Annotated in this window: 52 protein-coding genes (1 of these 52 only partly in view); 25 read left to right on the plus strand and 27 right to left on the minus strand. The window is 63.5% G+C overall.

What is annotated here, in order from left to right:
* Positions 1 to 6: 6 nt before the first annotated feature.
* The 4 genes from pyk to AC07VI_RS05210 form a co-directional block, all read right to left on the minus strand.
* Positions 7 to 1,455, minus strand: a complete 1,449-nt coding sequence (gene pyk / locus AC07VI_RS05195; RefSeq protein ID WP_086145882.1) for a pyruvate kinase — start codon at positions 1,453 to 1,455, stop codon at positions 7 to 9.
* Positions 1,456 to 1,571: 116 nt separating this feature from the next.
* Positions 1,572 to 2,783: a phosphoglycerate kinase gene (locus AC07VI_RS05200; RefSeq protein WP_086145883.1), complete on the minus strand. Its 1,212-nt coding sequence runs from the start codon at positions 2,781 to 2,783 to the stop codon at positions 1,572 to 1,574.
* A 77-nt stretch (positions 2,784 to 2,860) separates the two neighbouring features.
* Complete coding sequence (locus AC07VI_RS05205; protein WP_086145884.1) at positions 2,861 to 3,211, minus strand: AzlD domain-containing protein; 351 nt, start codon at positions 3,209 to 3,211, stop codon at positions 2,861 to 2,863.
* Positions 3,204 to 3,938 carry an AzlC family ABC transporter permease gene (locus AC07VI_RS05210; protein ID WP_086145885.1) on the minus strand — a complete coding sequence of 245 codons (735 nt, stop codon included), beginning with the start codon at positions 3,936 to 3,938 and terminating at the stop codon, positions 3,204 to 3,206. The genes AC07VI_RS05205 and AC07VI_RS05210 overlap by 8 nt, the downstream gene beginning before the upstream one ends.
* A 257-nt stretch (positions 3,939 to 4,195) precedes the next feature.
* Between AC07VI_RS05210 and AC07VI_RS05215 the strand changes: the two genes are divergently transcribed.
* From AC07VI_RS05215 to AC07VI_RS05230, 4 genes are all read left to right on the plus strand, one after another.
* Positions 4,196 to 4,390, plus strand: a complete 195-nt coding sequence (locus AC07VI_RS05215) for a zinc-finger domain-containing protein (protein ID WP_070220739.1) — start codon at positions 4,196 to 4,198, stop codon at positions 4,388 to 4,390.
* A 78-nt stretch (positions 4,391 to 4,468) separates the two neighbouring features.
* Positions 4,469 to 4,894, plus strand: coding sequence for a YybH family protein (locus AC07VI_RS05220; RefSeq protein ID WP_086145886.1), 426 nt, complete (start codon positions 4,469 to 4,471; stop codon positions 4,892 to 4,894).
* A gap of 11 nt (positions 4,895 to 4,905) precedes the next feature.
* Positions 4,906 to 5,919 carry a YheT family hydrolase gene (locus tag AC07VI_RS05225; protein ID WP_086145887.1) on the plus strand — a complete coding sequence of 338 codons (1,014 nt, stop codon included), beginning with the start codon at positions 4,906 to 4,908 and terminating at the stop codon, positions 5,917 to 5,919.
* The gene (locus tag AC07VI_RS05230; RefSeq protein ID WP_099374095.1) at positions 5,912 to 6,502 is read left to right on the plus strand and encodes a DUF2946 family protein; all 591 of its coding nucleotides are present in this window, start codon (positions 5,912 to 5,914) and stop codon (positions 6,500 to 6,502) included. Before AC07VI_RS05225 ends, AC07VI_RS05230 begins: the two co-directional genes overlap by 8 nt.
* A gap of 3 nt (positions 6,503 to 6,505) precedes the next feature.
* On the opposite strand, the gene AC07VI_RS05235 is transcribed toward AC07VI_RS05230, so the two are convergent.
* Positions 6,506 to 8,086 (minus strand): beta-barrel assembly-enhancing protease, encoded by a 1,581-nt coding sequence (locus tag AC07VI_RS05235; protein WP_086145921.1) that lies wholly within the window; start codon positions 8,084 to 8,086, stop codon positions 6,506 to 6,508.
* A gap of 196 nt (positions 8,087 to 8,282) precedes the next feature.
* Here AC07VI_RS05235 and moaC point away from each other — a divergent pair, with 196 nt between their 5' ends.
* Entirely contained in the window at positions 8,283 to 8,789 is a 507-nt protein-coding gene (gene moaC / locus AC07VI_RS05240) for a cyclic pyranopterin monophosphate synthase MoaC (RefSeq protein WP_086145922.1), read from the plus strand.
* Between the two features lie 18 nt (positions 8,790 to 8,807).
* Here moaC and AC07VI_RS05245 read toward each other — a convergent pair whose 3' ends face one another.
* Positions 8,808 to 9,269: a DUF6713 family protein gene (locus AC07VI_RS05245; RefSeq protein ID WP_492996005.1), complete on the minus strand. Its 462-nt coding sequence runs from the start codon at positions 9,267 to 9,269 to the stop codon at positions 8,808 to 8,810.
* 79 nt (positions 9,270 to 9,348) lie between these two features.
* Between AC07VI_RS05245 and AC07VI_RS05250 the strand changes: the two genes are divergently transcribed.
* Positions 9,349 to 10,071: a flagellar brake protein gene (locus tag AC07VI_RS05250; RefSeq protein WP_086145890.1), complete on the plus strand. Its 723-nt coding sequence runs from the start codon at positions 9,349 to 9,351 to the stop codon at positions 10,069 to 10,071.
* 15 nt (positions 10,072 to 10,086) lie between these two features.
* Here the strand turns inward: AC07VI_RS05250 and AC07VI_RS05255 are convergent, their stop codons facing one another.
* The 7 genes from AC07VI_RS05255 to recA all read right to left on the minus strand — a co-directional run bounded on the left by AC07VI_RS05255 (position 10,087) and on the right by recA (position 17,188).
* Complete coding sequence (locus AC07VI_RS05255; RefSeq protein WP_086145891.1) at positions 10,087 to 10,551, minus strand: pilin; 465 nt, start codon at positions 10,549 to 10,551, stop codon at positions 10,087 to 10,089.
* Positions 10,552 to 10,762: 211 nt separating this feature from the next.
* Positions 10,763 to 11,644, minus strand: coding sequence for a succinate--CoA ligase subunit alpha (gene sucD / locus AC07VI_RS05260; protein ID WP_034746085.1), 882 nt, complete (start codon positions 11,642 to 11,644; stop codon positions 10,763 to 10,765).
* Positions 11,645 to 11,657: 13 nt separating this feature from the next.
* A complete protein-coding gene (gene sucC / locus AC07VI_RS05265; RefSeq protein WP_086145892.1) occupies positions 11,658 to 12,827 on the minus strand; it encodes an ADP-forming succinate--CoA ligase subunit beta in 1,170 nt (389 codons plus the stop codon).
* A 75-nt stretch (positions 12,828 to 12,902) separates the two neighbouring features.
* The gene (locus AC07VI_RS05270) at positions 12,903 to 13,463 is read right to left on the minus strand and encodes a DUF2889 domain-containing protein (RefSeq protein ID WP_086145893.1); all 561 of its coding nucleotides are present in this window, start codon (positions 13,461 to 13,463) and stop codon (positions 12,903 to 12,905) included.
* A 267-nt stretch (positions 13,464 to 13,730) separates the two neighbouring features.
* On the minus strand, positions 13,731 to 15,269 hold the full coding sequence (locus tag AC07VI_RS05275; RefSeq protein WP_492996008.1) for a methyltransferase regulatory domain-containing protein: 1,539 nt from the start codon (positions 15,267 to 15,269) through the stop codon (positions 13,731 to 13,733).
* Positions 15,270 to 15,492: 223 nt separating this feature from the next.
* The gene (gene recX, locus AC07VI_RS05280; protein WP_492996010.1) at positions 15,493 to 15,948 is read right to left on the minus strand and encodes a recombination regulator RecX; all 456 of its coding nucleotides are present in this window, start codon (positions 15,946 to 15,948) and stop codon (positions 15,493 to 15,495) included.
* A 136-nt stretch (positions 15,949 to 16,084) separates the two neighbouring features.
* Positions 16,085 to 17,188 carry a recombinase RecA gene (recA, locus tag AC07VI_RS05285; RefSeq protein ID WP_086145896.1) on the minus strand — a complete coding sequence of 368 codons (1,104 nt, stop codon included), beginning with the start codon at positions 17,186 to 17,188 and terminating at the stop codon, positions 16,085 to 16,087.
* Positions 17,189 to 17,429: 241 nt separating this feature from the next.
* Here recA and AC07VI_RS05290 point away from each other — a divergent pair, with 241 nt between their 5' ends.
* The 6 genes from AC07VI_RS05290 to AC07VI_RS05315 all read left to right on the plus strand — a co-directional run bounded on the left by AC07VI_RS05290 (position 17,430) and on the right by AC07VI_RS05315 (position 25,518).
* Positions 17,430 to 18,170, plus strand: coding sequence for a response regulator (locus tag AC07VI_RS05290; RefSeq protein ID WP_099374092.1), 741 nt, complete (start codon positions 17,430 to 17,432; stop codon positions 18,168 to 18,170).
* Entirely contained in the window at positions 18,167 to 19,705 is a 1,539-nt protein-coding gene (locus tag AC07VI_RS05295) for a sensor histidine kinase (protein ID WP_253251932.1), read from the plus strand. Before AC07VI_RS05290 ends, AC07VI_RS05295 begins: the two co-directional genes overlap by 4 nt.
* Positions 19,698 to 20,012 (plus strand): DUF4212 domain-containing protein, encoded by a 315-nt coding sequence (locus tag AC07VI_RS05300; protein WP_086145898.1) that lies wholly within the window; start codon positions 19,698 to 19,700, stop codon positions 20,010 to 20,012. Before AC07VI_RS05295 ends, AC07VI_RS05300 begins: the two co-directional genes overlap by 8 nt.
* A complete protein-coding gene (locus tag AC07VI_RS05305) occupies positions 20,009 to 22,057 on the plus strand; it encodes a sodium:solute symporter family protein (RefSeq protein ID WP_086145899.1) in 2,049 nt (682 codons plus the stop codon). Before AC07VI_RS05300 ends, AC07VI_RS05305 begins: the two co-directional genes overlap by 4 nt.
* Before the next feature lie 161 nt (positions 22,058 to 22,218).
* Positions 22,219 to 24,195, plus strand: coding sequence for an alpha/beta hydrolase family protein (locus AC07VI_RS05310; protein WP_226935444.1), 1,977 nt, complete (start codon positions 22,219 to 22,221; stop codon positions 24,193 to 24,195).
* Positions 24,196 to 24,291: 96 nt separating this feature from the next.
* A complete protein-coding gene (locus AC07VI_RS05315; protein ID WP_086145901.1) occupies positions 24,292 to 25,518 on the plus strand; it encodes a 6-phosphofructokinase in 1,227 nt (408 codons plus the stop codon).
* 123 nt (positions 25,519 to 25,641) lie between these two features.
* Here the strand turns inward: AC07VI_RS05315 and AC07VI_RS05320 are convergent, their stop codons facing one another.
* A complete protein-coding gene (locus AC07VI_RS05320) occupies positions 25,642 to 26,499 on the minus strand; it encodes an IclR family transcriptional regulator (RefSeq protein WP_086145924.1) in 858 nt (285 codons plus the stop codon).
* Positions 26,500 to 26,663: 164 nt separating this feature from the next.
* Here AC07VI_RS05320 and AC07VI_RS05325 point away from each other — a divergent pair, with 164 nt between their 5' ends.
* The 4 genes from AC07VI_RS05325 (at position 26,664) to AC07VI_RS05340 (ending at position 31,450) form a co-directional block, all read left to right on the plus strand.
* A complete protein-coding gene (locus tag AC07VI_RS05325) occupies positions 26,664 to 28,280 on the plus strand; it encodes a GMC family oxidoreductase (protein ID WP_492996015.1) in 1,617 nt (538 codons plus the stop codon).
* 116 nt (positions 28,281 to 28,396) lie between these two features.
* Positions 28,397 to 29,728: an MFS transporter gene (locus AC07VI_RS05330; protein WP_086145902.1), complete on the plus strand. Its 1,332-nt coding sequence runs from the start codon at positions 28,397 to 28,399 to the stop codon at positions 29,726 to 29,728.
* A 340-nt stretch (positions 29,729 to 30,068) separates the two neighbouring features.
* Positions 30,069 to 30,887, plus strand: a complete 819-nt coding sequence (locus AC07VI_RS05335) for a peptidoglycan-binding protein (protein ID WP_086145903.1) — start codon at positions 30,069 to 30,071, stop codon at positions 30,885 to 30,887.
* 41 nt (positions 30,888 to 30,928) lie between these two features.
* On the plus strand, positions 30,929 to 31,450 hold the full coding sequence (locus AC07VI_RS05340) for a CHAP domain-containing protein (RefSeq protein WP_086145904.1): 522 nt from the start codon (positions 30,929 to 30,931) through the stop codon (positions 31,448 to 31,450).
* A 115-nt stretch (positions 31,451 to 31,565) separates the two neighbouring features.
* On the opposite strand, the gene purM is transcribed toward AC07VI_RS05340, so the two are convergent.
* Positions 31,566 to 32,609 carry a phosphoribosylformylglycinamidine cyclo-ligase gene (gene purM, locus AC07VI_RS05345; RefSeq protein ID WP_086145905.1) on the minus strand — a complete coding sequence of 348 codons (1,044 nt, stop codon included), beginning with the start codon at positions 32,607 to 32,609 and terminating at the stop codon, positions 31,566 to 31,568.
* Between the two features lie 188 nt (positions 32,610 to 32,797).
* On the opposite strand from purM, the gene AC07VI_RS05350 reads away from it, so the two are divergent.
* The 6 genes from AC07VI_RS05350 (at position 32,798) to panB (ending at position 38,265) form a co-directional block, all read left to right on the plus strand.
* Positions 32,798 to 33,880 carry an AI-2E family transporter gene (locus AC07VI_RS05350; protein WP_099374091.1) on the plus strand — a complete coding sequence of 361 codons (1,083 nt, stop codon included), beginning with the start codon at positions 32,798 to 32,800 and terminating at the stop codon, positions 33,878 to 33,880.
* Positions 33,881 to 34,093: 213 nt separating this feature from the next.
* On the plus strand, positions 34,094 to 34,762 hold the full coding sequence (gene hda / locus AC07VI_RS05355) for a DnaA regulatory inactivator Hda (RefSeq protein WP_086145907.1): 669 nt from the start codon (positions 34,094 to 34,096) through the stop codon (positions 34,760 to 34,762).
* Complete coding sequence (locus AC07VI_RS05360) at positions 34,762 to 35,433, plus strand: histidinol-phosphatase (protein ID WP_086145926.1); 672 nt, start codon at positions 34,762 to 34,764, stop codon at positions 35,431 to 35,433. The genes hda and AC07VI_RS05360 overlap by 1 nt, the downstream gene beginning before the upstream one ends.
* Positions 35,426 to 36,805, plus strand: a complete 1,380-nt coding sequence (gene pcnB, locus AC07VI_RS05365) for a polynucleotide adenylyltransferase PcnB (RefSeq protein ID WP_086145908.1) — start codon at positions 35,426 to 35,428, stop codon at positions 36,803 to 36,805. Before AC07VI_RS05360 ends, pcnB begins: the two co-directional genes overlap by 8 nt.
* Complete coding sequence (gene folK, locus AC07VI_RS05370; RefSeq protein WP_086145909.1) at positions 36,805 to 37,281, plus strand: 2-amino-4-hydroxy-6-hydroxymethyldihydropteridine diphosphokinase; 477 nt, start codon at positions 36,805 to 36,807, stop codon at positions 37,279 to 37,281. Before pcnB ends, folK begins: the two co-directional genes overlap by 1 nt.
* A gap of 108 nt (positions 37,282 to 37,389) precedes the next feature.
* Complete coding sequence (panB, locus tag AC07VI_RS05375; RefSeq protein ID WP_172404750.1) at positions 37,390 to 38,265, plus strand: 3-methyl-2-oxobutanoate hydroxymethyltransferase; 876 nt, start codon at positions 37,390 to 37,392, stop codon at positions 38,263 to 38,265.
* A gap of 97 nt (positions 38,266 to 38,362) precedes the next feature.
* Here the strand turns inward: panB and AC07VI_RS05380 are convergent, their stop codons facing one another.
* The 7 genes from AC07VI_RS05380 to AC07VI_RS05410 form a co-directional block, all read right to left on the minus strand.
* The gene (locus AC07VI_RS05380; RefSeq protein WP_492996020.1) at positions 38,363 to 39,850 is read right to left on the minus strand and encodes an aldehyde dehydrogenase; all 1,488 of its coding nucleotides are present in this window, start codon (positions 39,848 to 39,850) and stop codon (positions 38,363 to 38,365) included.
* Positions 39,851 to 39,880: 30 nt separating this feature from the next.
* Positions 39,881 to 40,732, minus strand: a complete 852-nt coding sequence (locus tag AC07VI_RS05385; RefSeq protein ID WP_086145911.1) for an ABC transporter permease — start codon at positions 40,730 to 40,732, stop codon at positions 39,881 to 39,883.
* A complete protein-coding gene (locus AC07VI_RS05390; RefSeq protein WP_086145912.1) occupies positions 40,729 to 41,658 on the minus strand; it encodes an ABC transporter permease subunit in 930 nt (309 codons plus the stop codon). The genes AC07VI_RS05385 and AC07VI_RS05390 overlap by 4 nt, the downstream gene beginning before the upstream one ends.
* A gap of 7 nt (positions 41,659 to 41,665) precedes the next feature.
* Positions 41,666 to 42,814 (minus strand): ABC transporter ATP-binding protein, encoded by a 1,149-nt coding sequence (locus AC07VI_RS05395; RefSeq protein ID WP_086145913.1) that lies wholly within the window; start codon positions 42,812 to 42,814, stop codon positions 41,666 to 41,668.
* A 137-nt stretch (positions 42,815 to 42,951) separates the two neighbouring features.
* Positions 42,952 to 44,412, minus strand: a complete 1,461-nt coding sequence (locus tag AC07VI_RS05400) for an aspartate aminotransferase family protein (RefSeq protein WP_492996023.1) — start codon at positions 44,410 to 44,412, stop codon at positions 42,952 to 42,954.
* Positions 44,413 to 44,422: 10 nt separating this feature from the next.
* Positions 44,423 to 45,793, minus strand: coding sequence for a glutamine synthetase family protein (locus tag AC07VI_RS05405; RefSeq protein WP_086145915.1), 1,371 nt, complete (start codon positions 45,791 to 45,793; stop codon positions 44,423 to 44,425).
* A 54-nt stretch (positions 45,794 to 45,847) separates the two neighbouring features.
* Positions 45,848 to 46,612 carry a gamma-glutamyl-gamma-aminobutyrate hydrolase family protein gene (locus tag AC07VI_RS05410; protein ID WP_099374087.1) on the minus strand — a complete coding sequence of 255 codons (765 nt, stop codon included), beginning with the start codon at positions 46,610 to 46,612 and terminating at the stop codon, positions 45,848 to 45,850.
* 283 nt (positions 46,613 to 46,895) lie between these two features.
* Here AC07VI_RS05410 and AC07VI_RS05415 point away from each other — a divergent pair, with 283 nt between their 5' ends.
* A complete protein-coding gene (locus AC07VI_RS05415; RefSeq protein ID WP_086145917.1) occupies positions 46,896 to 48,041 on the plus strand; it encodes an MFS transporter in 1,146 nt (381 codons plus the stop codon).
* Between the two features lie 4 nt (positions 48,042 to 48,045).
* On the opposite strand, the gene AC07VI_RS05420 is transcribed toward AC07VI_RS05415, so the two are convergent.
* Genes AC07VI_RS05420 through AC07VI_RS05430 form a run of 3 tightly spaced genes read right to left on the minus strand, consistent with a single transcriptional unit; the run spans position 48,046 to position 51,369 of the window.
* Positions 48,046 to 48,864: a hypothetical protein gene (locus AC07VI_RS05420; RefSeq protein ID WP_193068832.1), complete on the minus strand. Its 819-nt coding sequence runs from the start codon at positions 48,862 to 48,864 to the stop codon at positions 48,046 to 48,048.
* Positions 48,861 to 49,427 carry a sigma-70 family RNA polymerase sigma factor gene (locus AC07VI_RS05425; RefSeq protein WP_492996026.1) on the minus strand — a complete coding sequence of 189 codons (567 nt, stop codon included), beginning with the start codon at positions 49,425 to 49,427 and terminating at the stop codon, positions 48,861 to 48,863. The genes AC07VI_RS05420 and AC07VI_RS05425 overlap by 4 nt, the downstream gene beginning before the upstream one ends.
* 49 nt (positions 49,428 to 49,476) lie before the next feature.
* Positions 49,477 to 51,369 carry a beta-propeller domain-containing protein gene (locus tag AC07VI_RS05430; protein ID WP_086147265.1) on the minus strand — a complete coding sequence of 631 codons (1,893 nt, stop codon included), beginning with the start codon at positions 51,367 to 51,369 and terminating at the stop codon, positions 49,477 to 49,479.
* A 173-nt stretch (positions 51,370 to 51,542) separates the two neighbouring features.
* Between AC07VI_RS05430 and gabD the strand changes: the two genes are divergently transcribed.
* Positions 51,543 to 52,997, plus strand: coding sequence for an NADP-dependent succinate-semialdehyde dehydrogenase (gene gabD / locus AC07VI_RS05435; RefSeq protein ID WP_086147264.1), 1,455 nt, complete (start codon positions 51,543 to 51,545; stop codon positions 52,995 to 52,997).
* 48 nt (positions 52,998 to 53,045) lie between these two features.
* On the opposite strand, the gene AC07VI_RS05440 is transcribed toward gabD, so the two are convergent.
* Positions 53,046 to 53,669, minus strand: a complete 624-nt coding sequence (locus AC07VI_RS05440) for a trimeric intracellular cation channel family protein (protein ID WP_086147263.1) — start codon at positions 53,667 to 53,669, stop codon at positions 53,046 to 53,048.
* A gap of 4 nt (positions 53,670 to 53,673) precedes the next feature.
* The gene (locus tag AC07VI_RS05445) at positions 53,674 to 56,103 is read right to left on the minus strand and encodes a penicillin-binding protein 1A (RefSeq protein ID WP_086147262.1); all 2,430 of its coding nucleotides are present in this window, start codon (positions 56,101 to 56,103) and stop codon (positions 53,674 to 53,676) included.
* Between the two features lie 138 nt (positions 56,104 to 56,241).
* On the opposite strand from AC07VI_RS05445, the gene AC07VI_RS05450 reads away from it, so the two are divergent.
* Positions 56,242 to 56,607: the 5' end (the start) of an HTH-type transcriptional regulator ArgP gene (locus tag AC07VI_RS05450; protein WP_492996029.1), read on the plus strand. It continues 528 nt past the right edge of the window; the window shows 366 of its 894 coding nt (coding positions 1-366); its start codon is at positions 56,242 to 56,244; the stop codon falls past the right edge of the window.

A 56,607-nucleotide genomic window follows, 5' to 3' on the forward strand; every position in this document is an offset into this window, starting at 1 on the left:
GCGTTCTTAGTCGAATTCGCCTACTTTGACAATTTTCAGCGCATTCGTGCCGCCCACCTGGCCCATCGGCTCGCCCCAGGTGACGACGATCATGTCGCCCTTGCGGACGATGCCCTGCGACACCAGCAGCTCTTCCGCCTGCTTCAGCACTTGCGCGCTGGGGGCGTTCTGCATCAGATGATACGCCCGAACATTGCGGTACAGCGCGGCTTTGCGCAAAGTCGTCACACTTGGCGTGAGCGCGTAGATCGGCGTATCGATACTGTGGCGGCTCATCCACAAGGCGGTGGAGCCCGATTCCGTCAGCGCCACGATGGCTTTCACGCGCAGGTGATGGGCCGTGAACAGGGCGCCATAGGCGATCGACTGGTCGATGCGGGTGAACGTGACGTTGAGGAAATCGGCGTCGAGCTTGTTGTATTCGGACTGCTCCGCCTCGACGCAGATGGCGGCCATCATTTCCACCGTCTCGATCGGGTATTTGCCCGAAGCCGTCTCGGCCGACGTCATGACGGCATCCGTACCGTCGAGCACGGCATTGGCCACGTCCGACACTTCCGCGCGCGTCGGCACGGCGTTGACGATCATCGATTCCATCATCTGCGTTGCCGTAATGGCAAGCTTGTTCGACGCGCGCGCCATCTTGATCATGCGCTTCTGCAAGGCCGGCACGGCCGCATTGCCCACTTCCACGGCCAGGTCGCCGCGCGCCACCATGATGCCGTCCGAGGCATCCAAAATCTCTTGCAGGGCAGGAATGGCTTCCGCGCGCTCGATCTTGGCGATCATCATCGGCTTGTGGTGGTACGGTTCGCCGGCGATATTGGCCAGCTGGCGCGCCATTTCCATGTCGGTCGCGCATTTCGGGAAGGAAATCGCCAGATAGTCGGCCTGGAAACTCATGGCCGTCTTGATATCTTCCATATCCTTGGCCGTCAGCGCGGGCGCGGACAGGCCGCCGCCCTGGCGGTTGATGCCCTTGTTGTTCGACAACTCGCCGCCGATCTTGACGGTGGTGTGGATTTCGCTGCCGTGGATGCGCTCGACGATCAGCACGATGAGGCCGTCGTTCAGCAGCAGCACGTCGCCCTTGTGCAGGTCGCGCGGCAAGGCCTTGTAGTCGAGGCCGACCCGCTCCTGGTTGCCCAGCTCGCCGTTTTCGCCCCACTTGGCGTCGAGAATGAAGCGCTCGCCCGCTTCCAGCTGGATGCGGGTGTTTTCAAACTTGCCGACGCGAATCTTCGGCCCCTGCATGTCGGCCATGATGGCCACTTCGCGGCCGCATTCAAGCGCCGCCAGCCGTACCAGGGCCGCGCGGTCGATATGGTCCTGCGCCTTGCCGTGGGAAAAATTCAAGCGCACCACGTCGACGCCCGCGCGTATCATTTTGACCAAGATATCGAAGTCGGTGGAGGCGGGGCCGATTGTTGCTACGATTTTAGTACCGCGTGGCATAGGATTCCTTGTGCGCCAACAAGACGCTAGCTGAGCAAGACCTGGCGGCTGTGCCGCCCGGCAAGGTAAAAGCGCAGCGGTCAGGCTGCGCTTGGTGGCACGACAGTCAGGCTATATCAGCCAGCACGCTGCATGAGAATTTCCACGGCAGGCAAAGTCTTGCCTTCCAGGAACTCCAGGAACGCGCCGCCGCCCGTCGAGATATAGCTGATTTGATCGGTAATGTCGTATTTGGCAATCGCCGCCAGGGTGTCGCCACCGCCGGCGATCGAGAATGCTTTCGACTCGGCAATGGCCAAGGCCAGCGTCTTGGTGCCGTTGCCGAACTGGTCGAACTCGAACACGCCAACGGGACCGTTCCACACGATGGTGCCGGCGGCGGCGATCTGGCCAGCCAGCAGGGCGGCCGTTTTCGGGCCGATATCGAGGATCATGTCGTCGTCCGCCACGTCGGCCACGTCCTTGACAGTGGCGGCGGCCGTCGGCGAAAACTCCTTGGCACACACGACATCGACGGGAATCGGCACTTGCGCGCCGCGCTTGGCCATGATCTCGATGATGGCTTTCGCTTCGTCGACGAGTTCCGCTTCCACCAGCGACTTGCCCACGTTCAAGCCGACCGCCTTCATGAAGGTGTTGGCGATGCCGCCGCCGACGATCAGGTTATCGACCTTGTCGGACAGGGCTTTCAAAATGGTCAGCTTGCTCGATACTTTCGAGCCGGCAACGATGGCCAGCAGGGGGCGGGCCGGCGCGTGCAAGGCCTTGCCCAGCGCATCGAGTTCGGCGGCCAGCAGCGGGCCGGCGCAGGCGACAGGGGCGAATTTGGCGATGCCGTGCGTGGACGCCTCGGCGCGGTGGGCCGTGCCGAACGCGTCGTTGACATAGATATCGCACAATGTGGCCATTTTTTGCGCCAGCTCATCGCTGTTTTTCTTTTCGCCCTTGTTCACGCGCACGTTTTCCAGCAGGACCACCTGGCCGGCGGCCAGGTTTTCCAGGCCGGCGCCATCGACCCAGTTTTGTTTCAATGCAACTTCCTGGCCCAGCAGCTCGGACAGGCGCGCCGCCACGGGCGCCAGGCTGTCGGCCGGCTTGAACTCGCCTTCCGTCGGACGGCCCAGGTGCGACGTCACCATGACGGCGGCGCCGGCGTCGAGGGCGGCGCGGATGGCCGGCACCGAAGCGCGGATGCGCGTGTCTTCGGTGATCTTGCCACTGTCATCTTGCGGGACGTTCAGGTCGGCGCGGATAAACACGCGCTTGCCTTGCAGTGCATTTTGGGCGATCAAATCTTGCAGACGGATGAAGTTGAGAACAGCTGACATGGCGATCCAGATGACGAGTGGAAGGAAGTGCGCTATTTTACCGCAATGACCAGAGCAAATCGCCGATTTGTCCTGCTTTACTGAAAAACATGCAACAGTCGCAAGCCCGTGAAAACCAGCATGCCAAAGATGATGGTTTGCAACATATTGCGGCGAATCACGAAAAAGATCGTGGCGGCAATACCTGACAAGAGTTTCAAATTAGATAATTCAAAGTGCAGCTGCTGCCCCTCCATCAGCATGTCGGGCGCGATGATGGCCGCCAGCGCGCAGGCCGGCGCAAAGCGCAGCATTTCGTTGATGCGGCGCGGAATGCTGATGTGATGGCCGACCAGCCAGAAGGTGCTGCGCGTGGCGGCCGTGGCCACCACCAGCACGGCGATGGCGATCCACACGTCGGCCCTGCCCCAGTCCCATCCGTCAAACATGGCGCTTGTTCCATTTCTCGGTCAATTCTTCCACGGCCATGGCCGCCAGCATGCCGGCCAGAACGGCCACCAGCAAGCCCAGTTTATAGGGCAGGCCGAAGGCCAGCACGGCCACCGTGCCCGCCACCAGCACGCCGCACAGGGCGGCGCGGCCGAGGATCAGCGGTATCGTCACGCACAGGATGGCCAGGGTGCCGGCAAAGCCCAGCCCCCACTCGGCCGGCACGACGGCGCCCAGCACGATGCCGATGAAGGAACCGCTCTGCCAGGCCAGCCAGTTCGGGTAAATCAGGCCCTTGAGGAAGGGCAGCTTGGCCGGGTCCGGCGTTTCATGCGGGTAGCGCTGCAGGAACAGGCCCACCGTGATATCGCCGGAGACATAGCCGAGCGCAAAGCGCTGGCGCCACGGCAGATGCGCAAAATGGGGGGCCAGCAGCACGGAAAAGATAACAAAACGCAAATTGACGACGAGGGCCGTGGCGAAGATCACCCACACGGGCGCCTGCGCGGCCAGCAGGGGCAAGGATGCGAGCTGGGCCGAGCCGGCAAAGACAAACAGGGTCATGGCGCCCGCCTGCGCCACCGTCAGGCCGCTTTTCACCATGGCCACGCCCACCACCATGCCCCAGGCGGCGATGCCCAGCAGGCTGGGCGCGCCCAGTTTCAGGCCGGCGCGCCAGGCGTCTTGCAGCAGGGCGTCATCCCTGGCGGCCAGCACGGCGCTCACGCGGCGCTCCGCCAGGCTGAGTGTGGCAACTGCACAACAATGGTGCGCAAGGCGCAGGGGCGCAACGGTAATACCGACAAGGCAAATCCAGTCTCAAGGCGCCGCAGGTGCCGTCTTTTCGCAAAAATCCGCGCCGCGGCTGAAGGTGATCAAGCCGCCATTTTAGCCATGATTTTTGCTGTCTGCCTGAATCCGTTAAAATCGTGGTTTTGGCAGCAGCCGACTTCCTTCCATACAGCCTCACGGAGCATGACAAGATGACAAAAACCACCCAGCCAGCGGTCGAACTCGACGGTAAAGACCTGCCTGCCCACTGCCCTAACCCGGCCATGCCGCTGTGGTCGTCGCATCCGCGCGTGTTTCTGGAATTCAACAAGGACGGCATCGCCAAGTGCCCGTACTGCGGCACGGCGTACACGCTGAAGGAAGGCGCCAGCGCCGGCCATCATTAAACTGCCCAGCGGCGCGCCACCAGCGCGCCGTTTTTATTTGCATCAACCTGAGTGGTACCGATACAGCCCGGAGTCGTCATGAAACGTCTGAAGGAACTCAATGGCAGCGCCGCCGAAGTCGAAGCGGCGTTCTACGACGCCTTGCACCGCGCCGACCTCGAAGCGCTGATGGCGCTGTGGGCCGACGACGAGGAAATCGTCTGCATCCACCCGGGCGGCGCGCGCCTGATCGGCCATGCCGCCATCCGCGCCTCGTGGGAAACCATCCTGTCCGGCGGCGGCCTGCACATCGTGCCCACGCATCTGCATGAAACGCACAATCTGATGAGTTCCGTGCATACGGTCATCGAAGGCATCACCAGCGACGAGAGCGGACCGGCGCACCTGCTGGCGACGAATGTGTACGTGAAGACCCCGCGCGGCTGGCGCATCGTGCTGCACCACGCGTCCATCGCGCCCGGCGGCGCGCCGGCCGACAGCACGGGGACGCAGATCCTGCACTAAGCCCTTCCCGCATGACTTACAACGCCCCATTCTGGCTGCCCGGCGGCCACTTGCAAACGATTTATCCGGCCCTGTGCCTCGCCAGGCCGGACGTGCCCTTGCGCCGCGAACGCTGGCAGGCGCCCGATGGCGACTTCGTCGACGTCGACCTGGTCGACGGCCAGCCGGGCCAGCCCTTCGTGGTGCTGTTCCACGGCCTGGAAGGTTCGTCGAACAGCCATTACGCGCGCGCCCTGATGGCCGAGGTGGCGGCGCGCGGCTGGTCCGGCGCCGTGCCGCATTTTCGCGGCTGCTCGGGCGAGCCGAACCTGGCGCCCCGTTTTTACCATTCGGGCGACGCGCAGGAAGTGGACTGGGTGCTGCGCCGCTTGCGCCCGCGCGCCACGGGAAAATTTTACGCGGCCGGCGTGTCGCTGGGCGGCAACGCCCTGCTGTGCTGGCTGGGCCAGTCGCAGCACCAGGCGGAGATCGTCGACGCGGCCGCGGCCGTGTCCGCCCCGCTTGACCTGGCGCAAGGCGGCAAGGCCCTGTCGTCGGGCGCCAACCGCCTGTACACGCGCATGTTCCTGAACACCCTGAAACCGAAATGCCTGGCCAAGCTGGAGCAGTTCCCCGGCCTGTTTGCGCGCGAGGCCATGCTGGCCGCGCGCGACCTGCACGCCTTCGACAACGTCGTCACGGCGCCGCTGCACGGCTACCGCGACGCCGACGATTACTGGCACCGCGCCAGCGCCAAGCACGTCTTGCGCGACATCACCGTGCCGACCCTGGTCCTGAATGCGCAAAACGACCCCTTCCTGCCCGGACGCTACCTGCCGCGCAGCGCCGCGCCGCAGGTCACACTCGAGTATCCGCGCCACGGCGGCCACGTCGGCTTTGCCGCCGGAAAGTTGCCTGGCAGCATAGACTGGCTGCCGCAACGGCTGCTGTCCTTTTTTGAAGGCGGCAGCGCGGCGCCGTCTGCGCCGCAAAGCTGTCACGCTGACGGTTTGCGCACTTCACCGGAAAACGCCTTACATGGATGATCTCGTCAAGCAGGCCCTGGCCAAATGGCCGAACGTGCCCCACTGCTACGGGTGGCTGGGCCTGGACGCGCGCGGCCACTGGCGCATGCGCGATCAGCAGGCGCAGCAGCAGCAACTGCCTGGCGAGAAGATCGCCCACGCGGCCCTGTTGGGCTTTATCAACCGCAATTACGGCCATGACGAACGCGGTTGCTGGTTTTTCCAGAACGGCCCGCAACGCGTCTACCTGAACCTGGAAGCGGCGCCGTATATCGCGCGCAGCGATCCGCGGCACGGTTTTGTCTTGCAGACGGGCGCGCCGCTGGCGGCCATCGAGGCAGCGTATCTGTGCGACAACGGCGCCTTGATCTTGCGCAACGATCATATCGTGGCGCAGGTCGATGACCGCGACATGGCGCAGGTGCTGGCATCGCTGCGCCTCGATGGCCAGCTTGCCGGCGACGACGCCCTGCTGGCCTGGCTGGAAGCGGGACAAGGAAGCCTGACCTTATTGCACGCCGGCAAGGAAATTGCCGTGCAGCCGTTGCGCTACGACGCCGTGCCGCGCACCTTCGGCTTCCAGCGCGCGCCACAAGCCGAATAGGGGCTAGCCCTTCTGGTCCTTGAGCTGTTCGCGGCGCTTTTCCTGCAGTTCCCGTTCGCGCGCATCGATGACGGCCTGGTCGTAAAAGGTCGCGTCCGTGGATTTGCGGGCGATCGTCAGCTGGTCCAGCGCGGCCATGGTGGCGCCCTGCAGCACATACGATTCAGCCAGCGCGATATGCTGCAAGGTCATCTTGCCCAGGTCCGCATAGGCTTTCGCCAGTAAATCATACAGTTCCGGCTCTTCCTTGTAGAGCTGCACCTGGTCGCGCAGGTACAGCGTGGCCTGGTCGAGCTTCTTGTCCGCGATCAATGCTTCTGCATACTGGCGGGCAATACCGCGCGACAGGGGAAACTGCTGGCGTGCCGCATCGGCCGCCTTCAAGGCTTGCTGCGCCACCGCCGGCTTCTGCTCCGGCATCAGCAGCACTTCCAGCGCCATCGCCGCCAGCAGCGAATTGGGGGCCTGCGTGCCGCCCGAGGTAAACACATTCGGCCCGGCCGGCTGGTGCAGGGCCGCGTTGGCCGCATCGAGCTCCTTTTGCGCATCAAACGGCTTGCCCTGCTTGACGGCGACAAAGGACAAGCCGTAATGGGCGGCCGTCACCTGGAAGCGGCTTTGCTGTTCCAGCTGCGTCTTGAACACGGCTTTCGCATTCAACAGGCCCTGCACGCTTTCATCCTGCAGCACGCGGGCCCGCGCCCTTGCCAGGTGGAAATTCAAGCTGTCCGGGCGCTGCTTGTACGGCTGCTCGCGGATGCGCGCCTGGATGTCGGCGATGCGCTCCGTCGTCAGCGGGTGGGTCTGCAGGTAGGCGGGCATCAGGTCGCTGTACGAACGGCTGGCCGCCTGCATGCGGCCGAAGAAGGCCACCATGCCGGTGGTGTCGAAGCCGGCTTCGCCCATGATCTGGAAGCCGATGCGGTCGGCTTCGCGCTCGGCGTCGCGGCCGAAATTGAGCTGGCGCTGGATGGCCAGGCCCTGACCGGCGGCAAACACGCCCATGGCCACGTCGCCGCCGGCGCGCGAGGCCAGCGCCGCGAGCAGCATGGCCGCCAGCGGCATGAGGGCGTCCTGGCGCTGCTGGCCCAGCATGCGGGCGATATGGCGCTGCGCCACATGGCCGATCTCGTGCGACAGCACGGACGCCAGTTCCGCCTCCGTTTGCGCCGCCAGCACCAGCGCCGAGTGCACGCCGATGAAGCCGCCGGGCAAGGCAAATGCGTTCAACTGGGGATCGCGCACGGCAAAGAAGAAATAATCGTAATTCGTTTCGCCGCGCACGCTGGGGCGCGCCGCCACGAGGGCGTTGCCGAAGGTATTCAGGTATTCGAGCAGGGGCGCGTCGTCAAGATAGTCGCGGTCGCCGCGGATGCCGCGCATGATTTCCTCGCCGATCTTGCGCTCCATCGCCGGCGACAGGTCTTCGCGCGAGGTATCGCCCAGGTTCGGCAGGTTCGGCGCCGGCGGCACGGCCGGCGGCGTCCAGCTGCCGGCCGGTTTGGCGGCAGCGCCGGCAGCCGGCGCGGATGTATAGGTTTGCGCCAGCGCACATGGCGCAGCGAAGCACAGCGCGGCCAGCACGGACGCGCGCCATGACTGGCGCGGCAATGCCGCAGCGGCGTTTTCAAGTACGGTCTGGAGGGTAGTTTTTGAATTCACGGGTGCTATCATACCTTGTTCGCGGCGCCGTTTCCGCGCGACAGGCATGCGATATGCTTGTGGCACGGCTGGACATTCCGGCATGCCGCGCCCCATTTCCCGACCCTATTTTGACGCCATGACAACAGCAGACACGCAAGCCCCCGCCGGGGAACTGACCCATTTCGACGCCACGGGCCAGGCCCATATGGTCGACGTGGGCAGCAAGGAAGACACGCGCCGCAGCGCCGTGGCCGCCGGCACCATCCGCATGCAGCCGGCCACCCTGGCCTTGATCATTTCCGGCAATGCGAAAAAGGGCGACGTGCTGGGCATCGCCCGCATCGCCGCCATCATGGGCGCCAAGCGCACCAGCGACCTGATCCCCCTGTGCCACCCGCTGGCCCTCACGCGCGTCACCGTCGATTTCGAAGTCGATGCAGCGGCCAACAGCGTGCACTGCCGCGCCCAGGTCGACACGACGGGCAAGACGGGCGTGGAAATGGAAGCGCTCACTTCCGTGCAAATCGGCTTGCTGACGATCTACGACATGTGCAAGGCCGTCGACCGGGGCATGGTCATGACCAACGTGCGCGTGCTGGAAAAGCATGGCGGCAAGTCCGGCGATTGGCACGCCGAAGTGTAAGGCGACTGCGCCGCCGCCTCAGGCGGGCACCGGCCGCGTCGCCTTGACGCGGCGCAAGTCGCCCAACAGCCACGCGGCGCACGCCAGGCACAGCACGAGAATGGCGATCGACAGGGGCAGGTGGAACTGCTCCAGTCCCGCCAGCGCGAAGCCGGCGTGGATGAGGAAAGTGCCTGCGCCCAGCGCGGCGCACACCGCCGCATAGCGGAACGCCTGCCGGGTGCCCAGCAGCACATGCCGGTAGCCCACCAGTACCACGGCAATCGCCGCCAGATTGAATACCAGGAAACCCTGTATGCCGCCCGGCACATGGAACATTTCCCATTCCCGCCAGTAGGCTGCGTCGACCTGGTGCAGGATCAATGCCAACATCGTCCAGAAGTAGCTGCGCGAAATAAGATTTACATTCGTTAATATTGACGCAATTGTAAAGCGTGAAAGGCCCGACACCAGCATCGCAGGATTTTTTTTCCTGCCCATCCGAATTTTATTGATGTAAATGCTTTTTCATCAAGAATTCATGCATACTGCTATCCGACAACATTGAGATGAGCATCGCATGACAAGCAACAAGCCCGCCGCCGAAAGCAAGCTCCAGGACTTCGAGTTCGAGGCGATGAATCTGCAGGTGGGCGGACGCATCCAGTTCATCACGCACCGCACCATCAAACCCATCCAGCACTTCTCGACCCTGATCGGCTATGTGAAGGATGAGTACCTGATCGTCAAGATTCCCATGGAAAATGGCGCTTCCATCGTGCTCAACGAGGGCGACAAGCTGACCATCCGCGTGTTTTCCGGCGTCACCGTCTGCGCGTTCGCCTGCAGCGTGCTGCGCATCTTTGGCCGCCCGCTCAATTATGTCCACCTGAGCTTTCCCGACGCCATCCAGGGCACCAGCCTGCGCACGGCCATGCGCGTCAAGGTGGACATTCCGGCGCAGCTGAGCTACCGCGACGTGGCGGCCGTGCCCGTGTTTATCGTCAACCTCAGCGTTTCCGGAGCGCTGATCGAGGCGCCCGCCATGCTCACGCCCGACGACGACGGCGTGGCGCTCAGCTTTACCCTGCTGGTGCAGCCGAACAAGCACCAGATGCGCGTCAACACGCGCGCGCGCATCCAGAACGTCAGCGTGGGCAAGCCGTCCAATGGCAATGCCGCCGAGGCAAGCGAAATCTATACATATGGCGTGCAATTCATCGACCTGGAACCAACGCACTACACCTTGCTGCAAAACCTCACCTATGAAGCGCTGATCGCGGACCGGCAAAAGATCGTCTGACGCGGCGGCGGCCTCTCACAGGGGCGTGCTCGCCTGGGGAATATTGTTCCTGGTGATGGCCTCCTTGGCCACCGGGTTCGTCACGGTGGTGCTGTTGAACCAGGTCAGGCTGCTCGTGCCCGGCTTCATGGTCATGGTCACGCTTTGTCCACCGATGCCCTTGCCCAGGTCGGCTGCCAGGGTCAGCACGATATCGCCCTTGTCCACCTTGGCGCTGGCCACTTCGCGCGTGGGGCTGAACGCGGGTATGGCGCTCGGCACGCTTTCGGTGGGCGTGCTGCAGGCGGCCGCCTCGCCGCCGTTTTCCTGCACGCACAGGGCCACGGCCGTCTTCAGGGGCGCGGCGGCGGCCAGCACGTTGCTGACCTTGGCCCGCATCGTGTAGTCGCCATACTGGGGAATCGCCACGGCCGCCAGGATGCCGGCGATGGCCACCACGATCATCAGTTCTATCAGGGTAAATCCGCTCTGCGCGCGCATCGTCTCCTCCCATGGTGCAATTGCTCACGCCAGGAACGGTGCAAGCGCCATGCCAGCAGCGCGCCCGGGCAGCGGCGGTGCAAGTGGAAAGAAAAGCGACACTTTATGGCCGGTTCAGACCAGGCCCGTCGGGCCAGGCATGGAATCCGTCGCGCGCACAAAAAAAGGAGCCGAAGCTCCTTTTTTGTGCTGCATCAAGACCTGGCTGAAATTACAGCATGGCTTTCAGCAGACGCGCCATTTCCGACGGATTCTTGGTCACGGTGATGCCGCAAGCTTCCATGATTTCCAGCTTGGCTTGTGCCGTGTCGGCGCCGCCCGAGATCAGCGCGCCGGCGTGGCCCATGCGCTTGCCTGGAGGAGCCGTCACGCCGGCGATGAAGCCGACGACCGGTTTTTTCATGTTGTCTTTGATCCAATAAGCCGCGTTGGCTTCGTCAGGACCGCCGATTTCGCCGATCATGATGACCGCGTCGGTATCCGGATCGTCATTGAACATCTTCATGATGTCGATGTGCTTCAGACCGTTGATCGGGTCGCCGCCGATGCCGACTGCCGACGATTGGCCCAGGCCCAGTGCGGTCAGCTGACCCACTGCTTCATAGGTCAGGGTGCCCGAACGGGAAACAACGCCGATACGGCCCTTCTTGTGGATGTGACCTGGCATGATGCCGATCTTGATTTCGTCTGGCGTGATCAGGCCTGGGCAGTTAGGGCCCAGCAGCAGGGTTTTGCTGTTGGCTTTGGCCATGCGGTCTTTCAGGGCCATCATGTCGCGGACAGGAATGCCTTCGGTGATGCAAATGGCCAGATCCATTTCAGCTTCGACCGCTTCCCAGATCGCTGCGGCCGCGCCTGCTGGCGGCACGTAGATCACGGACACGTTGGCGCCGGTTTCTTTTTTCGCTTCGGTAACGTTAGCGAAAATAGGAATGCCTTCGAAGTCTTCGCCGGCTTTCTTCGGGTTCACGCCTGCCACGAAGGCAGCTTTGCCGTTCGCGTAGTCGCGGCAACCGCGGGTGTGGAACTGGCCGGTCTTGCCGGTGATCCCTTGGGTAACAACTTTGGTATCTTTATTGATCAGAATGGACATGTTGATTCCTTAATTAAGCTTGACCGGCAGCAGCGGCAACGACGCTCTTGGCTGCATCTTCCATGGTGTCGGCTGCGATGATAGGCAGACCGGAATCGGCCAGCATCTTTTTGCCCAGGTCTTCGTTGGTGCCCTTCATGCGCACGACCAGCGGTACGTTCAGCGAGACGGCCTTGACCGCGGCGATGACGCCTTCGGCGATCACGTCGCAACGCATGATGCCGCCGAAAATGTTCACCAGGATGGCTTTCAGGCCTGGGTTTTTCAGCATGATCTTGAACGCTTCGGTCACTTTTTCTGCCGTGGCGCCGCCGCCGACGTCCAGGAAGTTGGCTGGCTCGCCGCCGAACAGTTTAATCGTGTCCATGGTGGCCATGGCCAGGCCGGCGCCGTTCACCAGGCAGCCGATGTTGCCGTCGAGCGAGATGTAGGCCAGGTCGAATTTCGACGCTTCGATTTCAGCTGGATCTTCTTCGTCCAGATCGCGCAGGGCGACGATTTCCGGATGACGGAACAGGGCGTTCGGATCGAAGTTGAACTTGGCGTCCAGGGCGATGACTTTGCCGCTGCCGGTGACGATCAGCGGGTTGATCTCGGCCAGCGAGCAGTCGGTTTCCCAGTAGGCTTTGTACAGGCCTTGCAGGTTGGCGCGGGCGTCGGCGATGGAACCGGCAGGCACGCCGATTTTGGCGGCGATGTCGTCTGCCTGGGCATCGGTCAGGCCAACGCCCGGATCGATGGTGACGTGGTGGATCTTCTCTGGGTGGCTCTCGGCCACTTCTTCGATGTCCATGCCGCCTTCGGACGACGCCATCAGGACGATTTTCTGGGTAACGCGGTCGGTGACCAGCGAAACGTACAGTTCCTGTTTGATGTCGGCGCCTTCTTCCACCAGCAGGCGGTTGACTTTCTGGCCTTCGGCGCTGGTCTGGTGCGTGATCAGCTGCATGCCCATGATCTGGTCAGCGTATTCCTTGACCTGTTCCATCGATTTTGCCACTTTCACGCCGCCGCCCTTGCCGCGGCCACCTGCGTGGATCTGCGCCTTGACGACCCATACCGGGCCGCCCAGGGTTTCCGCAGCCTTGACGGCTTCGTCGACGGACATGCACGGAATACCGCGTGGTACCGTCACTCCGTGCTGCCGGAGGATTTCTTTGGCTTGATACTCATGGATTTTCATGCTGGCTTCCCTTCTGATACTGATTTGTAAAAATACGGTTAGTGGTGCAAAAAAACAGGAAAAACAGCGCCGGGGTCACGCTTTGGCTACCCAGCGCGGGTAATACTGTGCAACCGCCCCGCCATCGGTGCGCAGGGCGTGACACTTGTCGAGTTGAAACGGCTTTTCATGCGACAAATCAGCATTCTCGCCGTCACGGGTCGACCAGACATCGCCGGCAAATGCCTGAACCGTCGCAGTCGGCAAGACTTGCGCCAGTTCGGTCAAATGGGTACAGCCGGCGATTCCCGCCAGGCGCTGTTTCAAGTCGCGGCGGAAATTCTTCAATAAATTCAAACCGATCAGCGCCCTGTAAGCGGGGCCGATGGTATCGCAAAAACCGGGATAGGGCACGGCATCGGAGGCAGCTTCGGCCTCGACAATGGTCAGCTCGCGATCGACGGTAATGCGCAGGTGGAGGTCATGCAGAGGGGCGCCGGCGGGACGCGGGCCGGAGGCCAGGGTCGCGTCATAGCTTTTGATATCGGTGATACGGGCGTCAATATCCCACAGGCCGTCGTCGCGCATATACGCTTGGACGTCGATAACGCGGGAGTGCCGTAGGGCGCGCCGGGATACGGGAGTTGACAGGGGCATAAGACCGATGCCGCTTGCGCGGCCATAATTTAGTAAGCAGCCATGTGCATAAAGCACGCCGTTCGCAGCTTCTACGAACGGCAACCGCACCTGCGGCGCCGCAAAAACCCTAAAAGTGTAGCACACAGGGCGCTAGTTGCGCCGCAACATAATTTTTATTGATCTGCTCGCCCGCATCGGATTATTGATGCAAGTTAAAAAATCAATGACCATCATTCACGATGCAAATAACACCGGGTGCCCGCGCAGGCCAGGTGGCGCGCTGCGTCAGTCCGTCACGCCCAGCGCCCGCAAAACAGGCATGGTGCGCGCGGCAAAATGGCGGGCATGCTGCAACAGTTCCGCCAGATTCTCTTCTTCCGTCAACAAGGGCTGCCCGTCCCGCGTCAGCAGCTGGTTCAGGCGGATCAGCACGGGCCACGTCTCGCGCACCCATTCTTGCGGCTCTTGCCATCCTTGCATTTTCGCCCACAAGAACAGCTGTTGTAAATGCGATACAAACACGCCGCTCCCCGTCATGGGACTGGCAAGGCTGCTCAAGTCGGTTCTTGCCAGCGCCTGCTCCAGCAAATGCGCGTTCAGACGTGCCGTCTGCGGCCGCGCCACGGCAATGTCGGCCGCGTCCTGCACGGCAAGCACGCTGCCCTTGCTGATCAAAATCAACATGATCTGCAGCAAGGCAGCCAGATTGGCGTCGGTGCCAGCCAGTTGCTGCTCCAGCTCGCCGATCGTGCACACGCGATGGTCAGCCATGGCATCGAGCACGGGCGCATACACGCGCGCGTCCATATCGGCGTCGCCCAGCACGCCATGCACGCTCAGCACCACCTCGTCGCGCGGCACGGCCAGCATCACGCGCACGGCCCGCAAGGCCGTGGCCTGGGCGAACGGCGTCAGCGTGCGCGCGCCCTTGACCCAGTAATCCTTGCGAAATTGCTGGTTGACCAGGAAAGCCCGCGTCGTTTCGCGGAGGATGGGATCGGGAATATCGGCCAGGAATTGCTGGTGCCTGGCCGTCATGTTGAGCATGTCGACAAGATCGGTATAGGTGGCGGAAGCGGCGAACTCCAGCTTGGCTTCGCTCAACATGGCTGCCACCCTGGAAAAGGCCATCGGCTGCCAGTCCGCATTGAAATACTCGTGTGCAAGATAATTGCGGTCCATCGCCTTCAGCTTCTCGAAGCGGTCCGCCAGCAGGGGATTGGCCTTCAGGTAACGCGGTTGCGTGGCGATCATCCTGTCGACGAAATCGAGTGCGCCATCGATGCGCGCCAGCACGCCCTGGCCTGGGGCTCCCATGACGCGGCTATGCTCGGCCAGCAAATCGCGCATCGGCATCATCGCGGCCCAGCCAGGCTGGGTGTTATAGCTGATGAAGGCGACACCGCCCACTTTCAGCTTGCGCTGCAGGAAGTCCACGATCAGTGCACGGTTTTCCGCCGACACCCAGCTCCAGATACCATGCAGGCAGATAAAGTCGAAATCCGGCAAGTCCTCGCGGCGGCAAAACTGCGCGAACGACTCGTCCGTGAAATGCGCGCCGGCGCCGGCGGCGCTGGCCAGCTCCTGGGCAAATGCGGCCTGTGCCGGATTAAAGTCATTGCCATACCAGCGCGTGGCCGATGCCGCGGCATGGATGTTGGCGCTGACGCCCTGGCCAAAGCCCAGCTCGCAGGCCGTGCCACTGCCCGGCAGGGCCAGACCGGCGGCCAGCAGCGGCAGGCGCAGGCGCAAGGGATTCAATTCTTCATAATAGCCATAGGTATAGGCGATTTCAGCCATATAGCCGTTATTCCAGTTGCTCATTTCGCGTCCTGTCACGATCAGTGGCGGTGCACCCATTGCGCATCGTTCAGCCGCAAGAATAACCGATCGCCACCGGGGCGCAAACCGGGAGCAGGCGATGTTTGCCAGCGCGGTTCGCGAAGACAAGGCGGCGACGGCGGCAGCTCGGCGGCCCGCCGGCAATCCAAGGCCGCCCGGCCCGCGCGCCTTGCCGGCCAGGCCGGAACGACATGCCCGGAATATCTTATTCTTCCTCGGGATCCAGCCCCTTCAGGGCCGCCTGCACGGCGCGCTGGGAAAAGCCGCGCTGCATCAGGAAGCGCATCTGCTTGTTGCGCTGCTCCGCATCCTGCGCCACCTGGCCAAACTTGCGGCGCCATACCTCGCAGGCGCGCGCAACTTCCCCTTCAGCCAGGCCCGCCTTGAGTTCCTGCAGCGCTTCGCCGCCTATGCCGTGGCTTTGCAGTTCCGCCATGATGCGGCTGTTGCCGAAGCGGGCTGCGCGGCGGTGGATCAGCGACTCGGAAAAGCGCTCCTGCGACAGCCAGTTGGCCTTTTCCAGGCTGTCGAGCAAGGCTTCCACATCGTCGCCCTCCTGCGCATGCCGCTGCAGCTTGCGCCGCAATTCCATGCGGCTGTGTTCGCGCATCGACAAAAAGCGTAGCGCCCTGCCTTTCAGGCTTAGTTGTACTGCGGCCATACACCCACCTTGTCTTTCATTCCACGATCACATCACCCAAACACAATCGCCGCCCGGCGCAACAGCGCGGGACGGCGATCATGGTCACACCTTGCCCAGCCGCCATCCGCAAGCGCGAATGGTGGCTGACGGCAGCTTACTCGGCGGCCTTGGCTTCCGCCTTGGCAGCCTTGTCGGCGGCTTTATCCGCTTTTTCCGGCTTGTCAGCGGCCAGCGGCGGCAGTTCGCGCACGCCCAGCGAAGCGCGGACCTTGTTTTCGATCTCGCGGGCCAGCGCCGGACGCTCTTGCAGGAAGGCGCGGGCGTTGTCCTTGCCCTGGCCGATGCGTTCGCCGTTGTAGCTGTACCACGAACCGGATTTTTCCACGATCTTGGCGTCCGAGCCCAGGTCCAGGATTTCGCCTTCGCGCGAGGTGCCGGCGCCGTACAGGATGTCGAAGTGCGCTTCCTTGAACGGCGGCGCGATCTTGTTCTTGACGACCTTGACCTTGGTTTCGTTGCCGATCACTTCATCGCCGGACTTGATCGAGCCGGTGCGGCGGATGTCCAGGCGCACGGAAGCGTAGAATTTCAGGGCATTGCCGCCCGTGGTCGTTTCAGGGCTGCCGAACATCACGCCGATCTTCATGCGGATCTGGTTGATGAAGATGACCAGGGTATTCGTGCGGTTGATGGAACCGGTCAGCTTGCGCAGCGCCTGCGACATCAGACGGGCTTGCAGGCCCGGCAGGGAGTCGCCCATGTCGCCTTCGATCTCGGCGCGTGGCGTCAGCGCGGCCACGGAGTCGATGACGACGAGGTCGACGCTGCCCGAACGCACGAGGGCGTCGCAGATTTCCAGTGCCTGCTCGCCCGTGTCCGGTTGCGAGATCAGCAATTCATGCAGGTTCACGCCCAGCTTTTGCGCGTAACCGACGTCGAGCGCGTGCTCGGCATCGATAAAGGCGCAGGTGCCGCCCAGTTTTTGCATTTCAGCAATGGTTTGCAGGGTCAGCGTGGTTTTACCCGACGACTCCGGACCGTAGATCTCCACCACGCGGCCGCGCGGCAAGCCGCCCACGCCCAGCGCGATATCGAGGCCGAGCGAACCGGTCGACACGACTTGCACTTCTTCGATCGGTGCGCTGGCATCCATGCGCATGACCGAACCTTTGCCAAACTGCTTCTCGATCTGCGCCAGTGCGGCGGCGAGCGCCTTGGCTTTTTCCGATGCGGGTACTACAGCTTTTTTATCGTCCATATGTTCTTTCAGCCGTTCTACAGTTGCGGATTGACTGGAATCCTGCAGCCTGCGATGGCGCCAGTGGGTTAAATTCTTTACACAGACAGTACTGTATAAAAAAACAGTGATCAATGCAAGCGGAACGTGGATTTGTTTTGAAACAGATCAATACAAGCCTGGTTTTTCACAAAAACTCGCCACCTTGCGGAAAATGAAACACAATACAAGCTTCTATGCCGCAAGCCGAGGAAGTCTCACCATGCGTATTTTACTTGCCGAAGATGACAGCGTACTGGCCGATGGCCTGACCCGTTCGCTGCGCCAGTCGGGCTATGCCATCGACTGCGTCAAAAACGGGCAGGAAGCCGATACGGCCCTGTCCACCCAGGAATTCGACTTGCTGATCCTCGACCTGGGCTTGCCGAAAATGTCCGGGCTGGAAGTGCTGCGCCGCCTGCGCGCGCGCGCCTCGCTGCTGCCCGTACTGATCCTGACGGCCGCCGATTCCATCGAGCAACGCGTGAATGGCCTCGACCTCGGCGCCGATGATTATATGGCCAAGCCGTTCGCCCTGTCGGAACTGGAGGCAAGAGTGCGCGCCCTGACGCGCCGCGGCGCCGGTGGCGGCGCCACCATCATCAAGCACGGGCCGCTCAGCTATGACCAGGTGGGCCGCAGCGCCTACATCAACGACCAGATGCTCGACCTGTCGGCGCGCGAACTGGGCTTGCTGGAAATCCTGCTCGGTCGCACGGGCCGCCTCGTATCCAAGGAGCAACTGGTCGACCATCTGTGCGAATGGGGCGAGGAAGTGTCGAACAACGCCATCGAAGTGTATGTCCACCGCCTGCGCAAGAAAATCGAAGTGGGCGGCGTGCGCATCGCCACCGTGCGGGGCCTCGGTTACTGCCTGGAAAAATTCTCGGAGGCGCGCCTGCACGCCGAAGCGGCTGAGGCTGGCAACGCGGGCAATCCCGCCAACACGCCCGCCAGCAAGTGAAGGCGCGCGAGGCGCCCGCGGACGAGGCGGCGGAAGACGACTGGTTCGAGCCGCCCACCACGGAGCAGGATGACACCATCGAGCATTCGCTGTTCGGCGAAATCCTCGACTGGATGCTGGCGCCCCTGCTGCTGCTGTGGCCGATGAGCATCGCCATCACCTATCTGGTGGCCAAGAGCATCGCCAACCAGCCCTTCGACCATGCGCTGGAAGACAGCGTCACCGTGCTGACGCAGCAGGTAAAACAGGCCGACGGCCAAGTGCTGCGCCGCCTGCCGGAAAACACTGGCGGCAAGCAGGGCCGCGATTTCCTGCGCGGCGACGACGTCGACACCCTGTATTACCTGGTGGTGGGGGGGCGTGGCGAATACCTCGACGGCGACCGCGACCTGCCGCCGCCGCAGGACCCCGACAAATACCGCAGCGGCACGGTGCTGTTCCGCAACGACACCATCCACGGCACGCCCGTGCGCGTGGCGTTCACCTATCTCGACATGCCGTCCAGCACCGACGACGAGCCGCGCCGCGCGCTGGTGCAGGTGGCCGAGACGCTGGAAAAGCGCGCGCAACTGGCCAATGAAATCATCAAGGGCGTGATTTTGCCGCAGTTCATCATCCTGCCCGTGATCCTGGCCCTGGTCTGGTTTGCCCTGGCGCGCGGCCTGTCGCCGCTGGCGCAATTGCAGGAACGCATACGCGCGCGGCCGCCCGACGACCTCTCCCCCATCGAGTCGGGCCAGGTGCCCGAGGAAATCACGCCGCTGGTCGGTTCGCTCAACGAAATGCTGGCGCGGCTGTCGTTGTCGATCGACATGCAGAAGCGCTTCATCGCCGATGCGGCGCACCAGATGAAAACGCCGCTGGCCGGCATGCGCATGCAGTCCGAGCTGGCCTTGCGCCAGACCGACCACGACGAAATCCACCGTTCGCTGCTGCAGCTGGCCAAGAGTTCCGAAGCGGCCACGCGGCTGGTGAACCAGCTGCTGGCCCTGGCGCGCGCGGAAAACCAGCCGCAGGCGGGCACGGCATTCGAACCGATCGAACTGAGCGAGCTGGCGCGCGGCGTGGTGCAGGACTGGGTGCAAGCGTCGTTTGCGCAACATATCGACCTGGGCTTCGAGCAGCCCGCGTATTCGATCATGATTTCCGGCAACGCCATCATGCTGCGCGAACTGCTGAGCAACCTGATCGACAACGCCCTGCGCTACACGCCGGCCGGTGGCAGCGTGACCGTGCGCGTGCGCAGCACCCTGGAGCTGGCCATCCTGGAAGTCGAGGACACGGGCCCCGGCATTGCGCCGGCCGAGCGGGCCCACGTATTCGAGCGCTTTTACCGCATTCTGGGCAGCAATGTCGACGGCAGCGGACTGGGCCTGGCCATCGTGCGCGAAATTGCCCAGCAGCACGGCGCTGAAGTCGACATTTTTCACAATCCGCGCGCGCACTCGCCGAAGCTGCCGGGCACCTTGCTGCGCCTGAGCGTCGCCCTGCTCCTGCCGGACCCGCCCGAAGAGGATGACATCACGTATGGATAAGCCCAGCCCTCCTGCCGCGCCTTCGCGGCCGTCGCAAGCGCCCAGCCCCGAACTGCAGCAGCGCCGCGATGCACACTGGAAAAAAACGCGGCGCCTGACGGCCATCCTCCTGACCATCTGGCTGCTGACGGGCTTTCTGACCGTGTTTTACGCGCGCGAGCTGCTGCACCTGAACCTGTTCGGCTGGCCCCTGCCCTTCTACATGGCGGCCCAGGGCGCCTCGCTGGTGTACCTGGCCATCATCGCCGTGTATGCGTGGCGCATGCGGCGCCTGGACCGGGCTTTTCATGCCGAGGAGCAAGCATGAGCGGCCAGCGCACGTTCTTTGCGCGCCTGTGCCGCTACTACCTGCTGTTTGCCGGCGGTTTCGCCGCCTTCCTGCTGGCCCTGACGGTGCTGGAACAGGAAGGCATGCCGCGCGCCTGGATCGGCTACCTGTTCATGTTCGCCACCATCAGCCTGTACGCCACCATCGGCGTCATCAGCCGCACCTCGAACGTCACCGAATACTACGTGGCGGGGCGGCGCGTGCCGGCCATGTTCAACGGCATGGCCACGGCCGCCGACTGGATCTCGGCGGCCAGCTTCATCAGCCTGGCGGGCGGCCTGTACCTGAACGGCTTCGACGGCCTGGCCTTCATCATGGGCTGGACGGGCGGCTATTGCCTGGTGGCGCTATTGATCGCGCCCTACCTGCGCCGCTTCGGCCAGTACACGATTCCCGATTTCCTCGCCGCCCGCTACGGCAGCGGCGCGGACGGCCGCGGCGCCAGCGTGCGCGTGGTGGCCGTGGCCGCCACCATCATCGTCTCGTTCACCTACGTGGTGGCGCAAATCTACGCCGTCGGCCTGATCGCCTCGCGCTTCACGGGCGTGGATTTTTCCGTCGGCATCTTCCTGGGCCTGGCCAGCATCCTCGTGTGCTCCTTTCTTGGCGGCATGCGCGCCATCACGTGGACGCAGGTGGCGCAATACATCATCATCCTCGTCGCCTTCCTGATTCCCGCCATGTGGCTGTCCGTCAAGCATGCGGACAATCCCGTGCCGCAAATCGCCTATGGCAAGGTGCTGCCGCAGCTGAGCGCACGCGAACACGTGCTGGAAGCGGACCCGAAAGAAAACGAAGTGCGCACTATCTTCCGCCAGCGCGCGCAAAGCTATCAGGCGCGAATCGACGCCTTGCCCGCGTCCTGGGAGCAAGGCCACCTGGCCGCCCAGCGCCAGCTCGATGGCTTGCGCCAGCGCAATGCCTCGCTGTTCGACATCCGCAATGCGGAACGCACCCTGATCGCCTATCCGAAAAGTCCCGATGAAGCGCACATGCTGTGGCAAGCCGCGCAGGCGCACAACCAGAAGCGCGCCGAACCGATCACGCCGCATGCACTGCCCTTCCCCGCGGCCGACCGCGCGCAATCCGACATCAAGCGCAACAACTTCCTCGCCCTCGTGTTTTGCATGATGCTGGGCACGGCCGCCCTGCCCCACATCCTGATGCGATCGTACACCACGCCCTCGGTGCATGACACGCGCGTCTCCGTGTTCTGGACCCTGTTTTTCATCCTGTTGATCTACCTCACCATTCCCGCACTGGCCGTACTGGTCAAGTACGATATTTATTCTGCGCTGGTGGGCACGCAATACGCGAACCTGCCCACGTGGGTGTCGTACTGGGCCAATGTGGACAAGCTCAGCCCCCTGATCAGCATCGTCGACGTGAACCGCGACGGCATCGTGCAACTGGCGGAAATTTCCATCGACGCCGACGTGCTGGTGCTGGCCACGCCCGAGATCGCCGGCCTGCCCTACGTGATTTCCGGCCTGGTGGCGGCCGGCGGCCTGGCCGCCGCCCTGTCGACGGCGGACGGCTTGCTGCTGGCCATCTCCAACGCCCTGTCGCACGACATTTATTACAAGGTGGTCGATCCCACGGCCTCGACGCAGAAGCGCGTGACGATTTCAAAATTGCTGCTGCTGGCCGTGGCCTTCATCGCCGCATATGCCGCCTCGCAAAAGCCGGCCGACATCCTCTCGCTCGTGGGCGTGGCCTTTTCGCTGGCCGCCTCGACCCTCTTCCCGCCCCTGGTGCTGGGCGTATTCTGGAAACGCGCCAATTACCAGGGCGCGCTGGCCGGCATGTTCACGGGCTTTGGCGTCTGCCTGTACTACATGCTGCACACGAGCACCATGCTGGGAGGCAATGCGAGCGGACAATGGTTTCATATTGCACCGATTTCCGCCGGCATCTTCGGCGTGCCGGCCGGCTTGGCCGCCGCCGTGCTGGCCAGCTGGCTGACGCCGGCGCCGGGACGGCGCAGCACGGGACTGGTCGACCATATCCGCGCGCCGGAGTGAGGGGCGCATAACCTCCGGCAAACGCTCGTTCAGTCTCCCGCGCCACTGCGAGACACGTTGACCGATATTACTTTAATGATAATATGTTGCATTAAGATAATTTCCACAAGGGAAACATGTTTAGCAGACATTGGGCAGTTGTACTACTCGCATCATTGAGCATGTTGACCGCGGCGCCAGCCGCATGGGCGACCGATGCCGCGCCAGCGGCCGCAGCGGGCACACGGATTCCCATCGAAAGTTTTTTCGAGAATAGTTCCTTCAGCGGCGCCATCCTTTCTCCCGACGGCCGCCGCCTGGCCGTGCGCGTGGCGCCTGGCGGGCAACGCGTGCGTCTGGCCGTGCTGGACCTGGCGAGCATGCAGGTCAAGGTGGTGGCGTTTTTCAGCGATGCCGACGTGAATGACTTTCGCTGGGTAAATGATCAGCGCCTGGTCTTCGACCTGGCGGACCGGCAACTGGCGCAGGGCGCGCTGCGCTACGGCCCCGGTTTGTACGCCGTCAACGCCGACGGCAGCAATTACCGGCAACTGGTCACGCGCACCGATGTACGGCAAAACAAGCGTGCCATCTTGTTGCTGCCATGGAATACGTTCCTGCTTGAAAGTATTGGCGACCAGCAATCGGACGACGTGTTTGTCACCCAACCCGAATTTACGCGCCCTGGCGAAGTCAATGACTTGGCGTTGCTGCGCCTCAATACGAGTACCGGCATCGTCAAAACCATCGCGCAGCCGCCCGGCACGCGCAACTGGCTGTTCGACAAGCAGGGCCAGCTGCGCGTCGCACAGGTACGCAACGGCGCCCAGGAAGAAATCCATTACCGCGACAGCGCCGAAGCGCCGTGGCGCACGCTGGCCCGCTTCGACGCCTACAGCGGTGGCAAGGATGCGTTCACGCCCGCCTTCTTCGCGCCGGATGGCGCGCTGTACGTGCATGCCCGCCATGGCGGCGACAAGCTGGCCCTGTACCGCTACGACCTGGAAAAAAACCGTTTCGATGACGCGCCCCTGGCCGCCTCGCCCGACTTCGACGTGCAGGTGGAAATGCTGGGCGGCAGCGGCCGCCTGCTGGGTCTGCGCTATGAAACCGATGCGCAAACCACGCAGTGGTTCGATGAAAAAATGCAGGCCATGCAAAAGCAGGTGAATGCCTTGTTGCCCACGAGCGTCAACAGCCTGTCCACCGGCTGGCGTTCGGCCACGCCCTTCATCCTGGTACGCAGCGTTTCCGACACCATGCCGATCACTTATCGTCTGTTCAACAGCGAGACGGGCAGCTTGAGCGTGCTGGGCAGCGCACGTCCCGCCATCTTGCCGTCGCAAATGGCGAACAAGGACTTGCGTCATTACAAGGCCCGCGATGGCCTCGACATTCCCGCCTGGCTGACCATCCCCAATGGCGGGGCAAAAAAACGTCCCATGGTGGTGCTCGTGCATGGCGGTCCCTGGATGCGCGGCAGCTGGAACTGGAATGCCGAGAGCCAATTCCTGGCCTCGCGCGGCTATGTCGTGCTGGAACCGGAATACCGCGGCAGCACGGGCTATGGCCAGCATCACTTCCAGGCAGGCTGGAAGCAATGGGGGTTGAAAATGCAGGACGACATCGCCGATGGCGCGCGCTGGGCGATTGCCGCAGGCCTCGCCGACCCGCAACGCATCTGCATCGCCGGCGCCAGCTACGGCGGCTATGCCGCGTTGATGGGGCTGATCAACGATCCGGACCTGTTCCGCTGCGGCATCGACTGGGCCGGCGTCACCGACATCGAGCTGCTGCGCAATGGCAGCTGGGGCGGCTACTCGGACGTGTCCGAACACTACCGCCGATACGGCATGCCCGTGCTGATCGGCGACCCCGTCAAGGATGCGGCCCAGTTCCGGGCCACCTCGCCGCTGCAGCAGGCGGCGCGCATCACGCAACCCTTGCTGCTGGCCTATGGCAGCGCCGACCAGCGCGTGCCGCTGCCCCATGGCCGCCAGTTCTACGATGCCGTGCGCAAGACCAACGCGCAGGTGGAATGGGTCGAATACGCCACGGAAGGCCACGGCTGGGCCTTGCCGGCCACCCGCTACGATTTCTGGCAACGCGTGGAGACATTCTTGGACCGCAATATCGGGCCAGGCAGCCACCGTCAATAACTTGGCACGCCGGCGCTGTTGATGCATATGGGAAAAGACAACGCCCCGGCCAAAAAGGAGTAGGCTGGAGGGCCGTGCCACTTCCGAGGAAATCTCATGCCGTCTGGAAAAATTCTTGTCGCCCAGGGAGGCGGCCCCACCGCCGTCATCAACCAGTCGCTGGTGGGCGTGGTGCTCGAATCGCGGCGTTTTCAGCACGTCACGCGCGTGTATGGCGCGCTGCACGGCGTGCGCGGCATCATCAATGAAGAGTTTGTTGATCTGACGCAGGAAACCAGCCATAACCTGGAACTGGTGGCCGCCACGCCGTCCTCGGCCCTCGGTTCCACGCGCGACAAGCCGGATATTGCCTATTGCCAGCAAATCTTCGAAGTATTGCGCGCGCACGAAATCGAGCATTTCTTTTACATCGGCGGCAACGACTCGTCCGACACGGTGCGCATCGTCAGCGAGGAAGCGCACAAGGCCGGCTATCCGCTGCGCTGCATCCACATCCCGAAGACCATCGACAACGACCTGGTGGGCAGCGACCACACGCCCGGCTTTCCCTCGGCCGCGCGTTTCGTCGCGCAGGCCTTCGCCGGCGCCAACCTCGACAACGCGGCCTTGCCCGGCGTCTACGTGGGCGTGGTGATGGGCCGTCACGCGGGCTTTCTGACGGCCGCCTCGGCGCTGGGCAAGAAGTTCCCGGACGACGGCCCGCACCTGATCTACCTGCCCGAGCGCGTCTTTGCGCTCGATCAATTCCTCGCCGACGTGAAGGCCACCTATGCCAAGTACGGACGCTGCGTGATCGCCGTCTCGGAAGGCATCCACGATGCGTCCGGCGAGCCGATCGCCAGCCTGCTGGCCAGGCAGGTGGGCAACGAAGTCGAGCGCGATGCGCACGGCAACGTGCAATTGTCGGGCACGGGCGCGCTGGCCGACCTGCTGTGCGATGAAATCAAAGCCAAGCTCGGCATCAAGCGCGTGCGCGGCGATACCTTCGGCTATCTGCAGCGCTCCTTCATCGGCTGCGTCTCTGATGTCGACCAGCGCGAAGCCCGCGAAGTGGGCGAAAAAGCGGTGCAGTTCGCCATGTGGGGCGAGCGCGACGGTTCCGTCGCCATCAAGCGCACGGGCTTTTATTCCGTCGACTACGAACTGCTGCCCCTGACGGACGTGGCGGGCAGGACGCGCACCATGGAAGACGAGTTCATCAGCGCCAGCGGCACGGACGTCACCGATGCTTTCCGGCTGTATCTGCGCCCGCTGCTGGGCTCGGGCATGCCCGATGCGTTCCGCTTGCGGGCGGCGAAGGTGGCGAAGGTCTTGAAGCCTTAACCACCTGACCAAACCTACTGCGTGTCGCGCGTCGCGGCCTGCGATGCTCACTGCCTCGGCGGCCCCGTGCCCAGCACAGCTGCGCGTCTCGGTCACGACTCACATCCGCTCGCTACGGTTTTGTTAGGTGTTGTGAACCGTTTCTGCCAGCAGCAGCGGCCGTAGTTTCACGGCCGCTTCCTTGAGCTGCGGCACATGTTGCATCAATTGCTCCACGGACTTGCGCGCCACGGGCGCGTGGCAGGCCACGGCCGCCACGATGCGCCCGTCGGCCGCGCAGATGGGCACGGCCACTGCCACCATGCCGTGCACGAATTCCTCGTCATCGATACCGATGCCCAGCCGGGCGATGCGCACGATCTCGCGCTCGAGCAGCACGGGGTCCGTGATGCTTTTCGGCGTGCGCGCCTGCAGGGTCAGCATGGCCAGCAATGCGCGCCGCTCCAGCAAGGTCATGTGCGCCAGGAACAGTTTTCCGCTCGCCGTGCAATGCATGGGCGCGCGCGTGCCCAGCACCAGGTGCAAACGCAGCGCTTCCTGCGTTTCCACCCGGTCCACATACACCACCGCATTGCCCTCGGGAATGGCCAGATTGCACGTCTCGCCCGTGGCCGCCACCAGGCTGCCCAAAATGCTGCGGCTCACGCGGATCAGGGCGTTGTTGCGCAGGGTCGCCAGCGCCAGGTTGGTGGACGCCGCCCCAGGCACATAGCCGCGTCCGACGGGCGTGCGCAGCACGTAGCCATGTTGCTCCAGGGTATCGAGCAGACGCATCATGCTGGCCTTGGGCACCTGCATGCGCGCCGCCAGTTGCGACAGGGTCAAGGGCTGGCTGGCGCTGGCCAGATGCTCGATCAGGCGCAGCACGCGCAAGCCGCGCGCCTCGTCGCCATGGCTGGCCGCCGCATGGGCAGCCACCACGCCGCCCGCCGGGCGGTCTTCGTCGGCCCCAGCCTGCCGTTTTTGAAACGCATCATGCATGTTCTGTTTCACCTCTCGCGTATGCGGTGGTTTCCGCTTGTCCCGGTGCTGCACGTCTTTTATAAATGGAACAAGACGTTCCAAAAATAATCAATAAAGACCAGTGTATCGCAAAAAACGCCCATCGAGGCGGCTGAGATACCGCAACGCAGGAGACAAGCACAATGTTGCAAAAACAATATGACTACATCATCGTCGGCGCCGGTTCCGCCGGCTGCGTGCTGGCCAACCGCCTGTCGCACGACAGCAGCCACCAGGTATTGCTGCTGGAAGCGGGCGGCAAGGACAACAATCCCTGGATACACGTGCCGGTCGGCTATTTCAAGACCATGCACGACCCGAAGCTGGACTGGTGCTACCGCACGGAAGCGGACGCCGGCATCGCCGGGCGCCAGTTGCAATGGCCGCGCGGCAAGGTCCTGGGCGGCTCCAGCTCGCTCAACGGCCTGCTGTACGTGCGCGGCCAGAAGGAAGACTACGACCGCTGGGCCGAGCTGGGCAATGCAGGCTGGAGCTATGCCGAGGTGCTGCCCTATTTTAAAAAATCGGAAGACCAGGAACGCGGTGCCAGCGATTACCACGGCGTGGGCGGTCCGTTAAAGGTGTCGGACCTGCGCCTGCGCCGCCCCATCGCGGAACACTTCATTGCCGGCGCCACGGAAAGCGGCATCCCCTTCAATGCCGATTACAACGGCGCCACGCAGGAAGGCGTCGGCTACTTCCAGCAGACGGCCAGCAAGGGCCTGCGCTGCAGCACGGCGAAAGCCTTTTTGCGCCCTGCCCGCAAGCGCGCCAACCTGCGCGTGGAAGTGCGGGCGCAAATCACGCGCGTGCTGTTCGAGGGCAAGCGCGCCGTCGGCATCGAGTTCCGGCAGAATGGCCAGTTGCGCCAGGCGCGCGCCAGCGGCGAAGTGATTTTATGCGCGGGCGCCATCGGCTCGCCGCAAATCCTGCAATGCTCGGGCGTGGGGCCGCGCGCGCTGCTCGAGGAAGTGGGCGTGCCCCTCGTGCACGACTTGCCCGGCGTGGGACAGAACCTGCAAGACCATCTGCAAATCCGCCTCGTCTTCAAGACCCGGCTGAAAACCCTCAACGATGAAGTCAACAGCCTGTGGGGCAGGCTGTGGGTGGGCATGCAATATGTGTTCTCGCGCTCGGGGCCTCTGACCCTGGCGGCCAGCCAGGTGACGGTGTTTACCAAATCCTCGCCGGAAGTGGCGCGGCCCGACATCCAGTTCCACATGCAGCCGCTGAGCGCCGACAAGCCCGGCGAAGGCGCGCATCCGTTTTCCGCGTTTACGTCGTCCGTGTGCCAGCTGCGCCCTCACAGCCGCGGCCACGTATCGATCAAGTCCGGCGATCCCCTCGCCTACCCGGGCATTTATCCAAATTATCTGTCCGACCCGCGCGACCAGCAGACGGCGATTGCCGCCCTGCGCGTGGCGCGCAGGATCGCCGCCGCGCCGTCGCTGGCGCCGCACATCCTTTCCGAGTTCGTGCCCGGCCCGCAATTCGAGACGGATGCGGAATTGCTGGACGCGGCGCGCCGCTTCAGCCAGTCCATCTATCACCCCAGCGGCACCTGCAAGATGGGCCATGACGCACTGGCCGTCGTCGACGCACGCCTGCGCGTGCACGGCATGCAGAACCTGCGCGTGGTCGATGCCTCGATCATGCCGGAAATCGTCTCGGGCAATACGAACGCGCCCACCATCATGATCGCCGAAAAAGCGGCCGACATGATCCTGGCGGACGCCGTGCGCCTGCCGCAGGCGGCCTGACCCACCCATTCCCGGCAAGGAGGATGTTAGCGGCGGACAGACGGCCCCGCCCCCAATGACCCGGCGACAAGCCAGGCATCAAACACATAATCGATATCGATTGGAGACTAGATATTATGGAAAACAATACGAACAATCCGAAAAAGGCCCAAGAGCTGCGGAAAGTCGTGATGGCCAGCGTGATCGGCGCCACCATCGAATGGTATGACTTCTTCCTGTACGGCGTGGTGGCCGGCATTGTATTCAGCAAGCTGTATTTCCCGGGCGGCGATCCGCTCGTCTCGACCATGCTGGCCTACGGCACCTTCGCCGTGGGCTTTTTGTCGCGCCCCATCGGCGGGGTAATCTTCGGCCACTTCGGCGACAAGATCGGCCGCAAGAGCATGCTGGTGATGACGCTGATGATCATGGGTGTCTCCACCTTCCTGATCGGCGTGCTTCCCACCTATGACCACATCGGCTACTGGGCACCGGGATTGCTGCTGTTCCTGCGCGTGCTGCAGGGTATCGGCCTCGGTGGCGAATGGGGCGGCGCCGTGCTGATGGCGTACGAATATGCGCCGCCGAAGGAGCGCGGTTTCTACGCCAGCCTGCCGCAGATCGGCCTGGCCATCGGCCTGTGCCTCGCTTCCGGCGTGGTGGCCATCCTGTCCTACAGCCTGACGGACGCGCAGTTCCTGTCCTGGGGCTGGCGCGTGGCCTTCATTTTATCGGCCGCCCTCGTCTTCATCGGCATGTGGATACGCCTGAACGTGATGGAAACGCCGGAATTCCAGGCCGTCAAGGAAAAGAACGCGGAGACGCAGATTCCGTTCTTCGACCTGCTGAAACGCTATCCGGGCAATGTATTAAAAGGCATGGGCGCGCGCTATATCGACGGCGTGTTCTTCAATATCTTCGGCGTCTTTTCCATCACCTATCTGACCAACACCATCAAGATCGCCCGCACGGAAGCGCTGATGGGCGTGATGGCGTCGGCCGTCGTGATGTGCTTCTGCATCCCCTTCTTCGGCCGCCTGTCGGACCGCATCGGCCGCAGCAAGGTGTTCTTCTGGGGTTCGCTGATCACGGGCGTGTCGGCCATCCCCGCCTTCTGGATCATGCTGCATCACGCCGACAATCCGTTGCTGCTGTGGTGTTCCGTGATCATCCCGCTGGGCGTGCTGTATTCGGCCGTGTACGGCCCGGAGGCGGCCCTGTTCTGCGACCTGTTCGACGCCAGGGTGCGCTACACGGGCATCTCCTTCGTCTACCAGTTCTCCGGCATCTTCGCCAGCGGCCTGACGCCCATCATCGCCACCTACCTGCTCAAAACGGGCAATGGCGAGCCGTGGCACATCGTCGGCTACATCCTGTTCGCCTCCCTCGTCTCGGCCGTCAGCGTGGCCATGATCGGCAAGGGCGGTTCGCAGCCCGACGGCCGCATGAAGCCGGCGCACGCGAGGTAAGCTGGAGCTGGACGTAAAAAAGCAGGTCCTGCAGAGAGGCCTGCTTTTCTGCATGGACGCCTCCATATAATCATACACGCCAGCACATTTACTGCAAGCCAACTCACCAGAACATATATTCATTCAAAAACTTTCTTATTTTCACGGAAAGGATTTTTTATAAAAACAGGTCCATTTGATATTCATCAAACCACCAGGACCAGCAGGACCTACCATAACCTTCCGAATTTAATAACGCATGCCCTGACAAAAAAAACAGAACTCCAGGCCCCCTGCCAATTAAAAATAATCATACGTAATTTTCTACTCGGGCAGGAAATAATTTTAATAAGGAGGGGTAATGAAAAAAAGTCTATTGAAAATCAATAGCAGTGGCAGCGATGTTGTGGCCCTGCAATCGGCTCTGGCGGAACGCGGGTTCAATCCCGGTGCGCAAGATGGCATGTTCGGGCAGGCAACGGCCGCCGCCGTAGCCGCCTTCCAGGAAAGCGAGGGCTTGCTCATTGATGGCGAAGCTGGCCCCCGTACCTTGTCATTGCTTGACCTGTGCGACAACGATGACTTGCCTGACGTCAGGGCACAAGTTTCAGTCCAAGTGGTGAGCCAGATGTTTCCCGATACGCGCATCGATAACATCAAGCGCTATCTGCCGCCTGTGCTCGATGCATTGGGCAATCATGGCCTGGGAGACAAAATCATGGTATTGGCCGCGTTAGCCACCATCCGTGCAGAAACAGAAGCATTCTTGCCTGTCGATGAAGGCATTTCCAGATACAACACCTCCCCCTCTTCCAGACGGCCCTACGATTTGTATGACTACAAAAAAAGTCTGGGTAATCAGGGGCCGCCCGACGGCGACCGCTTTCATGGCCGTGGCTTCATCCAATTAACAGGTCGCGACAATTATGCACACTATGGAACGCGTTTGACGCCATCGCAAGATTTACTGAATGCGCCCGAGCGTGCGAATATGCCCGAATGTGCGGCCAATATCCTGGCTCTTTTTCTCGCGGATAAACAAATAAAAATAAAACAAGCATTATTGCAACACAACTTTATTTTAGCCAGAAAGCAGGTTAATAATGGCAGCAATGGCCTGGAACGCTTTACTTCCGCATATTTAGTCGGAGAAAAACTTATCAATAATGGATTCCAATAGCGAACCTGCGCTGGTATGCAATTTCACGAAAGGACGCGATCATGAACACAAGCATAGAAAAACTCATTTTTCTTGCACGTAAAGAAAAAGGGGTGCGCGAAGGCCCCATCAATAACACCGGACAGCGGATCGAAGAGTTTCAGTCAGCGACCTGGATGATGCCGGGTGCCTGGCCTTGGTGCGCAGCCTTTACAGCCTGGCTCATGCGCGAGTGGCTGCACGAAGAAAGCGTGCGTGACGCCTTGGGCATCGATTCCGTCAACGCTGCCGAAAAATGGCGCTGCCGTGACGCCAGTGCATTTGGCTGGGAAAAGTGGGCGGCACAGAAAAACATCGAGCTATTACCAGAAACTGAAGCCGCCAGGGCGGGCGATTTCGTTGTCTACGACTTTTCACATATTGGCTTGGTCATCAAGGATCAACCTTCTCTAGCTAGTGCGATCATGACAATCGAAGGCAATACCAACGGCAAGGGTGAGCGCGACAGCAATAGCGGGGATGGCGTATGGGAAAAAGTACGCGCGCCGTCGCTGACCAAATCGTACATCCGCCTGTTTGCGTGACGCCAGCAGCGGCATAAAAAAAGCAGGCACTCGACAGCGTGCCTGCTTTTCTTTCCTGCCAGTGTGAGGCAAGGCAAGAATACCTTGCCTCACATGCGCTCAGCGCCAGTAACGCTCAGATTACGATCGTCTGGTGCTCGTCACCCACGCGGGCGCGAATGGTGCCGATGCGCGAAACAGTTTCACCAGCCGCTTGCAGTTGGGCAATAGCGGCGTCCGCGTTTTCCGGCGAAACGATGACGGTCATGCCGATGCCGCAGTTGAAGACGCGGTGCATTTCGGCGTCAGCCACGCCGCCATGCTGCTGCAGCCATGTGAACAGCGGCGGCATGGTCCATGCCTTCGAGTCCAGCTCAGCCACCAGGCCAGACTGCAGCACGCGCGGGATGTTTTCCACCAGGCCGCCACCGGTGATGTGCACCATGCCCTTGACTTCCATGGCGTCCATCAGCGCCAGCAGCGGCTTGACGTAGATGCGCGTCGGCTGCATCAGCACGTCGGCCAGCTTACGGCCATGGAAGTCGCCTTCCAGGTCCGGCTTCGCCACTTCGATAATCTTGCGCACCAGCGAGTAACCGTTCGAGTGCACGCCGGACGAGGCCAGGCCCAGCACCACGTCGCCCGGGGCGATCTTGGTGCCGTCGATGATTTTCGATTTTTCCACGGCGCCGACGGCAAAACCTGCCAGGTCGTATTCGCCGGCCGGGTACATGCTCGGCATTTCCGCCGTTTCGCCGCCGATCAGCGCGCAACCCGCCTGTTCGCAACCCTGGGCGATGCCCTTGATGACGTCGGTGGCAATCGCCACGTCCAGCTTGCCGCAAGCGAAGTAGTCGAGGAAGAACAGCGGTTCGGCGCCTTGCACCAGGATGTCGTTGACGCTCATGGCGACCAGGTCGATGCCGACCGTGTCGTGGCGGTTCAGTTCGAACGCCAGGCGCAATTTGGTACCCACGCCGTCGGTGCCCGAGACCAGCACCGGTTCCTTGTACTTCTTGCTGATTTCAAACATGGCGCCAAAACCGCCCAGGCCGCCCATCACGCCTTCGCGCAGGGTGCGCTTGGCAAACGGCTTGATTGCTTCGACTAAAGCGTCGCCTGCGTCGATATCGACGCCAGCGTCACGGTAGGAAAGGGAAACATTAGAAGTCTGGTTCATGGTGTGGTGGCAGCGGAGGCGGTAAAATAGAAGGCGGATACCCGCCGGCACGCGCGCGCAACCATGTTCTTCAACATCGTGCGGCAAAGCGCCAGCGGGTGAATTCGGTCGATCAAGTCGCTATTTTATCAAACTGCCCCGCCATTTCGTAATTAACTGCCTTTTTTTAACGCAACAGCATAAACCACATGCCATTCGCCATCACCGCCGAACAGAAGCAGACAGCATTTTGGATCGCGGTCTGGCTGGCATTTTTGCTGCTGCTCGTCAGCCTGGGCCCCATCCTGACGCCCTTCCTGGCCGCCGCCATCCTCGCCTACGTGCTCAATCCCGGCGTGGACCGCCTGCAACGTCTGCACTACAAGCGCTTTCATTTGCCGCGGCCGCTGGCCGTGCTGGTCGTCGTGGTGTTGTTTTTCCTCGCCATCACGGCGCTCGTGCTGATCGTCGTGCCTGTGTTGCAAAAGGAAATCCCCCTGCTGCAGGCGCAAATCCCCCAATTCCTGAGCAAGGCGAACGAGTTGCTGGCGCCGAAACTGCGCGACCTGGGCATCCGCGTGCGCCTCGACGGCACGGGCATCAAGCGCATGCTGAGTCAGCAGATGGCCACCAGCGGCGATGAAATCTGGAGCACGGTGCTCGCCTCGGCCCGCATCGGCGGCACGGCCGTGCTGGGCTGGCTGGCCACCGTGGTGCTGATTCCCGTGGTGCTGTTCTATCTGTTGCTGGACTGGCATCCGATGCTGGCGCGCATCGCCGGCGCCGTGCCGCGCCGCTGGGTCGGTCGCACCGTGGGCATGGCGCAGGAAGTCGATACCCTGCTGGCGCAATACCTGCGCGGCCAGCTGCTCGTCATGCTGGTGCTGGCCACGTATTACTCGGTGGCGCTGGCCATCGCCGGTTTTGAGGTCGCATTGCCTGTGGGCATCATCACGGGCTTGCTGGTCTTCATTCCCTACCTGGGTTTCGGCCTGGGGCTGGTGCTGGCGCTGATCGCCGCCCTGCTGCAGTTTGCCGACTGGAGCGGCGTCATCGCCGTCGCCGTCATCTATGGCTGCGGCCAGGTCATCGAAGGCTTTTTCCTCACGCCGCGCCTGGTGGGCGAGCGCATCGGCCTGAATCCGCTGGCCGTGATCTTCGCTTTGTTGGCCTTCGGACAATTGTTTGGTTTCGTCGGCGTTTTACTCGCTTTACCCGCTTCTGCCGTCCTGATGGTCGCTTTTAAGCATCTAAGACGCCACTACCTGTCCAGCACCTTCTATAATGCGTGACAAGGTGACTGACATAAGCTACTGCGTGTCGCACTTTGCGGCCGGCAATGCTCACCGTACTCAAGTATGGTTGCGCTTCTCGGCTACAAATCGCTGCCGCTCGCTACGCTTTTGTCAGGCGCTCGATACGACTACAATGTTAAATTAATAAAAATCCAATAACAGCGACGACGACGCACAAGCAGTAATGAAAAACAGGACAAGGCGTACGCCATGAAACAACTGGTGCTCGATTTAGGCACAGACCAGGCGCACAGCCTCGATACCTTCGAGGTGGGACAGAATGCCGAAGTGGCGCAGCTGATGCGCCAGTTCGCCGCGCGCACCTCGCGCGAGCATTTTGCCTACCTGTGGGGCGAACTGGCCGCCGGCAAGAGCCACCTGCTCAAGGCCCTGGCCAGCACCGAGCGCGCGCGCTATATTTCGCCATTCTCGATCGAGTCCGAATTCGTGTATTCGCCCGACGTGGATTTGTACCTGCTCGACGACTGCGAAAAACTGTCGCCGCTGGCGCAGATCGACGCCTTTGCCCTGTTCAATGAAATCCGCGCCAACCAAGCCTTCATGGTGTGCAGCGGCGCCGTGCCGCCCGCCGTGCTGCCCGTGCGCGAAGACTTGCGCACGCGCATGGGCTGGGGCCTGATCTACCAGATCCATGGCTTGACGGACGATGAAAAAATCGCCGCCCTGACCCAGGCGGCCGCCACCCGCGGCTTGACCTTGTCGCCGGGCGTGTTACCCTATCTGCTGTCCCATTTCCGGCGCGACATGCGTTCGCTGTCGACGATGCTGGACTCTCTCGACCTCTACTCCCTTGAAACCCAACGCCCGATCACCTTGCCATTGTTGCGCGAGTTGCTGCAGGCGGAAGCGAAAGAATGATGAATCTGGCCCTGTTTGACCTCGACCACACCCTGCTGCCCATCGACTCGGATCACGAGTGGGGCGAATTCCTGGTACGCATCGGTGCCGTGGACGCCGCCGAATTCACCCGCCGCAACGACGAATTTTTCGCGCAATACCAGGCCGGCACGCTCGACCCGGTGGAATACCTGGAATTCTCGCTCGGCACCCTGGCGCAATTTCCGCGCGAACGCCTGGAAGCGCTGCACCGCCAATTCATGGCCGAAGTGGTCTTGCCGGCCATCCGCCCGGAAGTCGTCGCACTGCTGAAACAGCACCAGGACGCGGGCGACCTGCTGGCCATCGTCACGGCCACCAACCATTTCATCACCAAGCCCATCGCCGATGCGCTGGGCGTCGAGCACCTGCTGGCCGCCATGCCCGAATATGACGCGCAAGGCAATGTCACGGGCAAGCTGCTGGGCACGCCGACCCTGGGCGCGGGCAAGCTGACCCACACCCACGCCTGGCTGGAAAAGATGGGCAAGGAACTGGGGCAGTTCGAGCGCAGCTATTTTTACAGCGATTCGCACAACGACATTCCCCTGCTGTCGGTCGTGACCCACCCGGTCGCGACCAACCCCAACACCGCTTTGAGCGCACACGCATCCCTCCACGGCTGGCCATCACTCCACTTATTCAATGATTAAAAAATTCATCCGCAAGATCCTCGGCGTTAAAAAAGAGGCAGCGCGCGACACCACGGCCCCCATCGTGCTCGGTCCCGCGCAACACGGAATCGACCCGAAACTGGTGTCGTCGAATGCCATCCGCGTCACCAGCAGCCTGCAGGAAGCGGGCTTCGAGGCCTTCGTCGTCGGCGGCGCCGTGCGCGACCTGCTGCTGGGTGTCAAACCCAAGGACTTCGACATCGCCACCAACGCCACGCCGGAACAGGTGAAGCGCTTGTTCCGCCGCGCCTTCATCATCGGCAAGCGCTTCCAGATCGTGCACGTGATGTTCGGCCAGGATTTGCTGGAAGTAACGACCTTCCGCGGCGCCGGCGCCGACTCCGCGCCCAAGGATGAACATGGCCGCGTCCTGCGCGACAACACCTTCGGTCTGCAGCACGAGGACGCGCTGCGCCGCGACTTCACCATCAACGCCATGTACTACAACCCGGCCACGCAGGAAGTGCTCGATTACCACGGCGGCGTGGAAGACATCCGCGCCCAGACCCTGCGCATGATCGGCAAGCCGGAAGAGCGCTACCGCGAAGACCCCGTGCGCATGCTGCGCGTGGTGCGCTTCGCCGCCAAGCTGAAATTCACCATCGAGCCGCACACGGCCGCGCCGATTCCCGTCATGGCGCCGCTGATCAACAACGTGCCGGCCCCGCGCGTGTTCGACGAAATGCTGAAACTGCTGATGAGCGGCCACGCGCTGGCGTGCCTGCAGCAGCTGCGCAAGGAAGGCTTGCACCACGGCCTGCTGCCGCTGCTCGACGTGGTGCTGGAGCAGCCGCTGGGCGCGAAATTCGTCACCCTGGCGCTGGACGCCACGGACCAGCGCATCGCCGCCGGCAAGACCGTCTCGCCGGGCTTTTTGTTTGCCTCGCTGCTGTGGCACCAGGTGCTGGAAAAATGGACGGCCTACCGCGCCGCCGGCGAGTCGACCATCCCCGCGCTGCACCTGGCGGCCGACGACGTGCTCGATTCGCAGACGGAAAAACTGGCCCTGCAGCGCAAGATCGGTTCCGACATGCGCGACATCTGGTCGATGCAGCCGCGCTTCGAGCGCCGGGTCGGCAAGGCGCCGTACAAATTGCTCGAGCACCTGCGCTTCCGCGCCGGCTACGACTTCCTGCTGCTGCGCTGCGCCTCGGGCGAGATCGACATGGACATCGGCGAATGGTGGACGGCCTTTTATGAGGGCGACGAGGAAACGCGCGAAGCGCTGCTGGTCAGCGCCAATGCCGCACCGGGCGCCGCCAAGAAAAAGCGCCCGCCACGCCGCAGCACGCGCAGCAAATCGAATACCGGCGGCGGAAGCACCTCCACCGGCAGCACCAGCGGCGAATAATGCAAGTTATCGCTTACATCGGCATCGGCGCCAACCTGGGCGATGCGCGCGCGAACGTGCAGGATGCGATCGCGCGCCTGGCGCGCCTGCCCGGCGCATCCCTCGTGGACGCCTCGGCCAGCTACCGCACGGCGCCCATCGATTCCAGCGGTGACGACTATATCAACGCCGTGGCGCGCATCACGACCACCCTGCCGGCCGAAGCGCTTTTGCAGGCCCTGCATGCCATCGAGGCGGCGCACGGGCGCGAACGGCCCTACCGCAACGCCCCGCGCACCCTGGACCTGGACTTGCTGCTGTACGGCGATGCACAGATCGCCAGCGCCACCCTGACGGTACCGCATCCGCGCCTGACGGAGCGCGCCTTCGTGCTGGTGCCGCTGCTGGCCCTGGCGCCCGCCATCGTCGTGCCGGGACGCGGGCCGGCGCAGCACTACCTGGCGGGCGTCGCTGACCAGGCCATCAGCGAGCTCTGAGCGCCACGCGGCATTGCTCTACAATGCCGCCCCTGCACGCCGCCATATAAAGTACTACACTAGCGGCGTCGCAATAGCATAACCCCCCTTTCACTCTAGAGAATACCTATGTCCGCTTATTTGCAAGGAACAGATCTGGCCGCCAAAGACAAGGCCGCCACACCGGCGCCGGCGCCATCCAAGCCTGTCGCCAACAAGGCCGTGACCATCCATACCCTGGCCACGCTGCGCGCCGCCGGTGAAAAGATCACCATGCTGACCTGCTATGACGCCAGCTTCGCGTCGCTGATGGACCGCTGCGGCGTGGAGATCCTGCTGATCGGCGATTCGCTCGGCATGGTCTGCAACGGCCTGAACTCCACCCTGCCCGTCACCGTGGCCGAACTGGCCTACCACACGGCTTCCGTGGCGCGCGGCAGCAAGTCGGCCATGATCCTGGCCGACCTGCCGTTCGGCGCGTACGGCACGCCTGAAACGGCTTACGCCAACGCCGTCATCCTGATGCAGGCGGGCGCGCACATGATCAAGATCGAAGGCGGCGCCTGGCTGGCCGAGACCGTCCGTTTCCTCACCGAGCGCGGCATCCCCATCTGCGCCCACATCGGTCTGACGCCGCAATTCGTGCACCAGCTGGGCGGCTATAAAGTGCAGGGCAAGAGCACGGAAAGCGCCGCCGAACTGAAAAACGACGCGCTGACGCTGCAAAACGCGGGCGCGGCCATCGTGCTGATGGAAGCCATGCCGTCGCAACTGGGCAAGGAAGTGACCGACATGCTGACGATCCCCACCATCGGCATCGGCGCCGGTCCCGACTGTTCGGGCCAGGTCCTCGTCATGCACGACATGCTGGGCGTGTTCCCAGGCCGCAAGGCGCGCTTCGTGCGCAACTTCATGGAAGGCGCGGCCAGCATCGACGACGCCGTCACCGGCTATGTCAAGGCCGTCAAGGACGGCAGCTTCCCGGCGCTGGAACACTGCTTCTGATTGTGCCTGGCGAGCCACTGATTGGCACTTTAGTCCGCAAATAAAATCTGGGTCAGACCCGTCGGGTCTGCCCCAGGCTTTTAAGACAACAATTCCGCTATCCCACCTGTATCCACGTCGTCTTCAGCTCCGTGTACTTGTCCAGCGCGTGCAACGACTTGTCGCGCCCGTTGCCCGACTGTTTATAGCCGCCGAACGGCACGGTGATATCGTCGCCGTCGTACTGGTTGACGTGCACGGTGCCCGCGCGCAGGGCGCGCGCCGTCTGGATGGCCTTGCTGATGTCCGAGGTCCACACGGCCGCCTGCAAGCCGTATGGCGTCGCATTGGCCTGCTTGATGGCTTCGGCGATATTCGTAAAGCCCAGCACGGACAGCACGGGCCCGAAAATCTCTTCGCGCGCGATCGTCATGCCGGCGTCCACACCGAAGATGGTCGGCTGCACGTAATAGCCGCCCGTATCAAGGCGCACGGCGTCGCCGCCGCCGAGCAGCTGCGCGCCTTCGTTCTTGCCGGCCGCGATATAGCCCATCACCGTATTCATCTGCGTGGCGTCGACGATGGCGCCCATGACCGTGGCTTCGTCGAGCGGGTCGCCGGGCTGGAAGCGGGGCAGCATGGCCAGCGCCTTGGCGATAAATTCATCCTTGATCGATTCTTCCACGAACAGGCGCGAGGGCGCATTGCAGCTTTCGCCCTGGTTGAAAAAGATGGAGCCGACGGCGGCCGCGACGGCCTTGTCCAGGTCCGGGCAATCGGCGCACACGATGTTGGCGGACTTGCCGCCCAGCTCAGTCCACGCCCGTTTCAGGTTCGACTGGCCCGCCATCTGCACGATCAATTTCCCTGTGCGCGTGGAACCCGTAAAGCCGATGCAATCGACGTCCATGTGCTGCGCCAGCGCGGCACCGGCCTCGTTGCCGTAACCGGGCAGCACGTTGAAGACGCCCTTCGGCACGCCCGCTTCCAGCGCGATGTCGGCCAGGCGCAGCGCCGTCAATGGCGATTTTTCCGACGGTTTCAAGATCACGCTGTTGCCGGCCGCGAGGGCCGGCGCGATCTTCCAGGCAGCCATGATCATCGGGTAATTCCACGGCACGATGGCGGCGACGACGCCCACCGGTTCGCGCGTGATCAGGGCCAGGCTGTTGGCGGGCGTCGGGGCGATTTCATCGTAGACCTTGTCGATCGCCTCGCCATACCAGCGCAGGCAGTTGGCCGTGGCGCCCACGTCCACGCTCTGGCTGTACTTGATCGGCTTACCCATGTCCAGGGTTTCCAGCAGGGCCAGCTCGGGACCGTATTTCTGCACCAGGTCGGCGAACTTGATCAATATCCGCTTGCGCTGCGCCGGCGATTTCCCCGCCCAGCGGCGGTCGTCAAAGGCGGCGCGCGCGGCCTGCACGGCCGCCTCCACGTCGGCGCCGTCGCAGCGGGCCACCTGTCCCAGCAAGCGCCCGTCGATGGGCGACAGATTGTCGAAAACCTGGCCGGACCTGGCCGCGACCCGTTCGCCGTTGATGACAGCGCGGCCATCGATCTTGATCTCTGCGGCCCGTGCGTGCCAACTGGTGTTTTCCGTCATGGTCGTCTCCTGTGTCAGTTTACAAGCAGCTTACTCCTGGTCCAGCGAATAGGGCGCAGACATCTGCTTGCGGCGTCTGCGGTCGGCGCGCGCCAGCATCACAGCGTACGCGATCACGGCGAGCGTCACGACGAGGATGGTCAGCGCGGCGATGGCATTGACGCGCGGGTCGAGTCCCAGGCGCGCGCGAGAGAAAATCACCAGCGGCATCGTCGTCGAACCGGGGCCGGACAGGAAAGCGGACAGCACCACGTCGTCGAGCGACAGGGTAAATGTCAGCAGCCAGGCTGAGGCCAATGCCTGCGTGATGTTCGGCAGGGTCACGAGGAAGAACACCTGGTGCGCTCGGCAACCAAGGTCCATGGCCGCTTCCGCCAGCGATTTGCTCATTTCCTGCAGGCGCGACTGCACCACCACGGCCGCATACGCCATGCCCAGCAGGGTGTGACCGAGCCAGATGGTCAGCACGCCCCGCTCGGGAAAACCGAAGACCTTTTGCATGGACACCAGCATCAGCAGCAGCGACAGGCCGATGATCACTTCCGGCATCACCAACGGCGCGCTGACCATGGCTGAAAACACCGTGCGGCCACGGAAGCGCTGGTAGCTGGTCAAGGCAAAGGCGGCGAAGGTGCCGAGGATGACGGACGAAGTGGCCGACATGAAGGCGATCTTCAGGGACAAGCCGAAGCCCGAAATGATCTCCGTGTCACTCATCAACTCGCGGTACCAGCGCAGCGAGAAGCCGCTCCACACCATGTCCTGGCGCGAGCTGTTGAACGAAAAGACGATCAGCACGATGATGGGCAGGTACAGGAACAGGTAGCCGAGCGAGAGCCAGCCGCGCCCGAACCAGCGCTGCAGGAAGGTACGTCCGTTCATGTGCGCTCCTCCGCGTCCTGGTCGGTCTTGTATTTGTTAAAAATGGCCATCGGCACGAGGATCAGCAGGATCACCAGCACCGTCACCGACGAGGCCATGGCCCAGTCGTTATTGGTGAAATATTCATCCCACAGCACGCGGCCGATCATCAGGGTTTCCGGGCCGCCCAGCAGCTCGGGAATCACGTATTCGCCCACGGAGGGAATGAACACCAGCATGGCGCCGGCGATGATGCCCGACTTCGACAGAGGCACGGTGATGCGCCAGAACGCCTGCAGGGGCGTGGCGCCCAGGTCCGCCGCCGCTTCCAGGAAGCGCACGTCCATTTTGACCAGGTTGGCGTACAGGGGCAAAATCATGAACGGCAGATAGGCGTACACCATGCCGACCACCAGCGAAAACGAGGTGTTCATCATGTGCAGCGGCTCCTGCACCACGTCCAGCGCGATCAATAGATCGTTGAGCAGGCCGTGGTTGGCCAGGATGCCCTTCCACGCATACACGCGCAGCAGGAACGAGGTCCAGAACGGCAGCATTACCAGCATCATCAGCACCGGGCGAATCGATGGCCTGGCGCGCGCCATGAAGTAGGCGAACGGGTAGCCGATGAAGAGGCAAATGGCGGTGGTGATGGCCGCGTACTTGATGGAACTGAGGTAGGTGAGCAGATACAGTTCATCGGCGGCGATGAACAGGTAGTTGGCGATTTTCACCTTCAATACGACGATGCCGTCGACGTACGACAGCAGGCCGCCGAACGGACTGCCCGCCGTGTCCATGTCGGACAAGCTGATGCGCAGCACGATCAGGAACGGTATTAAAAAGGCGGCCGTCAGGAACAGCGCCGGCACGGCGATGACGGCGTTGCGCCCAGTGACCCAGCGCAGGGGGACGAGCTTGCGCAGCGATTGCAGAATAGACGTCATGATGGCCTCAGCTGGTCAGCACGACGATGTCGGCGCCATCCCACCACACCCACACGCGCTGCTCGCGCTCAAGGCGCGCGGCGTCGTGGCGGGCCGCGTTGGTGCGCGAGACTTTCACCACCGTGCCGCTGTCGAGGCGCACGTGGTAGCTTGTTTCATTGCCAAAATACGCCATGGCGACAATCACGCCCTGGGCGCAGTTGTAGCCGTGTTCCTTTGGTGACGCCCGCTCTTCCAAAGCGGGCGGTTCGGTCTGGATGCCGATTTTCTCGGGGCGCACGGCCACCGAGACATCCATGCCCAGGTTGCCCGTGATGCCATGCGCGACATAGTGGCGGCCATCGGGCGTGTCGATGACCACGTGATCGGGTTCGTCTTCCGTGATGCGGCCATCGAACAGATTGACGCTGCCGATGAAGTCGGCCACGAAGCGGCAGTTCGGCGTTTCATAGATTTCGCCCGGCGCGCCCACTTGCAGGATGCGCCCTTCGCTCATGACGGCGATGCGCGTGGCCATGCTCATGGCCTCGTCCTGGTCGTGCGTGACCATTACGCAGGTGACGCCCACCTGCTCGATGATGTTGACCAGTTCCATCTGCGTGCGTTCGCGCAGTTTCTTGTCGAGCGCGCCCAGCGGCTCGTCGAGCAGCAGCAATTGCGGACGCTTGGCCAGGCTGCGCGCCAGCGCCACGCGCTGCTGCTGGCCGCCCGACAGCTGGTGCGGCTTGCGCTTCGCATACTGCCCCAGCTGCACCAGCGCCAGCATCTGCTCGACCCGCGCCGCCACTTCCGCTTTCGGCAAGCCGTCGCGGCGCAGGCCGAAGGCGATGTTGTCCCACACGGACAAATGGGGGAACAGCGCATATGACTGGAACATCATGTTGATGGGCCGCTGGTGCGGCGGCACATCGACGATGCTGCTGCCCGCCAGGGCGATGCGCCCCGAGGTCGGCGTCTCGAAACCGGCCAGCATGCGCAGCAGGGTCGACTTGCCGCAACCTGAACTGCCCAGCAGGGCGAAAATCTCGCCCTTGTTGATCGTCACGGAAATACCATCGACGGCGCGCACGCCATCGAATTCCTTGACCAGCTGATCAATCAGCAAGAAAGGCGCTTGGGCGTCGCTGGCCGACGCGGCAGGTGTTGCTATCGTCATGTGTGGGTAGCTTCTGGGTAAAAGGGTGTCAAAATGAAAAACTGGCCACTACAGGAGCGGCCAGGATGGAAGTTTAGCGGAACTGCCGCCATTGCGGTCCAAAAAATACGCAGATGGCGGCAAAATGGGGCAAAAACCTACACCCAGCCCTTCGCCTTCACCTCGTCATACGTCTTGTCCAGGCATAGCCGTATCAATGCGACCATCTCGTCGATCTGCGCGCGCGTCATGACCAGGGGAGGGGCGACGATCATGCGCTCGCCCACGGCGCGCATGATCACGCCGTTGTCGAACATGTGGCCGCGGCAGATCATGCCCACGCCCTGGTCCTCGTCGAACAGCTCGTTGTCGTGCACGGTGGCGCCCTTGCGGCGCACCAGGTTCAGGCCCGCGACCAGGCCGCAGCTGTCCGCGTAGCCCACCAGCGGATGCTCGCCCAGGCTGGCGAAGCACTGTTTCAGGTAGGGTCCCGTGTCGTTAGCCACCTTGGCCACCAGTTGCTCTTCCTCGATGATGCGGATGTTTTCCAGCGCCGCCGCGCAAGCGACTGGATGGCCCGAATACGTGAAACCGTGCGTGAATTCGCCGCCTTGCTCGATCAGCACCTTGGCCACCCTGTCGCCCACCAGCACGCCGCCCAGGGGCACATAGCCGGAAGTGACGCCCTTGGCAAACGTGATCAGGTCGGGCTTGATGCCGAACAGCTCGGAGCCGAACCAGCGCCCAAGGCGGCCGAAGCCGCAGATGACTTCATCGGCGATGAGCAAAATGCCGTACTTGTCGCAGATGCGGCCAATTTCGGGCCAGTAGGTCGATGGCGGGATGATGACGCCGCCCGCGCCCTGTACCGGTTCGCCGATGAAGGCGGCGACCTTGTCGGCGCCGATTTCCAGGATCTTGTCTTCCAGCCAGCCGGCCGCTTTCAAGCCGAAGGCTTCCGGCGTCAAGCCGTGGCCCGACTCCAGGTAACTGGGCTGGCCGATATGCGCGATGCCCGGTATCGGCAAGCCGCCTTGCGCGTGCATGCCGTCCATGCCACCCAGCGACGCCCCCGCCACCGTGCTGCCGTGATACGCGTTGTGGCGGCTGATGACGGTATGGCGCTCCTTGTAGCCGAGGATATCCCAGTAGCGGCGCACCATGCGCAGATTCGTGTCGTTGCCCTCGGAGCCGGAACTGGTGAAGAACACGTGCTGAAACTGCGGCGGAGAGATTTGCGCCAGCTTGGCCGCCAGCTGCGCGGCCGGCACGTTGGTCGTGCCAAAGAAGCTGTTATAGAAGGGCAGCGTCTCCATCTGCCGGTACACGGCTTGCGAGATCGATGTGCGGCCATAGCCCACGTTGACGCACCACAGGCCCGACATGCCGTCGACGATCTTCCTGCCCTGGCTATCCCACAGGTAGACGCCGTCGCCGCGCACCATCACGCGCGCGCCCTTGCTTGCCAGGTCCTGGAAATCGGTGAACGGGTGCAGGTAGTGGGCCGAGTCCATTTTCTGGATGGCGGCCGTGTCATACACCTGCGGCGCCGCATTCTTTTGCGCCACGGAGGCGACCAGGGCGGCGCCTGGCGCCAGCGGATTGTTGGATGTGCTCATAGGTGATCCTTTATACGTGCAGTAAGAGATGCTCGCGCTCCCACGGACTGATGACGGTCATGAATTCCTGGTGCTCGAGGTCCTTGATGGCCGCATACACGTCGATGAAGCGCTCGCCCAGCACCGTGCGCAGCTTGTCTTCCGCGCGCAGCAGTTGCAGGGCCTCGGGCAAGCCTTGCGGCAGCTCGAACTTCATGTCGTAGGCACTGCCCACCATCATCGGCGTCGCTTCCAGCTGCTCCGTCATGCCCAGGTAGCCGCAGGCCAGGGTGACAGCCAGCGCCAGGTAGGGATTCGCGTCGGCGCCGATGATGCGGTTTTCCACGCGCCTGTCCTGCACGCCCGACTCGGGCACGCGGAAGCCCACCGTGCGGTTGTCCAGGCCCCACTGGATGTTGATCGGCGCGGCCGTGTGGCGCACGATGCGACGGTAGGAATTCACGTAGGGCGCGACGATGGCCATGGCCGACGGCATGTAGCGCTGCAGGCCCGCGATGTAATGCTTGAAGATGGGCGCGGCCGAACCGTCCTCGTTGCTGAAGATGTTCAGGCCCGTCTTCGCATCCGTCACGCTCTGGTGCACGTGCATGGCGGAACCCGGTTCGCCCGCCATGGGCTTGGCCATGAAGGTGGCGTACATATCGTGTTTTAACGCCGCTTCGCGCAGGGTGCGCTTGAAGAAGAAGACCTTGTCGGCCAGGCCCAGCGGATCGCCGTGCAGGAAGTTGATTTCCATCTGCCCCGCGCCGATTTCGTGGATCAGGGTATCGACGTCAAGGTTCATCAGTTCGCAGTAATCGTAGATATCCTCGAACAGGGGATCGAACTCGTTGACGGCGTCGATGCTGTACACCTGGCGGCTCGTCTCGGCCCGGCCGCTGCGGCCAATGGGCGGTTTCAATGGCAAGTCGGGGTCCGTGTTCTTCGCCGTCAGGTAGAACTCCAGCTCCGGCGCCACCACGGGTTTCCAGCCCTTGTCCGCATACAGTTTCAGCACGCGGCGCAGCACGGAGCGGGGGGCGAAATCGACCAGCATGCCGTCGGCGAAATAGCAGTCGTGGATGACTTGCGCGGTGGGATCGGTAGCCCACGGCACCATGGTGATGGTGGTGGGATCAGCCTTTAAAATCATGTCGCGGTCGGTGCTGGAAATGGCTCGGTCGTAGCCGCCGTCATCGACGGGATAATTGCCCGTCACCGTCATGCCCAGCACCGCTTCCGGGATGCGCATGCCGCGCTCCTGGGTGAATTTCCCGCGCGGCAGGATCTTCCCCCGCGCCACTCCCGTCAAGTCGGGCACCAGGCATTCGATTTCCGTGACGCGCTTTTCATTGAGCCACAAATCCATATCCGTATAGGTGAAATTTTCGCGTATTGCCATGTTTCCCTCTCGCTGGTCTTGATCAAACACCGCGTGCTGCGGGCGGTGCGCCTGTCATCCTGTCTTCCTGTGCTGTTCCTGGTAATCGCGGCAGGCCTGGCCGAAGCCATCGAACAGGCGCATCGACTGCGGGTTGTCTTCCACCTGCCATTCCGGGTGCCATTGCACGGCCAGGCTAAAACCGGCGGCGCTGGCCACCGTGTAGGCTTCCACCAGGCCGTCGTCGGCCAGGGCATCCACCAGCAAGCCATCTGCCAGCCGGGCGATGCCCTGACCATGCAGGGAATTGACCATCATCTCGCTCTCGCCGCCCAGCAGCCGTGACAGCACGCCGTCGGGCATCAGCTTGATGCGGTGCGCGGGCGCGTACTGGCGCTGCAGTGGATCGAGCACGTTCTCGCGGTGATCCATCATGCCCGGCACCGCATGCACGGCCTGGTGCAGGCTGCCGCCCAGGGCCACGTTGACTTCCTGGAAGCCGCGGCAGATGGCCAGCAGCGGCAGCTGGCGCGCCAGCGCAGCGCGGATCAGGGGCAAGGTAGTGGCGTCGCGCGCGGGGTCTTGCGGCAGGTCGGGATGCAGGATGTCTTCGCCATACAGGCGCGCATCGACGTTCGAGGCGGAACCGGTCAGCATGACGCCGTCTGCGACCTGCAGCGCCGCTTCCAGGTCCGCAGCCGCGCCCAGGGCGGGCAGCAGCAGCGGCATGCAGCCGGCGCCGTGCAGCACGGCGTGCAGGTATTTGTCCTGCGCCATGTGCCAGGCGTGGCTGCCCAGCTGGCGCTGGCAGGCGGGAACGAGAACGATGGGACGGCGCATAGAGTGCTACCTCGCTGGCGTGACGATCCAATGACAGCGCATGACAGCGCTGCCGCTCGCTTCACTGTACAGCAGAGCCGGAGGCAGCGGCCACACCGATGGGCATGGCCAGCAGCGGCGCATATCGCCTACACTACGGCTTTGCAATATTGTCTTTATTAAAATCATCATATGCCCGTCCGGCGCCAAATACCAGCGCCGCAGGCAAAGTCCCCCACTTTCCCATGCATCCACACCGTTTTCCAGCCTTCCCGAACACCTCTTTCACCCTGCAGGGGCAGCCATGAAGCACATGCCGTGGCGCGACTTCTTCGCCCTCGTGGTCAGCATCGGCGTGGTCGGCCTGGGCCTCGGCGCCACCATGCCGCTCACCGCCCTGACCCTGCACCAGCGCGGCGTGGGCACGGACATCATCGGCATGATCACGGCCGTCAGCGCCCTCGGCATCCTGGCCGCCTCGCCGTTCGTCTCGCGCTGGGTGGGGCGTTTCGGCGCGCGCGCCACCATGCTGGGCGCCGTCTGGGTGGCCTCGCTGGCGACGATCGCCATGCAGTTCACCGACCACCTGCTGGCGTGGAGCGTGCTGCGTTTCCTGTTCGGCGGCGCCATGGGTGTGCTGTTTACCATCGGCGAGGCGTGGGTCAACCGCCTGGCGCCCGACAATTCGCGCGGTCGCGTGGTGGCCATGTACACCACCAGTTTTACGTTTTTCCAGCTGATCGGCCCCGCCCTCGTGGCCCTCTTCAACGACCAGATTTCGTGGAGCTTCGCCGCCTGCGGCCTGCTGTTTCTGCTGGCCGTGCCGGGCCTGATGCTGATCTCGAACAGCGGCCCGGAAAAGGAGCCGGAAGAACATGGCGTGAAGTGGACCCTGATCCTGCCGCGCATGCCGATGATCGTGCTCGGCGCCGCCTTCTTCGCCCTGTTCGACACGCTGGCATTGAGTCTCCTGCCGCTGTACGCGATGGAGCACGGCATCGGCACCGACCTGGCCCTGCTGTCGGCCACCGTGGTGCTGGTGGGCGACACGGGCCTGCAATTTGCGCTGGGATGGATGGCCGACCGCTTCGGACGCGCCAGGGTGCACGCAGGCTGCGGCGTGGCCGTCTGCCTGCTGCTGCCGCTGCTGCCGTTCGCCGTCGGCACGCCGTGGCTGTGGTGGACCCTGCTGCTGTTGCTGGGCGCGGCGGCGGGCGGCATCTACATGCTGGCGCTGGTGGCCTGCGGCGAGCGCTTTACGGGACTGTCGCTGACCAGCGCCAGCGCCATCGTCAACGCCACCTGGGGTGTGACCAGCGGCGGCGGACCTCTGCTGACGGGCATCCTGATGCAATCGGCGGGCGTGAACGCCTTGCCGGCCGTGATGTGGGTATGCGCCGCCATTTTCGTCGGCAGCGCCGTGTGGGAGCGCAGGAAGGGGATCGTGTAACGCGCTACTTCGGTATTTTTTCCAGGCGCTGCCGCAGCTCCTCGGCCACCGGATAGTCGGGATAGGCTTGCCGGAACGCCGTCCACTCCTCCTGCGCCAGGGTACCCTCGCCCGCCTTGAGCAGGGCCTCGATCTTCATCAGCCACACGGAGGCGTCGAGCTTTGCCGGCGGCGGCAGCGGCGCGGAGCGGGCCGCCACCGGAGCGGGCATGGCCAGCGCGCGCGGCACCGGCGCCTGACGCTGCAGGCCGGCCTCGGCCTGCATGGCGGCTTGCCGCTCGATTGCCGCAGCAGGCGCCGGCGGGGGCGGCGGCGCAGGAGGAGCCACGGGTACGGTCGCCGCCAGCGGGGGTGCTGACGGCACGGCTGCTACCGGCTCGGCCTGCACCGGCGGCCTCGGTGCCGCCTTGGCCATGGCGCGCGGTGCCGGCGGCGGCGGCGCGGACTCAGTCGCAGGTGCAGCGGCCGGTGCGGATTCCCGCATCACCTCCTGCGTGACCGGTTCCCCGACTACGGGAAACTGCGCCGGCTTCGAGCCGAACCAGTCCACGCCGATCAGGTTTACCGTCAGCAGCACGGCAGCGGCCAGCCCCAGCGGAACGCGCCAGCGCTGCAGATAGTCCGGTGATTTCTTGGCCGGCAGAGTGCGCAGCACGCCATCGGCGCAGTCGTTGGCCGCTGCCAGCTGGTGCAAGGCTTTTTCCGCGTCGGCCAGGATGGCCGCATCGAGCGCGCTGGAAGGCGCCGGCTGCGGCAGGCTGGCCAGCAGCGCGGTCAATTCCTCGTCATTCGGTTCGTCGTGATCTCGATCGTGGGTATTCATGCCTGTCCTCCCGCGCCAGCGGCGCTGTCCAAGCCCGCGCGCAATTTCTGCATGGCGTAGCGCAGCCGGCTCTTGACGGTTTCCGCTTCCGCCCCCGTCACCGCGGCGATCTCGAGGATGCTCATGCCGCTGAACTGCTGCAGCACCAGCGCTTCCTTCTGTTCCGCCGGCAGTGCGGCGATGGCCGCATGCAGCCGCGCGTGCTGCTGTTTCTGCTCCAGCGACTGCGGCGGCGAGGCGCCCTCGTCCGTCAGTTCGCCTGCGTCACCGTGGTCCTGTCCTTCCCGCTGGCGCAGGAGGTCGATCAGGCGGTTGCGCGCGATCTGGTACAGATAGGTGCGAAACGCCGCCTGCGGCTGGTAGCCGGCGCGCGCCGCATGCAGGCTGGCCCACGCATCCTGCACGATCTCGTCCACCCACGCGCGGCGCGGCGAACGCCAGGCGACGAAGCGGTACAGGCCCTGGCTATGGCGCCGGTACAGCTCGCGAAACGACGGCAGGTCGCCGGCGCTGTAGCGCAGCATCAGGTCTTCATCCGTCGCGGTCAGTAAGGTATCGGGCATGCGGACCAGTGTAGCCGAACTACGCGGCAGCGGCAATTTCCCTGCGCCTTCAGCGTACAGTGGACGCAACGGGCGCATAGCTGATGCGGCGCACTTCTCGGATCTGTCCATCCTTGAGCACCCCTTCCACCAGTTCATAGCCGAGCAGGGCGAAGACGCGGCCCTGCAGGAACAGGGGACGCGCATTGCCGTACCAGTCCACGCAGGACGCGCGGCAGCCGTCGTCCGGCGCCTGGCCTGGCCGCGCCGCCAGCGCGCCCAGTTCCGTCAATGTCAAACCGCTGTTGCGCAGATACAGGACGGCTGCTCCTGACTTGTTGAGGCCAGGCCGCTCGTCCGCGCCCAGGATCGGCAGGCCGATCACGCCCTCGCTTGCCGTGTGCGGCTTGTAGAAAAAGCCGTGGCTGCGCGACTCGCCCTGCGCCGCGTCGGCGCGGATGTAGCGCGTGGCGACCGCCGCCTGCGCCCCCAGGCCGATGGTGCTGAAATGCAGATCCTTGCCCTGCGCGCCGATCACCATGGCGTCATTACCCAGCGCCTCGATGCGCTCCACGCCGTGCGGCAGGGACAGGGCTTGCACGCTGCCCGCATCGGCCCAGCGCACCGCATACAGGGGCTGGCGCGGCCAGGCCTGGTCCGCCTTGCGGCGTCCCGCATTGCCGGGATTGCCGTACAGCAAATACGCTCCCACATAGCGGTTCTGCAGACCGTAGCCGCCGCCGGGCAGCGGCGTGTAGCTGCCGGCGGGCGCACTGTCGCGGCCATCGGAAAACGACGCCAATGGCACGCGCAGCAGGGCCATGTCGCCACGCCCCCGCGCGCCATCCCACATGGCGTCGCCCTGGCCCTCGGCGCGCAGCAGGACGTTCAGGTGGCCATCGGGGCTTTCCATGAACGAGAACTGGTCGACGGGCGCACCGGCCACCTTCAGGGCGCTGGGCGCCGAGCCGTCGAGGGGAATGCGGAACACGCCCGAGTCGCTGCCACGGCGCGTGGTCCACACGAAAACGGATTCGCCCGACACATAAAATACGCGCCCCTGCGGCCCCATCACGGCGGTCGCTTCGCAGCGCATGTCGCGCTGCGCCAGGTCGCACACGGTGACAGTATGCAGGGCCAGACCAAAGCCCGGTTCGGGCTCGTCATCGGTGCGGTAGATGCGCGTGGCAGGGGCGATGCGCTTGAAGTCGGACGGCACGGCGTCGGGGCGCCAGCGGCGCAGCGCGGGAAAGCCGCCAAACGGGTCGCCCCGGCGCAAGTTCAGCGACAGGGGCGAGTAGAACACCAGTTTGCTGCCGATCAGACGGCTGGCGTAGTTGCGCGAGGAGTAGTAATCGTTGGAGCGCAAGTGATACGTGGAGCGGTAGGCCAGCTTGCCTTCCGCGTTGACGTCGAACAGGCCGATCTCCGTGCCGCCCCGGCTGTAGCTGTAGCCGATCACCACCACCGTGTCGCCATCGATCAGCATCTCGTCATACCAGCTGCCCGACGGATCGCTGCCCGGCGCGAACGCATCGAGCGCCGCGACGGGCTGCAGGGCCTTGTCCCCCACCTGCACCGTAAACAGCTTGCCGCGCCTGAGCATCACCAGGTGCTTGCCATGCAGCTTGACGATGCCGCCTTCGTCCACGCCCGCCGTCTGCACGTTGGTGACCGATTCGGCCGCCTCTGCCGATGCTGCCGGCGCGGCTTTCGCCGCCATCGGCGCTGGTGCTGGCGGCGGCGCAGGCGCCATCGCCGTGTACTGCGCCGTGGCGCGCTGCAGTTTCTGCTGTTCCCTCTGCAGTGCCGCCTGGCGCGCCTGCAGCTGCTGCAGGTAGCTGCTCAAGGCCTGCTCGCTGGCGAACGGCGCCAGGGTCTTGCGCGGCGCCGTGCCGGCGGCGTGGCTGGCTGCCGACAGCAGCAAAGTCAGTATCAGGGTGGTCTTGAGGACGGTGAACATCGCTTCGGCTCCGGTTGGCTGGGATGATGACCATGAAACGGCAAGCGAGACGAAACAGGGTTAAAGATGGTCAAATATTCTTTGACGGTGCGCCGCCGCACATGAGGCGCAATCGTGCGCCAGGCAAAAAGGACTACCATGGAGTATCACGCAACCCTTGCTGAAAGCCTGCCATGCTCGCACTGAACGACCCGGCGCTGCTGCGCCAGCAATGCTATCTGAACGGACGATGGCTCGATGCCGATGACGGCAAGCGCGCCGCGGTCCGCAATCCCGCCACGGGCGAAGTGATCGGCCACGTGCCCGTGATGGGCACGCAGGAAACAAGAAGCGCCATCGCCGCGGCCAACGCCGCCTGGCCCGCCTGGCGCAAGAAGAGCGCGAAAGAGCGCGCCACGGTGCTGCGCCGCTGGAACGACCTGATACTGGAAAACGCGGACGACCTGGCGCTGATCATGACGACGGAACAGGGCAAGCCCCTGCCTGAAGCCAGGGGCGAAGTGCAGTACGCGGCATCCTTCATCGAATGGTTCGCCGAAGAGGGCAAGCGCGTCGCGGGCGACACCCTGCAGTCGCCGTGGCCGGACCGGCGTATCGTCGTGACCAAGGAGCCGATCGGCGTGTGCGCCGCCATCACGCCATGGAACTTCCCCGCTGCGATGATCACGCGCAAGGCAGGGCCGGCGCTGGCGGCCGGCTGCCCGATGCTCGTCAAGCCGGCCGGCATGACGCCGTTTTCAGCCCTGGCGCTGGCCGTGCTGGCCGAACGCGCGGGTGTGCCTGCGGGCGTGTTCAATGTCATCACGGGTTCCTCGCAGGAGATCGGCGACGAAATGACATCCAATCCCCTCGTGCGCAAGCTCAGTTTCACGGGATCGACGGAAGTGGGCCGCATGCTGATGCGCCAATGCGCGCCGACGATCAAGAAGCTGTCGCTGGAACTGGGAGGCAATGCGCCGTTCATCGTCTTTGACGACGCCGACCTCGATGCGGCAGTGGAAGGCGCCATCGCATCAAAATACCGCAACGCGGGCCAGACCTGCGTGTGCGCCAACCGCTTGTACGTGCAGGATGGCGTGTACGAGGCGTTCGCGCAAAAGCTGGTGGCAGCCGTACAAAGACTCAAGGTGGGCAATGGCGTCGACGAGGGCGTCACGCAAGGCCCGCTGATCGAGGAAAAGGCCGTGAAAAAGGTGGAGCAGCACGTGGCCGACGCGCTGGCCAAGGGTGGGCGCCTGCTGCTGGGCGGCAAACGCCATGCCCTGGGTCACAGCTTCTTCCAGCCCACCGTGATCGCCGATGTGACGAGCGACATGCTGGTCGCCAGCGAAGAGACATTCGGACCGCTGGCGCCCCTGTTCCGCTTCCACACGGACGAGGAAGCCGTGGCGCTGGCAAACGACACGGAATTCGGCCTGGCGGCCTATTTCTATTCGCGCGACATCGGCCGCATCTGGAAAGTCGCCGAAGGCCTGGAATCCGGCATGGTCGGCGTGAACACGGGCCTGATCTCGACGGAGGTGGCGCCGTTCGGCGGCGTCAAGCAGTCGGGCCTGGGCAGGGAGGGATCGTCGTACGGGATCGACGATTACCTGGTCATCAAATACATCTGCATGGGCGGTATTTAACGATTTGCCCGGTGCCGCGCCGGTGCGTCATCCGGCATGGCGCCGCCGCTATTCGAATCCCCGGATCCTGTCGCCGTTGAAATTCGGCAGGCGCCACTCGAAGTGCAGGGCCAGGAAGCGGAACAAAAAGCCCGCGCCGATGGACGACAGCTGCGCCACCGAGCTGTCGACCTTGAAGTACAGCAAGCCGACATACAGGCTGCCCGTAAACAAGGCCACGGTGGCATACACTTCGCGCTGCAGCACGAGAGGAATCTGGTTGCACAGGATGTCGCGCAGCAGGCCGCCGAAGACACCCGTGATCATCCCCGCCAGCACGACGATGGCCGGGTGCATCTTGGCCGACATGGCGATGTCGCAGCCGATCACGCAAAACGCCACCAGGCCCAGGCCATCGACCAGCAGGAAGATGGCGCGCAGATGGTGCAGATAGCGCGCGACAAAGGCCGTCACGATGGCCGCGCCGATGGTAAACAGCAGGTATTCGGGATGCGCGATCCAGCCCAGCGGATAGTGCCCCAGCAGCACGTCGCGCACGGTGCCGCCACCGAGCGCCGTGACGGTGCCGATCATGCAGATGCCGAACAAATCCATGCCGCGCCGCATGCCCATGATGGCGCCGGACATCGCTTCGGCGACAATCGCCACCAGGTAAATCGTATATAACAGCATGGTCTTACTCTTCCGAAAATGATTTGAGAATTTGTTCGCGCTCGCGCGCTTCGCTCAGGGTGCGGGCCTCGCTCATGCCCGCGCTGGAGCCGCCGGCGCCAGTTTCACCGTGCGCCATGCGCGTATCGGCAGCACCGCTGCCGCAGCCGACGCTGCTGTGGATAAAAGCGAAGTTATCCTTCAGGCAGTCGCCGGCCAGGTATTCGGCGTAGACGTAGTCGCCATCGAGCAGGGCCAGGCCAGGCGGTTCGGCCAGCACCTGTTCGCGGCGCCCCTGCACGGCCACCTGCATGTAGTCGCGCCAGACGGGCAGCGCCAGCGTCCCCCCGGTGGCGTTGCCCAGGCTTCTCGGCTGGTCGTAGCCGAGCCAGACGACGGAAACGAGGCCCGAGGAATAGCCGGCGAACCAGGCGTCATACGCATTGTTCGAGGTGCCCGTCTTGCCGGCCGCGTCGCCGCGCCCGAGCGCCAGCGCGCCGCGTCCCGTGCCGCTCTTGACGACGTCGCGCAGCATGCTGTCCATGACGTAGGCGTTGCGCGTGGAAATGACCTGCGTGCCCGGCGCCGGTACGCCTTTGGCGCGCGGCGCCGCGTCGCTGAACAACACCGCGCCGCCGCGGCTGCGCACTTCCTTGATCAGCTTTGGCGGCATCTGCACGCCGCCGTTGGCGAACACGGCATACGACTGCGCCAGCTGCAGCGGCGTGACGGCGCCCGCGCCCAGCGCCAGCGGCAGAGAGACAGGATTGCGCGCGCCCTCGAAGCCGAAGCGCGTGGCGTAGTGCTGCACGTAACCGGGGCCGGCGGCCTGCATCAGGCTGACGGCCACGAGGTTTTTCGAGCGCACCAGGCCGCGCCGCACGCTGATGAAGCCTTCATAGTTGTTGCCGTAATTGCGCGGACGCCACGGTTGCGCACCCGTTTCCTGCGGCAGCAACAGGCGCTGCGTATCGTCCACGGCCGTGCCGGGGAAGTATCCTTTTTCCAGCGCCGCCGAATACACGAAAGGCTTGAAGCTGGAGCCGGGCTGACGGTAGGCTTGCATGGCGTGGTTGTAGTGGTTGCGGTAAAAATCGAAGCCGCCCGCCATGGCGACGATTTCGCCGCTGTGCGCCTCGACGGAAATGAGCGCGCCTTCCATCTCGGGCAGCTGGCTCACCAGCCAGCGCTTTTTGGCCGCATCGTGCACCACTCGGATGACGCTGCCCTCGACGATGGCGCGCTTGCCGTCGAGCGGCAGCTTGCCGCCCAGGCGCGCGTCCGATGCCGCCAGCACGATCTCGTCGCCATTGCGCAGCTGCGCCTTGACCTGGCGCGCACCGGCACTCTCCACCTTGCGTACCAAGGCGGCGCGCAACTCTCCGCTGTCCGGGTAGGCGGCCAGCTGGCGCGCCACGCTGTCTGCGGAGGCGGCCAGGCGGGCTTCCGGGCCGCGATAGCCGCGCCGCGCCTGCGCGTTCAGCAAGCCATCGCGCAGCGACTTGTCGGCCGCGCGCTGCGGCGCCATGCGGATGGTGGTGGTCACGTCCAGGCCCATGCTGTAGGCGCCTTCCGGATAGCTTTGCAAAATCAGCTGGCGCGCTTCCTCGACCGCATACGCGGCCGCATGCACGGAGCTGTTGCGGTCCTTGTTCAGGGCCAGCTTTTCCGCCACGGCGGCCGTGTATTCGGCCGGCGTGATGTAACCGAGTTCGCGCATGCGCTGCAGGATGTAATGCTGGCGCACGGTGGCGCGCTGGGGATTGGCGACGGGGTTGTAGGCCGAAGGCGCCTTTGGCAAGCCGGCCAGCATGGCCGCTTCGGCGATGCTCACTTCCGCCAGCGGCTTGTCAAAATAAATGTTCGAGGCGGCGGAAAAACCGTAGGAGCGTTCGCCCAGATAAATCTGGTTCATATACAGTTCCAGCAGCTTGTCCTTGCCATAGTGCTGTTCCAGCTTGTAGGCGAGCAGCATCTCCGTCAGCTTGCGCTGCACGGTCTTTTCGCGCGACAGAAAAAAGTCGCGCGCCACCTGCATGGTGATGGTGCTGGCGCCCTGCGCGTGGTGGCCCGTGACGACGTTGGCCAGCGTTGCGCGCGTCAAGCCATAAAAGTCCACGGCGCCATGCTCGTAGAAGCGCGCATCCTCGATGGCCAGCAAGGCCTGGCGCATGCGCAGGGGGATGTCCTTCAAGGGCAGAAATTCGCGGCGCTCTTCGCCGTACTCGGCCAGCAGCTCGCCTTCGCTGGAGAAAATACGCAGCGGCAGCGCGGGCTTGTACTGGGCCAGGTGCTCGACGGCCGGCAAGTCCTGCCACGCCTGGCGCAGCCACCAGCCGCCCGCCAGGGCAGCGGACAAGCCCAGGCCCAGGGTCAATCCCAGGCCGAATTTCAGCTTGCGCGCCAGCTTAGACTGCGGCTTGCGGGTGGGAGGGGTTTGCGTTTGGGCTTCCATGTGGTGCTTCCTTTGCTGCCAGGAGGCGGCGCGCAGGCGCGCGGCACTCCATCAAAGAGGTATTGTGCACCGCAACACGCCCATCCTTATCAAAAGTAAGTATTATTTAGTATTGATAAATTTTTCTTATGTAAGGCAGTGGCCATGGATCTCAATCCCAAGCACACGGAAGCGTTCCGCGCCGTCGTCGAAACGGGCAGCTTCGAACAGGCCGCGCTGCGGTTGCACCTGACGTCTCCCGCCATTTCCCAGCGCGTGCGGGCGCTGGAAAGCCAGCTGGGCAATGCCTTGGTCGTACGCAGCCGTCCCGCGCGCGCCACGCGCATGGGCCAGCGCCTGATGCAGTATCTGAAGCGGGCCAAGCTGCTGGAAGCGGACTTGCAGGCGGAACTGGCGGTGCAGCAGGATGCCCCGCTGACCCTGGTGCTGGCGCTGAACGCCGATTCGATGGGCACCTGGTTCTTCCCCGCCCTGTCCGAGGTGCTGATACGCGAGCGCGTGCTG

The organism is Janthinobacterium sp. GW821-FHT03A03 (genome assembly GCF_059421435.1).

Coding starts and splice junctions, on each gene's coding strand:
- AC07VI_RS05385 (WP_086145911.1), bottom strand. CDS start 40,732: ATGAACGGACGTACCTTCCTGCAGCGCTGGTTCGGGCGCGGCTGGCTC.
- sucC (WP_086145892.1), bottom strand. CDS start 12,827: ATGAAAATCCATGAGTATCAAGCCAAAGAAATCCTCCGGCAGCACGGA.
- AC07VI_RS05360 (WP_086145926.1), top strand. CDS start 34,762: ATGAATCTGGCCCTGTTTGACCTCGACCACACCCTGCTGCCCATCGAC.
- AC07VI_RS05205 (WP_086145884.1), bottom strand. CDS start 3,211: ATGTTTGACGGATGGGACTGGGGCAGGGCCGACGTGTGGATCGCCATC.
- AC07VI_RS05200 (WP_086145883.1), bottom strand. CDS start 2,783: ATGTCAGCTGTTCTCAACTTCATCCGTCTGCAAGATTTGATCGCCCAA.
- AC07VI_RS05425 (WP_492996026.1), bottom strand. CDS start 49,427: ATGCCCGATACCTTACTGACCGCGACGGATGAAGACCTGATGCTGCGC.
- AC07VI_RS05310 (WP_226935444.1), top strand. CDS start 22,219: ATGTTGACCGCGGCGCCAGCCGCATGGGCGACCGATGCCGCGCCAGCG.
- AC07VI_RS05420 (WP_193068832.1), bottom strand. CDS start 48,864: ATGAATACCCACGATCGAGATCACGACGAACCGAATGACGAGGAATTG.
- AC07VI_RS05215 (WP_070220739.1), top strand. CDS start 4,196: ATGACAAAAACCACCCAGCCAGCGGTCGAACTCGACGGTAAAGACCTG.
- AC07VI_RS05350 (WP_099374091.1), top strand. CDS start 32,798: ATGCCATTCGCCATCACCGCCGAACAGAAGCAGACAGCATTTTGGATC.
- gabD (WP_086147264.1), top strand. CDS start 51,543: ATGCTCGCACTGAACGACCCGGCGCTGCTGCGCCAGCAATGCTATCTG.
- purM (WP_086145905.1), bottom strand. CDS start 32,609: ATGAACCAGACTTCTAATGTTTCCCTTTCCTACCGTGACGCTGGCGTC.
- pyk (WP_086145882.1), bottom strand. CDS start 1,455: ATGCCACGCGGTACTAAAATCGTAGCAACAATCGGCCCCGCCTCCACC.
- hda (WP_086145907.1), top strand. CDS start 34,094: ATGAAACAACTGGTGCTCGATTTAGGCACAGACCAGGCGCACAGCCTC.
- AC07VI_RS05305 (WP_086145899.1), top strand. CDS start 20,009: ATGAGCGGCCAGCGCACGTTCTTTGCGCGCCTGTGCCGCTACTACCTG.
- AC07VI_RS05320 (WP_086145924.1), bottom strand. CDS start 26,499: ATGCATGATGCGTTTCAAAAACGGCAGGCTGGGGCCGACGAAGACCGC.
- AC07VI_RS05315 (WP_086145901.1), top strand. CDS start 24,292: ATGCCGTCTGGAAAAATTCTTGTCGCCCAGGGAGGCGGCCCCACCGCC.
- AC07VI_RS05405 (WP_086145915.1), bottom strand. CDS start 45,793: ATGGCAATACGCGAAAATTTCACCTATACGGATATGGATTTGTGGCTC.
- AC07VI_RS05225 (WP_086145887.1), top strand. CDS start 4,906: ATGACTTACAACGCCCCATTCTGGCTGCCCGGCGGCCACTTGCAAACG.
- AC07VI_RS05275 (WP_492996008.1), bottom strand. CDS start 15,269: ATGAGCAACTGGAATAACGGCTATATGGCTGAAATCGCCTATACCTAT.
- AC07VI_RS05300 (WP_086145898.1), top strand. CDS start 19,698: ATGGATAAGCCCAGCCCTCCTGCCGCGCCTTCGCGGCCGTCGCAAGCG.
- AC07VI_RS05430 (WP_086147265.1), bottom strand. CDS start 51,369: ATGTTCACCGTCCTCAAGACCACCCTGATACTGACTTTGCTGCTGTCG.
- panB (WP_172404750.1), top strand. CDS start 37,390: ATGTCCGCTTATTTGCAAGGAACAGATCTGGCCGCCAAAGACAAGGCC.
- AC07VI_RS05250 (WP_086145890.1), top strand. CDS start 9,349: ATGACAAGCAACAAGCCCGCCGCCGAAAGCAAGCTCCAGGACTTCGAG.
- recX (WP_492996010.1), bottom strand. CDS start 15,948: ATGGCCGCAGTACAACTAAGCCTGAAAGGCAGGGCGCTACGCTTTTTG.
- AC07VI_RS05270 (WP_086145893.1), bottom strand. CDS start 13,463: ATGCCCCTGTCAACTCCCGTATCCCGGCGCGCCCTACGGCACTCCCGC.
- sucD (WP_034746085.1), bottom strand. CDS start 11,644: ATGTCCATTCTGATCAATAAAGATACCAAAGTTGTTACCCAAGGGATC.
- AC07VI_RS05440 (WP_086147263.1), bottom strand. CDS start 53,669: ATGCTGTTATATACGATTTACCTGGTGGCGATTGTCGCCGAAGCGATG.
- AC07VI_RS05340 (WP_086145904.1), top strand. CDS start 30,929: ATGAACACAAGCATAGAAAAACTCATTTTTCTTGCACGTAAAGAAAAA.
- AC07VI_RS05400 (WP_492996023.1), bottom strand. CDS start 44,412: ATGAGCACATCCAACAATCCGCTGGCGCCAGGCGCCGCCCTGGTCGCC.
- AC07VI_RS05415 (WP_086145917.1), top strand. CDS start 46,896: ATGAAGCACATGCCGTGGCGCGACTTCTTCGCCCTCGTGGTCAGCATC.
- AC07VI_RS05290 (WP_099374092.1), top strand. CDS start 17,430: ATGCGTATTTTACTTGCCGAAGATGACAGCGTACTGGCCGATGGCCTG.
- moaC (WP_086145922.1), top strand. CDS start 8,283: ATGACAACAGCAGACACGCAAGCCCCCGCCGGGGAACTGACCCATTTC.
- AC07VI_RS05395 (WP_086145913.1), bottom strand. CDS start 42,814: ATGACGATAGCAACACCTGCCGCGTCGGCCAGCGACGCCCAAGCGCCT.
- AC07VI_RS05325 (WP_492996015.1), top strand. CDS start 26,664: ATGTTGCAAAAACAATATGACTACATCATCGTCGGCGCCGGTTCCGCC.
- AC07VI_RS05255 (WP_086145891.1), bottom strand. CDS start 10,551: ATGCGCGCGCAGAGCGGATTTACCCTGATAGAACTGATGATCGTGGTG.
- AC07VI_RS05410 (WP_099374087.1), bottom strand. CDS start 46,612: ATGCGCCGTCCCATCGTTCTCGTTCCCGCCTGCCAGCGCCAGCTGGGC.
- AC07VI_RS05230 (WP_099374095.1), top strand. CDS start 5,912: ATGGATGATCTCGTCAAGCAGGCCCTGGCCAAATGGCCGAACGTGCCC.
- AC07VI_RS05445 (WP_086147262.1), bottom strand. CDS start 56,103: ATGGAAGCCCAAACGCAAACCCCTCCCACCCGCAAGCCGCAGTCTAAG.
- pcnB (WP_086145908.1), top strand. CDS start 35,426: ATGATTAAAAAATTCATCCGCAAGATCCTCGGCGTTAAAAAAGAGGCA.
- AC07VI_RS05245 (WP_492996005.1), bottom strand. CDS start 9,269: ATGGGCAGGAAAAAAAATCCTGCGATGCTGGTGTCGGGCCTTTCACGC.
- AC07VI_RS05335 (WP_086145903.1), top strand. CDS start 30,069: ATGAAAAAAAGTCTATTGAAAATCAATAGCAGTGGCAGCGATGTTGTG.
- recA (WP_086145896.1), bottom strand. CDS start 17,188: ATGGACGATAAAAAAGCTGTAGTACCCGCATCGGAAAAAGCCAAGGCG.
- AC07VI_RS05390 (WP_086145912.1), bottom strand. CDS start 41,658: ATGACGTCTATTCTGCAATCGCTGCGCAAGCTCGTCCCCCTGCGCTGG.
- AC07VI_RS05220 (WP_086145886.1), top strand. CDS start 4,469: ATGAAACGTCTGAAGGAACTCAATGGCAGCGCCGCCGAAGTCGAAGCG.
- AC07VI_RS05330 (WP_086145902.1), top strand. CDS start 28,397: ATGGAAAACAATACGAACAATCCGAAAAAGGCCCAAGAGCTGCGGAAA.
- AC07VI_RS05380 (WP_492996020.1), bottom strand. CDS start 39,850: ATGACGGAAAACACCAGTTGGCACGCACGGGCCGCAGAGATCAAGATC.
- folK (WP_086145909.1), top strand. CDS start 36,805: ATGCAAGTTATCGCTTACATCGGCATCGGCGCCAACCTGGGCGATGCG.